Annotated in this window: 58 protein-coding genes (2 of these 58 cut by a window edge); 28 read left to right on the top strand and 30 right to left on the bottom strand. The window is 65.4% G+C overall.

The window, feature by feature from the left end; translation table 11 throughout:
- Positions 1-773, bottom strand: the 5' end (the start) of a protein-coding gene (locus tag DC363_RS10530; protein WP_108641112.1) for a thiamine pyrophosphate-binding protein. Its footprint begins 883 nt before the window's first position; only the first 773 of its 1,656 coding nucleotides appear in the window; its start codon is at positions 771-773; its stop codon lies off the left edge, out of view.
- A 137-nt stretch (positions 774-910) separates the two neighbouring features.
- Here DC363_RS10530 and DC363_RS10525 point away from each other — a divergent pair, with 137 nt between their 5' ends.
- Positions 911-1,702, top strand: a complete 792-nt coding sequence (locus DC363_RS10525) for an HTD2 family dehydratase (protein WP_108641111.1) — start codon at positions 911-913, stop codon at positions 1,700-1,702.
- Here the strand turns inward: DC363_RS10525 and DC363_RS10520 are convergent.
- Positions 1,699-2,736: an NAD(P)/FAD-dependent oxidoreductase gene (locus DC363_RS10520; protein ID WP_108641110.1), complete on the bottom strand. Its 1,038-nt coding sequence runs from the start codon at positions 2,734-2,736 to the stop codon at positions 1,699-1,701. The two genes, DC363_RS10525 and DC363_RS10520, sit on opposite strands and share 4 nt — an antisense overlap.
- A gap of 48 nt (positions 2,737-2,784) precedes the next feature.
- On the opposite strand from DC363_RS10520, the gene mnmC2 reads away from it, so the two are divergent.
- Positions 2,785-3,450, top strand: a complete 666-nt coding sequence (mnmC2, locus tag DC363_RS10515) for a tRNA (5-methylaminomethyl-2-thiouridine)(34)-methyltransferase MnmC2 (protein WP_108641109.1) — start codon at positions 2,785-2,787, stop codon at positions 3,448-3,450.
- On the top strand, positions 3,447-4,310 hold the full coding sequence (locus DC363_RS10510; protein WP_108641108.1) for a DMT family transporter: 864 nt from the start codon (positions 3,447-3,449) through the stop codon (positions 4,308-4,310). Before mnmC2 ends, DC363_RS10510 begins: the two co-directional genes overlap by 4 nt.
- A 19-nt stretch (positions 4,311-4,329) precedes the next feature.
- On the opposite strand, the gene DC363_RS10505 is transcribed toward DC363_RS10510, so the two are convergent.
- Entirely contained in the window at positions 4,330-6,450 is a 2,121-nt protein-coding gene (locus tag DC363_RS10505; RefSeq protein ID WP_108641107.1) for a lytic transglycosylase domain-containing protein, read from the bottom strand.
- Positions 6,451-6,643: 193 nt separating this feature from the next.
- On the opposite strand from DC363_RS10505, the gene dapA reads away from it, so the two are divergent.
- Positions 6,644-7,516, top strand: coding sequence for a 4-hydroxy-tetrahydrodipicolinate synthase (gene dapA / locus DC363_RS10500; RefSeq protein WP_108641106.1), 873 nt, complete (start codon positions 6,644-6,646; stop codon positions 7,514-7,516).
- Between the two features lie 65 nt (positions 7,517-7,581).
- On the opposite strand, the gene DC363_RS10495 is transcribed toward dapA, so the two are convergent.
- Positions 7,582-8,778 carry a hypothetical protein gene (locus DC363_RS10495; RefSeq protein ID WP_108641105.1) on the bottom strand — a complete coding sequence of 399 codons (1,197 nt, stop codon included), beginning with the start codon at positions 8,776-8,778 and terminating at the stop codon, positions 7,582-7,584.
- Between the two features lie 164 nt (positions 8,779-8,942).
- On the opposite strand from DC363_RS10495, the gene smpB reads away from it, so the two are divergent.
- The 5 genes from smpB to DC363_RS10470 all read left to right on the top strand — a co-directional run bounded on the left by smpB (position 8,943) and on the right by DC363_RS10470 (position 14,814).
- Positions 8,943-9,419, top strand: coding sequence for an SsrA-binding protein SmpB (gene smpB / locus DC363_RS10490; RefSeq protein WP_108641104.1), 477 nt, complete (start codon positions 8,943-8,945; stop codon positions 9,417-9,419).
- A 108-nt stretch (positions 9,420-9,527) separates the two neighbouring features.
- Positions 9,528-10,385: a 3-mercaptopyruvate sulfurtransferase gene (sseA, locus tag DC363_RS10485; protein WP_108641103.1), complete on the top strand. Its 858-nt coding sequence runs from the start codon at positions 9,528-9,530 to the stop codon at positions 10,383-10,385.
- Entirely contained in the window at positions 10,385-11,569 is a 1,185-nt protein-coding gene (locus tag DC363_RS10480; RefSeq protein WP_108641102.1) for an amino acid aminotransferase, read from the top strand. Before sseA ends, DC363_RS10480 begins: the two co-directional genes overlap by 1 nt.
- A 151-nt stretch (positions 11,570-11,720) precedes the next feature.
- Entirely contained in the window at positions 11,721-12,497 is a 777-nt protein-coding gene (locus tag DC363_RS10475) for an SDR family NAD(P)-dependent oxidoreductase (RefSeq protein ID WP_108641101.1), read from the top strand.
- Positions 12,498-12,654: 157 nt separating this feature from the next.
- The gene (locus DC363_RS10470) at positions 12,655-14,814 is read left to right on the top strand and encodes a transglycosylase domain-containing protein (RefSeq protein ID WP_108641100.1); all 2,160 of its coding nucleotides are present in this window, start codon (positions 12,655-12,657) and stop codon (positions 14,812-14,814) included.
- Between the two features lie 10 nt (positions 14,815-14,824).
- On the opposite strand, the gene DC363_RS10465 is transcribed toward DC363_RS10470, so the two are convergent.
- From DC363_RS10465 to DC363_RS10455, 3 genes are read right to left on the bottom strand one after another with little or no spacing between them, the layout of a single operon-like run.
- The gene (locus DC363_RS10465) at positions 14,825-15,304 is read right to left on the bottom strand and encodes a hypothetical protein (protein WP_241962977.1); all 480 of its coding nucleotides are present in this window, start codon (positions 15,302-15,304) and stop codon (positions 14,825-14,827) included.
- Positions 15,304-15,900 (bottom strand): MlaC/ttg2D family ABC transporter substrate-binding protein, encoded by a 597-nt coding sequence (locus DC363_RS10460; RefSeq protein WP_108641099.1) that lies wholly within the window; start codon positions 15,898-15,900, stop codon positions 15,304-15,306. The genes DC363_RS10465 and DC363_RS10460 overlap by 1 nt, the downstream gene beginning before the upstream one ends.
- The gene (locus DC363_RS10455; protein ID WP_108641098.1) at positions 15,900-16,649 is read right to left on the bottom strand and encodes an MlaA family lipoprotein; all 750 of its coding nucleotides are present in this window, start codon (positions 16,647-16,649) and stop codon (positions 15,900-15,902) included. Before DC363_RS10455 ends, DC363_RS10460 begins: the two co-directional genes overlap by 1 nt.
- Positions 16,650-16,827: 178 nt before the next feature.
- Here DC363_RS10455 and DC363_RS10450 point away from each other — a divergent pair, with 178 nt between their 5' ends.
- From DC363_RS10450 to DC363_RS10425, 6 genes are read left to right on the top strand one after another with little or no spacing between them, the layout of a single operon-like run.
- On the top strand, positions 16,828-18,582 hold the full coding sequence (locus DC363_RS10450; protein ID WP_108641097.1) for a type I secretion system permease/ATPase: 1,755 nt from the start codon (positions 16,828-16,830) through the stop codon (positions 18,580-18,582).
- The gene (locus DC363_RS10445; RefSeq protein WP_108641096.1) at positions 18,579-19,871 is read left to right on the top strand and encodes an HlyD family type I secretion periplasmic adaptor subunit; all 1,293 of its coding nucleotides are present in this window, start codon (positions 18,579-18,581) and stop codon (positions 19,869-19,871) included. Before DC363_RS10450 ends, DC363_RS10445 begins: the two co-directional genes overlap by 4 nt.
- Positions 19,872-19,902: 31 nt before the next feature.
- Positions 19,903-20,361, top strand: coding sequence for a RidA family protein (locus DC363_RS10440; RefSeq protein ID WP_108641095.1), 459 nt, complete (start codon positions 19,903-19,905; stop codon positions 20,359-20,361).
- Positions 20,358-21,104: a glycerophosphodiester phosphodiesterase family protein gene (locus DC363_RS10435; protein WP_108641094.1), complete on the top strand. Its 747-nt coding sequence runs from the start codon at positions 20,358-20,360 to the stop codon at positions 21,102-21,104. Before DC363_RS10440 ends, DC363_RS10435 begins: the two co-directional genes overlap by 4 nt.
- Before the next feature lie 42 nt (positions 21,105-21,146).
- Positions 21,147-22,331 (top strand): GNAT family N-acetyltransferase, encoded by a 1,185-nt coding sequence (locus DC363_RS10430; protein WP_108641093.1) that lies wholly within the window; start codon positions 21,147-21,149, stop codon positions 22,329-22,331.
- Positions 22,328-22,606, top strand: a complete 279-nt coding sequence (locus DC363_RS10425; RefSeq protein ID WP_108641092.1) for a 4a-hydroxytetrahydrobiopterin dehydratase — start codon at positions 22,328-22,330, stop codon at positions 22,604-22,606. Before DC363_RS10430 ends, DC363_RS10425 begins: the two co-directional genes overlap by 4 nt.
- Positions 22,607-22,611: 5 nt before the next feature.
- Here DC363_RS10425 and DC363_RS10420 read toward each other — a convergent pair whose 3' ends face one another.
- The gene (locus tag DC363_RS10420; protein ID WP_108641091.1) at positions 22,612-23,100 is read right to left on the bottom strand and encodes a peroxiredoxin; all 489 of its coding nucleotides are present in this window, start codon (positions 23,098-23,100) and stop codon (positions 22,612-22,614) included.
- 82 nt (positions 23,101-23,182) lie between these two features.
- Between DC363_RS10420 and DC363_RS10415 the strand changes: the two genes are divergently transcribed.
- On the top strand, positions 23,183-24,391 hold the full coding sequence (locus DC363_RS10415) for an NAD(P)/FAD-dependent oxidoreductase (protein WP_108641090.1): 1,209 nt from the start codon (positions 23,183-23,185) through the stop codon (positions 24,389-24,391).
- A complete protein-coding gene (gene rsmD, locus DC363_RS10410) occupies positions 24,388-24,936 on the top strand; it encodes a 16S rRNA (guanine(966)-N(2))-methyltransferase RsmD (protein WP_108641089.1) in 549 nt (182 codons plus the stop codon). The genes DC363_RS10415 and rsmD overlap by 4 nt, the downstream gene beginning before the upstream one ends.
- Here the strand turns inward: rsmD and map are convergent.
- Positions 24,933-25,742, bottom strand: a complete 810-nt coding sequence (gene map, locus DC363_RS10405; protein ID WP_108641088.1) for a type I methionyl aminopeptidase — start codon at positions 25,740-25,742, stop codon at positions 24,933-24,935. The genes rsmD and map overlap by 4 nt on opposite strands.
- Positions 25,743-25,840: 98 nt before the next feature.
- Positions 25,841-26,536: a DNA/RNA nuclease SfsA gene (sfsA, locus tag DC363_RS10400; RefSeq protein WP_108641087.1), complete on the bottom strand. Its 696-nt coding sequence runs from the start codon at positions 26,534-26,536 to the stop codon at positions 25,841-25,843.
- Positions 26,537-26,608: 72 nt separating this feature from the next.
- Here sfsA and DC363_RS10395 point away from each other — a divergent pair, with 72 nt between their 5' ends.
- The 3 genes from DC363_RS10395 to DC363_RS10385 are packed head-to-tail and all read left to right on the top strand — an operon-like array spanning position 26,609 to position 29,022.
- The gene (locus DC363_RS10395) at positions 26,609-27,310 is read left to right on the top strand and encodes a competence/damage-inducible protein A (RefSeq protein WP_108641273.1); all 702 of its coding nucleotides are present in this window, start codon (positions 26,609-26,611) and stop codon (positions 27,308-27,310) included.
- On the top strand, positions 27,307-28,032 hold the full coding sequence (locus tag DC363_RS10390) for a GNAT family N-acetyltransferase (protein WP_108641086.1): 726 nt from the start codon (positions 27,307-27,309) through the stop codon (positions 28,030-28,032). Before DC363_RS10395 ends, DC363_RS10390 begins: the two co-directional genes overlap by 4 nt.
- A gap of 54 nt (positions 28,033-28,086) precedes the next feature.
- Complete coding sequence (locus DC363_RS10385) at positions 28,087-29,022, top strand: OmpA family protein (protein WP_108641085.1); 936 nt, start codon at positions 28,087-28,089, stop codon at positions 29,020-29,022.
- A gap of 21 nt (positions 29,023-29,043) precedes the next feature.
- Here the strand turns inward: DC363_RS10385 and DC363_RS10380 are convergent, their stop codons facing one another.
- From DC363_RS10380 to ilvD, 7 genes are all read right to left on the bottom strand, one after another.
- Positions 29,044-29,949 (bottom strand): LysR family transcriptional regulator, encoded by a 906-nt coding sequence (locus tag DC363_RS10380; RefSeq protein WP_108641084.1) that lies wholly within the window; start codon positions 29,947-29,949, stop codon positions 29,044-29,046.
- A gap of 177 nt (positions 29,950-30,126) precedes the next feature.
- Entirely contained in the window at positions 30,127-30,687 is a 561-nt protein-coding gene (locus DC363_RS10375; protein ID WP_108641083.1) for a type 1 glutamine amidotransferase domain-containing protein, read from the bottom strand.
- Between the two features lie 109 nt (positions 30,688-30,796).
- Positions 30,797-32,815, bottom strand: coding sequence for an NADPH-dependent 2,4-dienoyl-CoA reductase (locus DC363_RS10370; RefSeq protein WP_108641082.1), 2,019 nt, complete (start codon positions 32,813-32,815; stop codon positions 30,797-30,799).
- Positions 32,816-32,979: 164 nt separating this feature from the next.
- On the bottom strand, positions 32,980-33,366 hold the full coding sequence (locus tag DC363_RS10365; protein WP_108641081.1) for a hypothetical protein: 387 nt from the start codon (positions 33,364-33,366) through the stop codon (positions 32,980-32,982).
- A gap of 8 nt (positions 33,367-33,374) precedes the next feature.
- Complete coding sequence (locus DC363_RS10360) at positions 33,375-34,148, bottom strand: DUF6478 family protein (RefSeq protein ID WP_108641080.1); 774 nt, start codon at positions 34,146-34,148, stop codon at positions 33,375-33,377.
- A 141-nt stretch (positions 34,149-34,289) separates the two neighbouring features.
- Entirely contained in the window at positions 34,290-34,973 is a 684-nt protein-coding gene (locus DC363_RS10355) for a hypothetical protein (RefSeq protein ID WP_241962976.1), read from the bottom strand.
- Positions 34,974-34,977: 4 nt separating this feature from the next.
- Positions 34,978-36,741 carry a dihydroxy-acid dehydratase gene (gene ilvD / locus DC363_RS10350; protein ID WP_108641079.1) on the bottom strand — a complete coding sequence of 588 codons (1,764 nt, stop codon included), beginning with the start codon at positions 36,739-36,741 and terminating at the stop codon, positions 34,978-34,980.
- A 172-nt stretch (positions 36,742-36,913) separates the two neighbouring features.
- Between ilvD and accD the strand changes: the two genes are divergently transcribed.
- The 5 genes from accD to DC363_RS10325 all read left to right on the top strand — a co-directional run bounded on the left by accD (position 36,914) and on the right by DC363_RS10325 (position 41,680).
- The gene (gene accD, locus DC363_RS10345; protein WP_108641271.1) at positions 36,914-37,870 is read left to right on the top strand and encodes an acetyl-CoA carboxylase, carboxyltransferase subunit beta; all 957 of its coding nucleotides are present in this window, start codon (positions 36,914-36,916) and stop codon (positions 37,868-37,870) included.
- Positions 37,867-39,135: a bifunctional folylpolyglutamate synthase/dihydrofolate synthase gene (locus tag DC363_RS10340; protein WP_108641078.1), complete on the top strand. Its 1,269-nt coding sequence runs from the start codon at positions 37,867-37,869 to the stop codon at positions 39,133-39,135. The genes accD and DC363_RS10340 overlap by 4 nt, the downstream gene beginning before the upstream one ends.
- On the top strand, positions 39,132-39,698 hold the full coding sequence (locus tag DC363_RS10335; protein WP_108641077.1) for a hypothetical protein: 567 nt from the start codon (positions 39,132-39,134) through the stop codon (positions 39,696-39,698). Before DC363_RS10340 ends, DC363_RS10335 begins: the two co-directional genes overlap by 4 nt.
- Before the next feature lie 476 nt (positions 39,699-40,174).
- Complete coding sequence (locus DC363_RS10330; protein ID WP_108641076.1) at positions 40,175-40,819, top strand: rhodanese-like domain-containing protein; 645 nt, start codon at positions 40,175-40,177, stop codon at positions 40,817-40,819.
- Positions 40,820-40,834: 15 nt separating this feature from the next.
- On the top strand, positions 40,835-41,680 hold the full coding sequence (locus DC363_RS10325) for a LysM peptidoglycan-binding domain-containing protein (protein ID WP_108641075.1): 846 nt from the start codon (positions 40,835-40,837) through the stop codon (positions 41,678-41,680).
- Here DC363_RS10325 and zapE read toward each other — a convergent pair.
- From zapE to DC363_RS10280, 9 genes are all read right to left on the bottom strand, one after another.
- The gene (gene zapE / locus DC363_RS10320) at positions 41,677-42,753 is read right to left on the bottom strand and encodes a cell division protein ZapE (protein ID WP_108641074.1); all 1,077 of its coding nucleotides are present in this window, start codon (positions 42,751-42,753) and stop codon (positions 41,677-41,679) included. The genes DC363_RS10325 and zapE overlap by 4 nt on opposite strands.
- 126 nt (positions 42,754-42,879) lie before the next feature.
- Positions 42,880-43,809, bottom strand: coding sequence for an alpha/beta fold hydrolase (locus tag DC363_RS10315; RefSeq protein ID WP_196778412.1), 930 nt, complete (start codon positions 43,807-43,809; stop codon positions 42,880-42,882).
- A 25-nt stretch (positions 43,810-43,834) separates the two neighbouring features.
- Positions 43,835-44,458 (bottom strand): HAD family hydrolase, encoded by a 624-nt coding sequence (locus DC363_RS10310; RefSeq protein ID WP_108641072.1) that lies wholly within the window; start codon positions 44,456-44,458, stop codon positions 43,835-43,837.
- Positions 44,455-44,931 carry a YaiI/YqxD family protein gene (locus DC363_RS10305; RefSeq protein ID WP_108641071.1) on the bottom strand — a complete coding sequence of 159 codons (477 nt, stop codon included), beginning with the start codon at positions 44,929-44,931 and terminating at the stop codon, positions 44,455-44,457. The genes DC363_RS10310 and DC363_RS10305 overlap by 4 nt, the downstream gene beginning before the upstream one ends.
- 9 nt (positions 44,932-44,940) lie before the next feature.
- Positions 44,941-45,768, bottom strand: a complete 828-nt coding sequence (gene fghA, locus DC363_RS10300; RefSeq protein ID WP_108641070.1) for an S-formylglutathione hydrolase — start codon at positions 45,766-45,768, stop codon at positions 44,941-44,943.
- Complete coding sequence (locus DC363_RS10295; RefSeq protein WP_108641069.1) at positions 45,768-46,463, bottom strand: nitroreductase family protein; 696 nt, start codon at positions 46,461-46,463, stop codon at positions 45,768-45,770. Before DC363_RS10295 ends, fghA begins: the two co-directional genes overlap by 1 nt.
- A 12-nt stretch (positions 46,464-46,475) precedes the next feature.
- The gene (locus DC363_RS10290) at positions 46,476-47,399 is read right to left on the bottom strand and encodes an AEC family transporter (RefSeq protein ID WP_108641068.1); all 924 of its coding nucleotides are present in this window, start codon (positions 47,397-47,399) and stop codon (positions 46,476-46,478) included.
- Positions 47,400-47,461: 62 nt separating this feature from the next.
- The gene (gene mbfA, locus DC363_RS10285; RefSeq protein ID WP_108641067.1) at positions 47,462-48,436 is read right to left on the bottom strand and encodes an iron exporter MbfA; all 975 of its coding nucleotides are present in this window, start codon (positions 48,434-48,436) and stop codon (positions 47,462-47,464) included.
- A gap of 111 nt (positions 48,437-48,547) precedes the next feature.
- A complete protein-coding gene (locus tag DC363_RS10280; protein ID WP_108641270.1) occupies positions 48,548-49,660 on the bottom strand; it encodes an S-(hydroxymethyl)glutathione dehydrogenase/class III alcohol dehydrogenase in 1,113 nt (370 codons plus the stop codon).
- A 94-nt stretch (positions 49,661-49,754) separates the two neighbouring features.
- Between DC363_RS10280 and DC363_RS10275 the strand changes: the two genes are divergently transcribed.
- Entirely contained in the window at positions 49,755-50,048 is a 294-nt protein-coding gene (locus tag DC363_RS10275; protein WP_108641066.1) for an I78 family peptidase inhibitor, read from the top strand.
- 203 nt (positions 50,049-50,251) lie between these two features.
- On the top strand, positions 50,252-50,587 hold the full coding sequence (locus DC363_RS10270; protein WP_108641065.1) for a DUF2794 domain-containing protein: 336 nt from the start codon (positions 50,252-50,254) through the stop codon (positions 50,585-50,587).
- 34 nt (positions 50,588-50,621) lie between these two features.
- Here the strand turns inward: DC363_RS10270 and DC363_RS10265 are convergent, their stop codons facing one another.
- From DC363_RS10265 to DC363_RS10255, 3 genes are all read right to left on the bottom strand, one after another.
- Complete coding sequence (locus DC363_RS10265) at positions 50,622-51,461, bottom strand: C40 family peptidase (RefSeq protein ID WP_108641064.1); 840 nt, start codon at positions 51,459-51,461, stop codon at positions 50,622-50,624.
- Entirely contained in the window at positions 51,458-52,837 is a 1,380-nt protein-coding gene (locus DC363_RS10260) for a leucyl aminopeptidase family protein (RefSeq protein WP_108641063.1), read from the bottom strand. Before DC363_RS10260 ends, DC363_RS10265 begins: the two co-directional genes overlap by 4 nt.
- Before the next feature lie 96 nt (positions 52,838-52,933).
- Complete coding sequence (locus tag DC363_RS10255) at positions 52,934-53,335, bottom strand: hypothetical protein (RefSeq protein WP_108641062.1); 402 nt, start codon at positions 53,333-53,335, stop codon at positions 52,934-52,936.
- Between the two features lie 138 nt (positions 53,336-53,473).
- On the opposite strand from DC363_RS10255, the gene DC363_RS10250 reads away from it, so the two are divergent.
- The gene (locus DC363_RS10250) at positions 53,474-54,121 is read left to right on the top strand and encodes a carbonic anhydrase (protein WP_108641061.1); all 648 of its coding nucleotides are present in this window, start codon (positions 53,474-53,476) and stop codon (positions 54,119-54,121) included.
- Between the two features lie 72 nt (positions 54,122-54,193).
- Here DC363_RS10250 and DC363_RS10245 read toward each other — a convergent pair whose 3' ends face one another.
- Positions 54,194-55,100 carry the 3' portion of an aspartate-semialdehyde dehydrogenase gene (locus DC363_RS10245; protein ID WP_108641060.1) on the bottom strand. 116 nt of this gene lie beyond the right edge of the window, so the window shows 907 of its 1,023 coding nt (coding positions 117-1,023); its start codon lies off the right edge, out of view; its stop codon occupies positions 54,194-54,196.

The following is a 55,100-nucleotide window of genomic DNA, read 5'->3' as shown; positions in this document are numbered from 1 at the left end:
ACGCCGACGTTGAGGTCGCCCGCATAACTGGGGTGGCGGTTGTCGAGGTAATCCTGCCGCCGGAAGCCCAGCGTCACTGGCAGACCCTGCCGTTCGGCGAAGGCGGACAGGTCCTGCGCGGCTTCGGCGGTCCAGTGGGGGCCGCCCACGACCACCAGTGGGCGTTCGAAGTGCGACAGCCAATCCAGCGTGTCCCGCGCGACGCCGTTCAACCTAGGCGCCAGCTCGACGATCGGCCCGCGCCCGTCGGCCACATCAGCCTGCGCGGACAGCATGTCTTCGGGCAGCGCCAGCACCACCGGACCGGGCCGCCCCGAGGTGGCGACGTTGAAGGCGCGGGCGATATATTCGGGCAACCGGTCGGTGTGGTCCACCTCGGTCACCCATTTGGCGATGGCCCCGAACATGGCGCGGTAGTCGACTTCCTGAAATGCCTCGCGGTCGCGGTCCTCGGCGCGGATCTGGCCCACGAACAGCACCATCGGGGTGCTGTCCTGCATAGCGACGTGAACCCCCGCGCTGGCGTTGGTGGCACCGGGGCCGCGGGTGACGAAGGCCACGCCGGGCTGGCCGGTCATCTTGCCGTAAGCTTCGGCCATCATCGCGGCGCCGCCCTCTTGCCGGCAAACGATGTTGTCGATCTTGGCATCGTGCAGCCCGTCCAAGGCGGCCAGAAAGCTCTCACCGGGGACCGAGAAAACGCGGCGCACGCCCAGAAGCTCGAGTTGATCGACAAGGATCTGGCCGCCGTGACGGGATGCAGAAACAGACATGGGACACCTCCGGTTGATTGACGCCACAATGCGCGACTGAGCGCGGCTTGCAAGTGCTGTCGAGGTATCGGCGCCCCATCGCAACGTCGGGCGCTGCAGCCCTTGGCATTGCCGCGCGTTTTCGTCAATTTGGCGCGATGACACAGCAGCCCGCCCATTCCCGCATCCTGACCGACGTGATCGACCCCGCCCGCGCCCGCGCGCTGCAGGCCACTTTGGGCCTGCCGCAAACCCTTGAAGCGGGCAGTGCCTTGCCGCCGTTCTTTCACCAGATCTACTTCTGGGACGCGCAACCGTCCGCGCAGCTTGGCCGCGACGGGCACCCGGCGCCGGGGGATTTCCTGCCCGACATGGGATTGCCGCGGCGGATGTGGGCGGCGGGGCGGCTGTTGTTTCACGCCCCTCTGAAGGCCGGAATCCGCGCCGAGAAACTGTCCTTCGTCGAAGGCGTGACGCGCAAGTCGGGCCGGTCAGGGCCGCTGGCCTTCGTGCGGCTGCGGCACGACATCCGGCAGCGCGGGGCGGTGGTTCTGACCGAGTGGCAGGACCTCGTCTACCGCGAGGATGGCGGCACTGCGGAGCATCCTCCCGCCCGCAGTGACGCGCATCACCGCGAGCCTTTGCACGTCGATACCACCACGCTGTTCCGCTACTCGGCCCTGACCTTTAACGGGCATCGCATCCATTACGACGCGCCCTATGCCACGCAGGTTGAAGGCTACGACGGGCTCGTGGTCCACGGGCCGCTTCTGGCGCAGCATCTGTTGCTGCTGGGCGAGAGGATGCTGCAGCGCCCGTTGACCGAAGCCAGCTACCGCGCGACCGCCCCCCTAACCCTCCCGCAGGAGGCCGAACTGTGCTGGGCTGACGGGGCCGCATGGGTGCGCGGGCCGGACGGCGTGCAATGCATGGAAGCGGTGATGCGCTAGAGCGAGGCTTCGGGGCGAAAGGCGTCGGGAATCGCGTCTTGTCCGTCGAGGATCAGATCGGCCAGCGTTTCGGCGCAGAGCGGGGCCATGCCGAAGCCGATCTTGAAGCCGCCGTTGGCGATGAAATGGCCGGGGCGGAACGGATGCGCCCCCAGCATTGGCGCGCGGGTGCGGGCGCGGGGGCGCACGCCCGCCCAGCGGCGCAGTTCCCGCGCCTCGGCCAACGCAGGCACCCGGGCGCGCGCCTTGGCCAGCAGCGCGTCGCATTGGGCATCGGTGCCGGTCGGGTCGTCGAACTCGCGTTCGGTGGTTGAGCCGATGGCCGTGGTGCCGTCCGCGTGGGGGATCACGTGGAGGCCATCGACAAAGAGTTGCGGCTGGTCGCGGGCGTCAAAGTCCAGAAGCACCGCCTGCCCCTTGATCCCCGCACCGACCATGCGGCTGTGCTGGCGGGTCAGCGCCTCAAGCCCCTGCCAGCCGGTGGCCCAGACCACCGGGCCTCTGTGGGGTGGCTCAGCCGTGGGAACGATCTGCCCCCCGCGCGCCCGGATCGCCGCGGCAAGAGCCGCGCAGGCTTGGGCCGGATGCAGGCGCGCAGACAGCGTGTCACGGATCAGTTTGCCTGCGGGCGTAAGCGGCGCGAAGCCCGTCGTCGCCTCGACCACCTCCCAAACGGCGCGGCCTTGCCACAGGGTCGCGGCACTTTCTGCCCGCGCCATCGCCAAAGCCTCCCCCCCTTCGATGAGGGGTTGCAACCGTCCGGTGCGCCCGTAGCCGGACGACAGGCCCGAGGCAGCTTCCACCGCCTGCCACCACCCCCCGGCCAGCAGCAGGCTTTCAAGCTGAAAGGCCTTTTTCGGGTTCCACTGTTCCGGCACATGGGGGGCCAGCGCGCCGACGATCCCGCCTGAGGCCCCGGCCCCGACGCCACCGGGATCGACCACGCGCACCTTCGCCCCGCGCCGGGCGCACTCCCAGGCGATCGAGAGGCCGAAAACCCCCGCGCCGCGCACCTCAAGATCCACCGTTGCCATTGCCGCCCCGTGTCGTATTCGTGTCCCGACCAGTTAAGGCAGAATGCAATGACAGACCAGTGCGAGAAGGTGGAATGGCGCGACAGCGGGGTTCCGGTGTCGACGCGTTTCGACGATCCGTATTATTCGCTCGATGATGGCGTGGCCGAAACGCAGCACGTGTTTTTGCAGGGCAACGCCCTGCCCGCGCGGTTCCGCGATGGCTTTCACGTGGCCGAATTGGGCTTTGGCACCGGGTTGAACTTCCTCGTGACGCTCGCCGCATGGCGGGCGGCGGGCATCGCGGGCCGGTTGCGGTTCACCAGTTTCGAAGCCTATCCCATGCCACTTGCGGATCGTGCCCGCGCCTTGGCGGTGTTTGACGGGTTGCCCGACGACCTGCGCGACATGGCGCTGGATGGTCCCGCTCCGCAGCTCAACGGCGAGGATTTCGAGTTGCGCGTGATACCGGGCGATGCGCGCGACACGCTGCCCCGGTGGGGCGGGCACGCCGACGCGTGGTATCTGGACGGCTTTTCACCGGCCAAGAACCCCGAACTCTGGCAAGCCGATCTGCTCGCCCAGGTGGGTGCGCATACGGTGCCGGGCGGCACCTGTGCGACCTATACCGCCGCCGGGTTCGTGCGGCGCGGGTTGGAGGACGCAGGCTTCACCATCGAACGCACGCCCGGCTTCGGGCGCAAACGGCACATGACGCGGGGGGTGCGGGCATGACCCAGAACACGCGGCTCGGCATCTTGCTGATGATCGCCGCCACATTCGTTTTCGCCGTGCAGGACGGGATCAGCCGTCATCTGGCGGGGGAATACAACGTGCTGATGGTGGTGATGATCCGCTACTGGTTTTTTGCCGCCTTCGTGATCGCGCTGGCAAAACGGCAAGTCGGATCGGTCCGCGCGGCCGCGGCCACCCGTCAGCCGCTGGTGCAGATCTTCCGGGGCGTGCTGCTGGCGGCGGAGATCTGCGTCATGATCTGGGCCTTCGTTCTTTTGGGTCTGGTCGAGGCCCATGCGGTCTTCACCAGCTATCCGTTGCTGGTCGCGGCGCTGTCGGGTCCGGTGCTGGGCGAGGCCGTTGGCTGGCGGCGTTGGACGGCCATCGCGGTGGGCTTCGTCGGCGTGCTGATCATCCTGCAACCGGGCTACGCGGTCTTCAGCCCCGCCGCCATCGTGCCTTTGGTCGCAGCACTCATGTTCGCGCTTTATGGCCTGCTCACGCGGTATGTGGCGCGGCAGGATCGCACGGCGACCTCCTTCTTCTGGACCGGCGTCTCGGGTGCGGTGGTCATGACGCCGCTGGGCCTGTGGCTCTGGGAACCGATGAGCGCCGGAAACTGGGTGTGGATGGCCGTGCTCTGCCTGACCGGGGTCACGGGGCATTGGCTGCTCATCAAGACCTATGAGGTGGCCGAGGCCAGCGCGGTGCAGCCCTTTGCCTATCTGCAACTGGTCTTCGCCAGCACGATCGGTCTGTTGGTGTTTCACGAAACGCTGGCCCCGAACGTGGTGCTGGGGGCGGGGGTCGTCGTTGCGGCGGGGCTGTTCACGCTCTGGCGCGCCCGCAAAGTGTCGTAAGGCTGCCCGCGACCGCCGCCTAGCGATCCCCGGCGCGGGCCACGGGCCGCACGGGCGCCGGGGCCGCGGGCGAAGCAGGGGTGGCCGGGGTCGCCTCGTCGGCGGGAGGCGCCTCGGGTTCCAGCGCCGCTGCGTCTTCCACCGGCGCGCGCGCCAAATCGTCGGGCCGCACGCGGGGGCGGATCATGGGCTGCTGGCCGATGAGAAGGTCGGTGAACCGGACGGGGCCGATCTCTCCGGTCAGGCGGGCGCGATAGACCGGGATGCCTTCGGTGACGCGCATGACGTAGTTGCGGGTTTCGCGGAACGGAATGTGTTCGATCCAGTCGATGATATCGACCGCATCGGGATTGCCGAAGCCCCGCCGGGGGTCGCCCCGATCCGCCATCCAGCGGCGCGGACGGCTGGGCCCTGCGTTGTAGCCAGCGGCAATCATCACCGGCGAATTGCCGAACTGGCCCTGCAAGTAGGACAGATATTCGGACCCGAGCGCCACGTTATAGGCCCAGTCCGTCGTCAGGCGGCCCTGGCTGAACGGCATATCAAGATTGCCCGCAACTTCGCGCGCCGTGTCCGGCATCAACTGCATCAGCCCCAGCGCCCCGACCCCGCTGCCCGCATCCTCGCGGAACTCGGATTCCTGCCGGGCGATGGCCAGTGCAAGGGCAGGGTCAACCGGTAAGTCCATGCCCGCCAGCGGATGCACCGGGAAATAGGCGTCCTGCACGAGCACATCGTTGCGCACGGCGGATTTCGCGACCAGCACCGTGAAAAAGGGCTCGTCGCGGTCCATAAGCAGCTGGCCAAGGTGACCGATCTCGACCCGATCCAGCGTCTTGGCTGCTTCGACGAAGAACAGGACCGCCAACCCGCGTTCGTTCGCATCCAGAAGCGCCAGCCCGGCTTGCACCAGATCCTCTTCCAGCATGGGCGAGCTTTGCCAGTTGCTGTAATCCTCACCGCCTACAATCTCGGGGTTCAACGTCAGGCCGAGCTTTTCCGCCGAAAGCAGACCGTAAAACGACGTCTGGTGCATCGCGCCCTGATGGAAGGCGGCAACGGCGGCATTTGCGTCGCCAAGCCCTTCATGGGCGCGGCCGATCCAGTAACCCGCACGCCCCTTAGAGATGGGCGAGGTGATCGAGGCGTCGAAGTTCCGGAAGTGCTCCAACGCGCGCTCGTAGTCCTTGAAGTAGGTCAGGGCGAGATAGCCCGACAGCCACTCCAGATCGCTGTAATTGGTCTCATCCGGTGCGATGTGATGCTCCGAGGCGATGCGATAGGCGCGCTCGATCTCGCCTTCGCGCATTTGCCACCGGGCCAGCGTGCGGCGCCATGATCCCCAACGCCACGGAATGCCAAGGGCCTCGGCGTCGGTGGACGCCTTGAGCAGAATGCTCATGGCCTCGGTCCAGTCGCCGCGATCCGCGAACCAGTTGAACCGGTCATAGACCAGACCCGGCGCGGACATCAGCCGCTCGGGCACCAGTTCGATCCGTTCGGTCACATCACCGGCGCGTTTGAGGATCGCCATGCGCGCGCGCATCAGCGCTTGATCGCCTTCGTTGAGCAGCGGCAGGACGTTCTCGGCATCCGAGGTGCGCCAGCGCCACAGCAGCATGTCGGCGCGGGTGGCGTGATGCGGCGCTACGACGTCGGGGAAGGCATCCATGATCGCGCGGAAACTGCTGTCGGACAGGGCGTCATTGGTCCAGACATCCACCAGCATCGCTTCGGCCTCGTCCCGGCGGCCCGCGTCGTTCAGCGCGCGCGCATAGGACACCGCGCCCTGCCCGGTTTGCACCTCGGCCTCTGCGAAGAAGGACAGCACCTCGGTCCCCGAAAGGGTGTCGTCCATCGCCCGCTCGGCCGCCGCGCGTATCCGGTCGTTGCCTGGCCAATGGGCGCGGCGGTCAAGGAAGGCGCGGTAGGTCTCGAAGGTCGCCTTGGTGTCGGGGTCGCGCAGATGCAGCCAGGTGAGCAGATCGCGGTGAACCTCTGGCGCGTCGGCCAGATCGGCGAAGACTTCGGTCGTAGCGTCCCCTTCAAGCGAGGTGACGGCCGCGACAAAGGCGTCGGTATCCAACACGCCCCCCTCTTGCGCGGCCACCGGGGCCGCCCAGAACATCGTCGCTGCCATGATCCCCCTGAGGTTCAAACCGCCCCTCCCCTCTTTGGCCCACAGGCATCTGCGGGCTGCTGCGTTGTAAACACTCAACATAGGTAGAACATCGATTGGAGGGCGCAACTCACAAACTTGGCAAAGGCGGAAAACCCCACTAAGGACCGCGTATCACCGGGCCGCGACGGCCCCCAACCAAAGGATGCGTATCATGTTCAAAGGGTCTCTCCCTGCTCTTGTCACGCCGTTTGCGGACGGCAAGCTGGATCTTGATACGCTGAAAAAACTTGTCGATTGGCATGTGGAACAGGGCAGCAACGGTTTCGTGCCGGTGGGCACCACGGGCGAAAGCCCCACCCTGACGCATGAGGAGCACGATCAGGTTGTCGAAACCGTCGTCGCAGCGGCGAACGGGCGGGTGCCGGTGATCGCGGGCGCCGGGTCGAACAACACGACCGAGACGGTGCGGCTGGTCAAGGCGGCGAAAGCAGCGGGCGCGGATGCGGCGCTTGTTGTCACGCCCTATTACAACAAGCCCACCCAGCGCGGATTGATTGCCCATTTCACCGCGGCTGCGGACTGCGGCCTGCCGATCATCATCTACAACATCCCCGGCCGCTGCATGGTCGACATGTCGCCTGAAACCATGGGTGAGCTGGCCCAGCATGAGTTCATCGTGGGCGTGAAGGATGCCACCGGCGATCTGGCGCGGGTGCCGAATCAGCGGATCACCTGCGGCACGGATTTTGTGCAACTGTCCGGCGAAGACCCCACGGCCATCGGCTTCAACGCACAGGGCGGCGTGGGCTGCATTTCGGTCACGGCCAATATCGCGCCGGCGCTTTGCGCGCAGATGCAAAAGGCCACCGCCGAGGGCGACTTTGACACCGCGTTGTCGCTCAATGATCGTCTGATGCCCCTGCACAAGGCGATCTTCCATGAGCCCGGCGTCGTGGGCGCGAAATACGGCATGTCGCTTCTGGGCCTGTGCTCGGACGAGGTGCGCTCACCCCTCACCGAGCTTGAGGACAGCACCAAGCAGATGATCCGCGATGCCATGGTGCATGCGGGCCTGTTGAACTAGGCCTCCACAGCGCAGAATTATCAAGCGGGCGGGATCATCCCGCCCGTTATCGTTTCAGCGCCCCCTCACGGCTTCGCGGCCAGACTTTCGAACCGGTCGTTCAACCGCCACAACCCCCAGGCCAGCGGGATCGCCGCCAGCCCGCCGATGACATAGGCCAGGGGCTCGTCGTAGAAGGTCTCGAACACCTGCGTGTAGCCGTGGATCGCGGCAAAGGTCATCGCCGCATTGAAGACCCCCCGCCGGTGGGTGTTCGCCGCCCAGACCGCCGCTGCGATCAGAAGAACCGCCCAGACGATCGAATAGACATGTTCGGAAATCACCAGCGTCCGCGCCTCGAAGGCTCTGACGGCCTCGGTGTAAGCCTCATAATCCCCCTCATACCTGTAATGCCCCGGCCCCCAAAGGTGGCTGCCGACGACGTCGCCCCACAGGCTGCCCACCAGAAAGCACAGGTTGGCAACGACAAAGGCCATGATCCCGAACAGGTGCGTGTGGCGGCGGTAGCGGTCGGCCAGATGGCCCGCCACGGCCACGCACACCGCCATCGCCAGCGCCATCTGCACGATCGTGAGCGTACTTTCAGGGCTGTAGAAGGCATACATTGCGAAAGCATAGAAGGTGCCGGTGTCGAGGATCTGCGCGAAGGGCACAATGGCGAGCGCGGTGACCAGCCGCACGTCGATCACAACGCCTGCCGCGAACAGCACCACCGCGGCCCACAGGTGCACCAGCGCGGCGGGCAACCCGTCAATTTCTGCGGCGGCGGCCCATGTGTAAAGCCCCAGAAGGTGCATCCCCACGGCGAGGATCAGAAGGCTGCCGCTCAGGAAACCCGTGCGCGCGGTGGCTTTGCGGTGCAGCGCAGCGACGAGACCGGTGACACCCAGCCCCAACAGGGCAAGGGCCAGACCGCCTGCATCCTCTCCGAAAGTGTCAATGATCTCGATCGAGCTGCCCCCGGCGAGCATGCCCGCCCCGATCAGTGCGGCCGCCAGACCGAACATGCGATACAGCGCGTCCGCGCGGGTCAGGATCGCCGCGCCAAGCGCAAGAAAGACCGCCCCCACAAGGGCCACCGAGAACGCATCGGCCAGCAGGGCGATGAAGCCCGCGGCGGCGGCGATGATGCCAATGCTCAGCACGGTGTTGATGGCGAGCGAGACCATGACGCGGCGCGACCGGCTGGCGATGATCGCCCCCTGATCCGCGGTCAGGATACCCTCGGAGACGAGCTGATCGGTCTGGACGACATGGGCCATGGGCACCTCTTTCGCAATGCAACGCGGCTTCACGTCTAACCCGATGCCAGCGCGCCGACCAGCCTGCCGCACCCCCGCCAGCCGCGCCGTCTGCGCCCCCGCCTGTGCGAATCCCGCAGCCGATGGCTTGTCGCCTGCCCTGCCTTCGCCTATCTGCTAGGCCTATGGCCAAGAAAAAAGACGACAACCCGAACTACAAGGTGATCGCCGAGAACCGGCGCGCGCGCTATGACTACGCCATCGAGGATGACGTGGAATGCGGCATCGTGCTCACCGGGTCCGAGGTGAAATCCCTGCGCACGGGGCAATCCAACATCGCTGACAGCTATGCGGCCGTTGAGGATGGGGAGCTGTGGTTGGTGAACGCCTATATCGCGCCCTACAAACAGGCGATGTTCCCCCATGAGGAACGCGCCCGGCGCAAGCTGTTGGTCACCAAGCGCGAGTTGGCGCGGATGTGGAATGCGACCCAGCGGCAGGGCATGACGCTTGTGCCGCTGGTCTTGTATTTCAACCACAAGGGCCGCGTGAAGATCAAGATTGCCATCGCCAAGGGCAAGCAGAAGCAGGACAAGCGCGCCTCAGAGGCCAAGCGCGACTGGGGACGCCAGAAGGCCCGCCTGCTGCGCCACGGCGAATAGGCTTTACGCTGTCTTTCACATAGGCTGACGCGCGCGGCGCTTGCACAGGACAGGGCACGGGGGTAGGGACAATGCGATCCTGAAACAACCTGCATGTCTGGGGGCCTCATGTCGCAAGATGATCCGAAAACGCTGGTGTCGACCGCATGGTTGGCCGACCACATCAAGGATCCGGACCTGCGCATCCTTGATGCCACATGGTTCATGCCCGATGCCGGTCGCGATGCCCGCGCAGAATACGACGCCGCGCACATCCCCGGCGCGCGGTTCTTCGACATTGACGAGGTGAGCGATCACCGCTCCGAATTGCCGCACATGGCCCCCTCGGTCGAGAAATTCCTCAGCCGGATGCGCAAGATGGGCGTGGGCGACGGGCATCAGGTCGTCGTCTATGACAGCCTTGGCCTGTTCAGCGCCGCCCGCGTCTGGTGGCTGTTCCGGCTGATGGGCAAGATGGATATCGCCGTGCTCGATGGTGGCTTTCCGAAATGGCAGGCCGAAGGACGCCCGGTTGAGGATCTGCCCCCCGTGGTGCGCGACCGCCACATGACGGTGCGGCGGCAGAACCAGTTGGTAAAGGACGTCACACAGGTCGCCGCGGCCTCGAAGCTGGGCGATTACGTGATCATCGACGCCCGCGCGCCCGAACGGTTCCGCGGTGAGGTCGATGAACCCCGCCCCGGCCTGCGCTCCGGCCATATTCCCAACAGCCGCAACGTGTTCTTCAAGGACCTGCTGAACCCCGACGGCACGATGAAAGACCCGGACACCCTGCGCGCGGTGTTCGAGGCGGCGGGCGTCGATCTGTCGAAGCCGGCGATCCTGTCCTGCGGGTCGGGGGTCACAGCCTCGGTTCTGGCGCTGGCCCTTGAGCGCATGGGCAAGTCCGATCACGCCGTTTATGACGGAAGCTGGTCCGAATGGGGCACCTTCCATGACCTTCCCATCGCCACAGGAGACGCCTGATGCTGGAACATCTGTCCGAACAGCCCAAAGATAAAATTTTGTCCCTTTCCGAGGCTTACCGCGAAGATCCGCGCACGACCAAGGTCGATCTGGGCGTCGGCGTCTACAAGGACGCAAGCGGCCACACGCCGGTGATGCGCGCGGTGAAAGCCGCCGAACAGCGGCTGGTCGAACAGCAGGACACCAAGGCCTACACCGGGCTGGCGGGGGATCCGCAGTTTTCCAACGTGATGATCAAGCTGGTGCTGGGCGATGCGGTGCCCCGCGACCGCGTGGCCGCTGTGGCCACGCCGGGCGGCACCGGCGCGATCCGGCAGGGGCTGGAGCTGATCAAGCTCGCCGCGCCCGACGCGACGATCTGGTATTCCGACCCGACGTGGCCAAACCACCCGTCGATCATCAACTACCTCGGGATGAAGTCGAAGACCTACCGCTATTTCGACGCCAATACCGGCAACGTCAATTATGTGGGCATGCTCACCGATCTGGGCGCCGTGATGCCCGGCGATGTCGTGTTGCTGCACGGCTGCTGCCACAACCCCACCGGCGCGAACCTGACGATGCCGCAGTGGAAAGGCGTGATCGAGCTGCTGCAGCAGAAAAGCGCGGTGCCTTTCATCGACATCGCCTATCAGGGCTTCGGCGACGGGCTCGAGAAGGATGGCGCGGGGACTCAGGCGGTCGCAGCCGCGTTCGACAACGTGCTGATCGCGGCCTCGTGCTCGAAGAACTTCGGCATCTACCGTGAGCGGACCGGCATCCTGATGGCCGTGGCCAAGGACAGCGACGAATGCAAGATTGCCCAGCAGAACATGGCGTTCCTGAACCGGCAGAACTTCAGCTTCCCGCCGGACCATGGCGCGCGGGTGGTGACGACGATCCTGACCGATCCCGAATTGCGCGCCGATTGGCAGGCCGAACTGGAAGAGGTGCGCCTTGGCATGCTCGACCTGCGGGCGCAACTCGCCGATGAGCTGCGCAAGCGGTCCAATTCCGACCGGTTCGACTTTCTGGCTGAGCACCGCGGCATGTTCAGCCGCCTTGGCACCACGCCGGACAAGGTGGAAACCCTGCGCCGCGATCACGGGATCTACATGGTGGGCGACAGTCGCATGAACATCGCGGGCCTGAACGCCGACACCGTCCCTGTTCTGGCGCAGGCGATCATCGACGCGGGCATCTAGCCTGCCTGCGGCCGTGGCCCAACCCGCGGCCGCTGAATTGTTCTTTCGAATGCAAAGCAACGCGGCGTTGCTTTGTCGGGGCAAGCGTTGATTATGCACGGGGCCGCGCCATGTCAGTGGCACGACCGCACCCCATGCAAAGGATTGACCCATGCCCAACACCGCCCTCATCACCGGAGCTTCTTCAGGGATCGGCGCCGAACTTGCCCGTTATCATGCATCGAAGTCCGGTGATCTGATCCTTGTCGCCCGCCGGGAAGCGGCGTTGAACGATTTGCTGCGTGAGCTGGAAGAGGCCCACGGCGTCACCGTGCATGTGATCGCTCAGGATCTGGGGGCCGATGGCGGACCCGAGGCGGTGATCGAGGCGGTCGAGGCGTTGGGCGTTCCGGTCGAAATCCTCATCAACAACGCAGGCTTCGGGGGCCATGGCCGCCACATCGACCGCGATCTGGCCGAAGAACAGGCGATGATCGACCTCAACGTCAAGGCGCTGGTCACGTTGACGCACCATTTCTCGGCCAAGATGGCCGCGCGCGGTGCGGGGCGCATCCTGCAAGTCGGCTCCACCGCCGGGTTCATGCCGGGCCCCCTGCAGGCGGTCTATTTCGCCACCAAGGCCTTTGTGAACTCCTACAGTCAGGCCATCGATCAGGAATTGCGCGGCAAGGGGGTGACCTGCACCGTGCTGGCCCCGGGCTATGTCGAGACCGAATTTGCCGACCGCGCCGATCTGACCGGCACCGATCTGACGAAATCCGGCGCCACGGCACAGAGCGTTGCCAAACATGGCTACGACGCGATGATGGCGGGGAAGTTGGTGACGATCAACGACCGCAAGATTGCCGTGGCGCTGCGCTCGCTTACGCTGATGCCACGCCGCGCGGTGTTGAAGCTGGTCGAGAAGATGCAGACAAAGCAGGGCTGACAGGCCGCGCAGAACGGGCAAACGTAGCGAGGGCGTGCGCCCGGATCACGCCGGCAGAAAAGTGCCGCGCGGGGGCGATAGCGGCTCTACTTTTGCCATTCGGGGCGATAGTGTGCCGCCAACAAACGCCAGCAGCGTGATAGGCAAGTAAGCAGTTATGACCGGTAAACGTGGCAAAAGGCCCCCTCTTGTGGCCGAGAAACGCAGCAAGCCGCCTGCGAAGAAACGCAAACCCGCGCGACCGGCCCGCCGCAAGGCGGCCCGAAAGCCGCGCGGGCCGATTGCGACGCTGCTTTGGCCGTTCAAATGGGCGCTGATCCTGCTGTGGCGGTTTCTCTGGGGCGGGGCGGTGGCCGTTACGTTGATCATCGTGGCCAGCGTCATCTACACCTCCTCGACCCTACCGCCCATTGACGAGTTGGTCGATGGCCGCACGCGCGGCTCGGTCACGCTGATCGACGTGCGCGGGGAGACCTTCGCGTGGCGGGGCGACCAGTTCGGCGGCATGATCCGCGCCCGCGACGTGAGCGAGAACCTCCACAACGCGGTGATCGCGACCGAGGACAAGCGGTTCTACTGGCACTTCGGCGTCGATTTCTACGCCACCGCCGCCGCCATGGTCCGCAACTACCGTGAGGGGGGCAATCCCCTGTCCGGCGCGGGCGGCTCCTCAATCACGCAGCAGACCGCGAAACTTTTGTGTTTCGGGCAGGCCTACGACCAGACCGTTTGGGACAGCGAAGCCGATTACGAAGCCGACTGCCGCCGCACGACCCTGTGGCGCAAGGCGAAAGAGGCGGTCTTCGCCTTCGCGCTCGAGGTTCGCTACACCAAGGAAGAGATCCTGACCCTCTACCTCAACCGGGCCTATCTTGGCGCAGGCTCGCGCGGGTTCGAAGCGGCCTCGCAGCGGTATTTCGGCATTTCCGCGGCCGAAGTGTCGGTGCCGCAGGCGGCGATGATGGCCGGCTTGCTCAAGGCCCCATCGACATGGGCGCCGACACGCAACCTTGCCCGCGCGCAGGACCGGGCGGCGACGGTGATCCGGCTGATGGAAGAACAGGGCTATTTGACCGCCGCGCAGGCGGACCACGCCCAGGCCAACCCCGCCACACTGTCGGAGTCCGCGCGGCAACGGGCGGGCGGTTATTTCGCCGATTGGGTCATGGACACCGCGCCCAGCTATTTCACCCAGGACACGACCGAGGACGTGATCATCCGCTCGACCCTTGATCCGCGCATTCAGCAGGCCGCGGAAGAGGCGCTGACCTCGGTGTTCGAGAACCGCGTCCGCGAAGGCTCGAAAGCGCAGGCCGCCATCGTGGTGATGTCCGCCGACGGGGCCGTGCGCGCCATGGTGGGCGGGCGCGATCTGACGGTGTCGGGCGCGTTCAACCGGGCGACGCAGGCGTTGCGGCAGACCGGTTCGGCGTTCAAACCCTTTGTCTATGCCACCGCGCTTGATCTTGGCCTGTCGCCCTTCGACACCGTGACGGACCAGCCCACCTGCTGGAACGTCCCCGGCTCGGGCGAATGGTGCCCGCAGAACTACACCCGCCGCCATTATGGTGAGGTGACGCTGGTCGAGGCGCTCAAGCGCTCGCTCAACGTCCCGGCGGTCGCCCTGTCCGAGCGTGTGGGCCGCGACAACGTGCGCACCGTGGCCGAGAATTTCGGCATCGTCAGCGATCTGGCCTCCGGCCCGGCGCTGGCGCTGGGCACCTCGGAAAGCACCCTGCTGGAAATGACCGGCGCCTATGCGGGCATCCTCAACGGCGGCTCGGCGGTGCGGCCCTACGGCCTGATGGAGCTACGGCTGGCCGGCGAGAGTGAGCCGCTGTTGCAGGCGACCGGCGGCATTCGCGAACGGGTCATTCAGGAACATGCCGCGCGGCAGTTGACCTGGATGATGTATCAGGTGGTCGAAGATGGCTCAGGCCGTCGCGCCGCCGTCGACGGGTGGGAGATTGCGGGCAAGACCGGCACCACGCAGGCCGCGCGCGATGCCTGGTTCATCGGGTTCAGCGGCGACTACGTGGCCGGGGTCTGGATGGGCTACGATGACAACACCCCGCTCACCGGGGTCACGGGATCGGGCTTGCCGGCGGAAATCTGGCACGAGACGATGGTGCGCGTTCTGGACGGATTGCAACCGACGCCGCTGCCGATGGAAGTGCCGGCACAGGCGCAGCCGGCCCCGCCGGTGGAACAGCCCAGCCAGCCCACGCAGCCGCGCCGTCAGGAGAATTTGAACCTGCCCGAAGCGGTGGCCGATACGATCATCAATGAGCTGTTGCGCCAGTTGCAGGGCAACTAACTAGGCAGGGCTATTCGTCGTCGCTGTTGCCGTCGCTTTCGCTGTCGGCATCCGCGTCTTCTGCCGTCTCGGCATCCGCGTCAGCCTCGTCCGCCTCTGCATCCTCCTCGGGGGCGGCCTCATAATCCACCGGTTCGGGCGCGGGCACGGGGTCGCAGCGGGAATAGCGGAAAGCGTAGCCGTCCCAGATCATGATGATACCGTTTTCGACTTCCCCATCGTTCATGACCATGGCGCGTTCGGTCCAGACATCGTCTTCCCCGACGCAGTTCATGTCATAAAGCGTCGCATCCATGTTCACGACCTGCACCGGGCGGGCCATGCGGCATTCCATGTCAACGCCGTAAAACACGCCGTCCTCGATCTTCAGCGATCCGCCATCGACCCCCACAAGCGCGCATTCCGCGTTCGCGTTCTGCCGATAGACTCCGTCGTAGGGGGTCGCCATCGCAAGGGTCGGGGCAAGGATGAAAGCCAAGGTCAGTCGCATCAGGTCAGATCCCGGATCAAAGCGTCGATATTGCCGCCCCGCGCGTCGAGCATCGCGCCGATCTCGGCCCGCTCGGCCAGCAGCATGTTGATCCCCTCGATGATGAGGTTGAAGAACACGGGCCGGCCCGGCCGGTCTGTCACGTGGAAGTCGATGCGGACGGGCGACTGGTTGCGCAACACCGCGGTGGTGCGCACCTCGATGTAGCTGTTGACGGCGCGGGTGCCCTCAAACTGGATGCGCCCGCCTGCGAACTCATTGAACCGGCGGCCATATTTGTTGGCAAGGTAGAAGCCGAAAGCATCGGCAAAGGCGCGTTTTTGCGCGTTGGTGGCGCTGCGCCCGTCATTGCCCAGCGCGTAGGCGGCCAGATAGCTGGTGTCGGCGTAGCGGTCGAAGATGCCTTTGAAGCTGCGGATCATCGAATTGAGCGACGCCCCCGAGGCGATGACGCCGTTGATTTCCCCGATGGCCGAATTGACCAGATTTTCGGCCTGTGCATTGGTCAGCGCGAAGCTTGGCAGCGGCAACAGCGCCACAAGGCTCGCGCCCCCCAAGGTCATCACGCGGCGGCGGGTGAAGGTCAACTCGGTCATCACTCAAATCCTTCCAAACTCACATCCCCCGAGAAAGGGTCGATTTCGGTTGCAGCGGGCGGTGCTTCGCCCAGTTCGAACCGGCGGTTCTGCAGGTAGACCAGACGGGCCTGCGAATAACTGTCGGCACTGTCATAAAGTAGCCCGTCGATCGTATCCTTGTAGTCCCCCCGCCGCACCGCAAGCGTCGCCACCCGCGCAAGGGGGCCGTATTTCACCTGCGCTGGCAGGCCGACGGCCCCCAGCGGATCAAGGAACAGATCGACCAGACGCCCCGCGGCATCCCGTTCGGTCGAGGGGCCATAGACCGGAATCTCGAGGTATGCGCCCTCATCAAAGCCCCAGACCGCCAGCGTCTCTCCGAAGTCTGTATCCTGTTCGGTCAGACCGATGCTGCTGGCAGGATCCAGAAGCCCGCCCACGCCGAGGGTGGTGTTGAGCACGAACCGCAGCGTGTTGATCGCCGCCCCTTCGAGATTCGCCTGCAACACCCCGTTGGCCACCGCCCCGGGCAGCCCCGCATTGTCGGCAAAATTGACGATCGGATCCGTCACCCCGTCCGGGAGTGAGGCCGTCACCCCACCCGAGGGGCGCAGGAAGGCGCTGTCGAGGCTTTTGTTAAAGGCATGAATTACACGGTTATTTTCTTCGTAAGGGTCGTTGAACACCGCACCGGGGTCAGGCGCGGTGCAAGCCGAAACGAGGGTTACAAGAAGAAGGGCGCGGAACCGGAAAGGAATCGGAAACATGGGATAAAACTACACTGGAATCTGGACAAAGCTTGCTAGTAATTAGCAAATAGTTTCCTCATAGACGATAACCAACAGACATCGTGTTGCATTTGATCAGGCGTGATCCCCCGTCTGAATTCGGACGCATCCCCGTCGCCGCAATTGCGCGGTCAGAAACAAAGGCAGCGCATCGCCGATGATGTTAAGAGAACCGACCCGGGCCGAAATCAATGCGGGCCGCACAGAGCTCCGGTCAATCCGCAAGAGGTCGCGCCATCTTTACTGGTTCGTCGGGATCTTCAGCAGCTTCGTGAACGCGCTGATGCTGACCGGGCCGCTCTATATGCTGAATGTCTACGACCGTGTGCTCGGTTCACGCTCTTATGAGACTTTGTTGGCGCTCTCGGTTCTGGTGGGGTTCCTTTACCTGATGATGGGCATTCTCGATTTCGCCCGCGGCCGTGTCATGAGCCGCGTGGGCGCACGGTTTCAGGCCGATCTCGACAGGCGGGTGTTCGACGCCTCCATGCGGGCCCGCGCCACCGGCGTCGCTCCGGCCGAGGCCACGACCGGCCAGCGAGATCTGCAATGGGTGCAGCAACTGATCACCGCGCCCGTGGCCATGGCGCTGTTCGACCTGCCATGGACGGTGATCTTCGTTCTGGGCATCTTCGTGTTCCACCCCTATCTGGGCTATCTGGCGCTGGCCGGGGGATTGATCCTTGTGCTGATCGCCGTCATGAACCAACTCAGCAGCCGCCGCCCGCTTGCCGAAGCGAACGAGGCGAACCTGCGCGCGCAGAACATGGGCGAGCAATTGCGCAGCGGGGCGGACATGATTCAAGCGCTGGGCATGCGGTCTTCGGCCTTCCATCGCTGGATCGACCTGCGCAACAAGTCCTTGCGCGCGGGGATCAAGGCGGGGGATCTGGGCAGCAGCTTCAGCAACCTGTCGAAATCGTTCCGGCTGTTCCTGCAATCGGCAATGTTGGGTGTCGGCGCCTATCTGGTGCTTGAGGACCAGCTGACCGCGGGCGCGATGATTGCTGGCTCGATCCTGCTTGGGCGCGCGCTAGCGCCCGTTGAGCTGCTGGTGAACCAATGGCCGGTGGTCAACAAGGGGCGCATTGGCTGGGCCAACCTTGCCCGCTTGCTGGGCGCGGTGCCCGAAGCGCGGGAGCGCACCAACCTGCCCACCCCCGCCGCGCGCATCGCGGCCGATCAGGTCACGGTGCTGCCGCCGGGCGAAACCAAGGCCAGCCTTCGCATGGTGTCGTTCAAGGTCGAACCCGGTGAGGCTGTCGGCGTGATCGGCCCCTCGGGCGCGGGGAAATCCACACTGGCGCGGGCGCTGGCCGGGCTTTGGCCCCCCGCTGGCGGGACGATCCGGCTCGACGGGGCGACGCTGGACCAATACGACCCTGACGTGCTGGGCAGCTACATCGGCTATCTGCCGCAAACGGTAACGCTGCTAAGCGGATCGATCCGCGACAATATCGCCCGGATGTCCCCGAACCCCGATGATGCCGCCGTGGTCAAGGCCGCGAAACGCGCCGCCGCGCACGACATGATCGTGCGCCTCCCCGACGGCTATGACACCATCGTCGACCCCACCGGCGGCCGCCTGTCCGGCGGGCAGGTGCAGCGTGTCGGACTGGCGCGGGCGATGTATGGCGATCCGATCTTTCTGGTGCTGGATGAGCCGAACTCGAACCTCGACAACGAAGGTTCAACGGCCGTCAACACAGCGATCCGCACCATGAAGGCCGAGGGGCGCAGCGTCTTCGTGATGGCGCACCGCCCTGCGGCGATCGAGGCCTGCGACAAATTGATGTATCTGGATGGCGGCATGCTCAAGGCCTTCGGCCCGACGGAAGAGGTCAAGGCCCAGATCCTTGCCAATCGGCAGCAGATCGATCAAAGCCGCGGCAAAGGCGGAGGCGTCACATGAGCCGCGAATGGTCCGCCCGCAAACCCCTCACCGTGGGGCTCTTGGCGCTTCTGGTTCTCGTCGGCGGCTTCGGCGGCTGGGCCGTCTCGGCGCAGATTAGCGGCGCAGTGATCGCCAGCGGCCTGATTGAGGTCGATCAGAACAGGCAGGTTGTGCAACATCTTGACGGTGGCATTGCCACGGAGATTACCGTCGACGAAGGCGATCCTGTCGAGGTCGGCGACCTGCTCTTGCGGCTCGACGATCAGGACCTGCGCGCCAATCTGAGCGTCGTTGAGGGCCAGTTGTTCGAAGTCCTCGCCCGGCGCGCCCGTTTCGAGGCCGAGCGGGATGGCAGCGACCATCTGACCTTCGATCCGCTGCTGGATGAGGGCAAACCGGAGACTGTCGAAAGCCTCAAGTCCGGGCAGATCAACCTCTTCAACGCGCGCAATGACAGCGTCGCGCGACGCACCGAGCAACTGTCGAACCGCAAGGACCAGATCGCCGCACAGATCGAAGGGATCACCGCCCAGCAGGAAGCGCTGGAAACCCAGCTTGAGCTGATCGGGCAGGAACTTGCGAACCAGCAGAACCTGCTCGATCGGGGGTTGGCGCAAGCGGGCACCGTGCTCAATCTGCAACGGGAACAGGCGCGCCTTCTGGGGCAGGTGGGCGAGCTGACCGCCGCCATCGGCGGCGCGCAGGAACGCATCACCGAGATCGAGATCGAAATCCTCGGGCTGACAACCTCGCGCCGGGAAGAGGCGATCACCCGGCTCCGGGACCTGCAATTCAATGAGCTGGAGCTGCGCGAACGGCGCACCACCATCGAGCGGCAGTTGCAGCGGCTCGACATTCGCGCACCGGTCAGCGGCATCGTCTACGGGCTGCAGGTGTTCGGCCCCGGCGTGGTGGTGCGCCCGGCCGATCCGCTGATGTTCATCGTGCCGCAGGACCGCCCGCTGGTGATCGCTACGCAGGTCGCGCCGACGGATATCGACGTTCTGACCATCGGGCAGGACGTCAGCGTGCGATTCTCGGCATTGGACCAACGCAGCACGCCCGAGCTTTACGGCAAGGTGGCGCTGGTGTCGGCAGACGCCTTCTCGGACCCGAACACCGGCGCCACTTATTACCGCGCCGAAATTGCCCTGAACGATGGCGAGCTTGAGCGGCTGCCCAACAACACCACGTTGATCCCCGGAATGCCGGTCGAAGCCTTTATCCGCACCGCTGACCGCACGCCGCTCGACTATCTGACGCGCCCCCTGACGGACTATGTTGCACGGACCTTTCGCGACGGATAGCGTCGGGCAAAATCTGCTGAAAGGACCCGTCATGTCGATCGAATCCCGCCTGTCCGAGCTGGGCGTCACCCTGCCCGATGCCCCCGCTCCGGCGGCGAATTACGTGCCCTTCGTGAAGTCCGGCAACCTGCTTTTCGTCTCGGGGCAGATCTCGGCCAATGACGACGGGTTCATCACCGGCACGCTGGGCGAGGATATGACCGCCGAAGACGGCGCGGCCGCCGCGCGGACCTGCGCGATCTCGCTTCTGGCGCAGCTCAAAGCGGGCTGCGACGGTGACATCGAACGGTTGGTGCGGGTCGTCAAGCTCACCGGGTTCGTCAACTCGACCGCCGACTTCGGCGATCAGCCCAAGGTGATCAATGGCGCGTCCGATTTTATGGTTGAGGCGCTGGGAGAGCGGGGGCGCCATTCGCGCAGCGCGGTCTCGGCCCCGTCCCTGCCCTTCGGCGTCGCTGTCGAGATTGAGGCGATTTTCGAAATCTCATGACCCTTCCCGACAGTTTTCTGGCGCGGCCTATCGCCCACCGCGCCCTGCATGATGCGCAGATGGCCGAGAACTCGCCGGCAGCGATCCGCGCGGCAGTTGCCGCGGGCTATGGCATCGAGATCGATATACAGCGCGCGCGCGACGGTGTGCCGATGGTGTTCCACGATTACACGCTGGACCGGCTGACCGCGCAGACCGGCCCGATTGCTCAGCGCACGGCGCAAGAGCTGGGGCAGATCGCCCTGCGCGGTGGCGGTGGCACTATCCCGACCCTGTCGGATGTGTTGGGCCGGGTGGCCGGTCGGGTTCCGCTGCTGATCGAGGTCAAGGATCAGGACGGCGCCCTTGGCCCCAACGTTGGACCGTTGGAGAGGGCGATCTGCGCGCTGTTGCAGGACTACGACGGCGACGTGGCGCTGATGTCGTTCAACCCCCATTCCGTCGCCGCCTGCCGCGATCACGGGCCGCAGATCCCCCGCGGCCTTGTCACCTGCCCGTTCCGGCAAGAGGATTGGCCCACCGTGCCCCGCGCCACGCGCGAGCACCTTGCCGCCATCCCTGACTTTGACCGGGTCGAGGCCTCGTTCATCAGCCACCAGCAAGACGACCTGACGGCGGCCCCGGTGGCAGAGCTTCACGCCGGGGGCGTGCCGATCCTGTGCTGGACCGTGCGGTCAGCCGAGGCTGAGGCCCGCGCCCGCAAGGTGGCCGACAATATCACGTTCGAGGGTTACCGCGCCTGAACACCCTCTTGATTGCGGCGCGACGGGGGCCACCTATCCATCATGGACGGCAGCACAATCGAACTCAGCGCCCATCGCAGCCTGTCGGCGATCGACCCCGCCGACTGGGATGCCTGCGCCTGCCCCGAGGCCGCGACCGGGCGGCCGGTTGATCCGTTCACGACCTACAGGTTCCTCAAAGCGCTTGAGGACAGCGGCAGCGTGGGCGCGGGAACGGGGTGGGAACCCCACTATTTGTGCGCCCGACAGGACGGTGAGGTGATCGCCGTCGCCCCGCTTTACGGCAAGATGCATTCGCAGGGCGAATACATGTTCGACCACAACTTCGCCCATGCCTATGAACGCTCCGGCGGGCAGTATTACCCCAAACTGCAGATCGCGGTGCCCTTCACGCCCGCCACCGGGCGGCGCTTCCTGACCCGTCCGGGGTTCGAGGTCGCGGGCATGGCGGCGTTGGTGCAGGGCGCGGTGCAGATCGCTGCCGACAATGAGCTGTCGTCGCTTCATGCCACCTTCTGCACCGAGGCCGAGGCACTGGCCGGGGCCGAGATGGGCCTGTTGCACCGCACCGCGCAGCAATATCACTGGGCCAACGACGGCTATGCGGATTGGGACGGGTTCCTTGCCGCGCTGTCCTCTCGCAAGCGCAAGACCCTGCGCCGCGAACGGCGCACGGCGCAGACCTTCGGCGGCCAGATCGTGCAGGTGACTGGCGACGCCATCGAACCGCACCACTGGGATGCACTCTGGACCTTCTATCAGGACACCGGCGCGCGCAAATGGGGCCAGCCCTATCTGACGCGCGCTTTCTTCGACATCGCCGCCGAGACGCTGAAGGACGACATCCTTCTGGTCTTCGCTGAAATCGACGGTGTGCCCGTGGCGGGGGCGATGAACATGATCGGGCATGACACGCTTTATGGCCGCTACTGGGGCTGCACCGAACACCACCCCTGTCTGCATTTCGAAATCTGCTATTATCAGGCCATCGACTACGCCATCGCCCATGGCATGAAACGGGTCGAGGCGGGGGCGCAAGGCGAACACAAGCTCGCCCGTGGCTACCTGCCGGTGACGACCCACTCGCTGCACTGGTTCGGCGATGCGGGGTTCCGGCAGGCGGTGGCGGATTATCTGGAGGCGGAACGCCGCGCCGTGGATGAGGAAATCGAGGTCCTCACCTCCTACGGGCCCTTCCGCAAAGCACAGGTGGAGGAACAGGAATGAGCAACCCATTGGACCAAACGGGCCGCGACGCCCTCACCGAAGCAGGGTGGACGGTCGAGGAGGCGAAGGCCACGAAGACCTTCACCTTCAGGAATTTCATCGAAGCCTTCGGCTGGATGACCTCGGTCGCCATGACGGCGGAAAAGCTCAACCACCATCCCGAGTGGTTCAACGTCTACAAGACGGTCGAGGTCACGCTCACCACCCATGACACGGGCGGGTTGACGGACCTCGACCTCAAGCTCGCCCAGCGCATGGATGCGCTGGCGAGCTAGCGGCGCTACATCTCGTCGAGCAATCCCTCACCGCCAGAGGCTTCGCAGGTGCCGGGGCTGTCCTCGATGTTGAGCACCTTCACCTCTCCGTCCATCACCAGCATCGCATAGCGTTGTGAGCGGTCGATAAGCCCGGCCGCGGGGGCGGAAAACGTGAGCCCCAGCGCCTTGGAGAACTCCGCCGCCGGATCGCCAACCATGAGGATACCCGCCTCGGTCGCGCCCGTATCCTCACCCCACTGGCCCATCACGAAAGGATCGTTGACCGAGATGCAGATGATCTCGTCCACGCCACGTTCCATGAACTGATCCTTGGTGCGGATGAAGCTGGGCACATGGGCGGTGGTGCAGGTGCCGGTATAGGCCCCGGGCAAGCCGAAAAGCACCACGTTGCGCCCTTCGGTCAGGGTCGAGACCGAGATCTGCTCCGGCCCCTCCTCACCCATTTTCACCAGCATCGCATCGGGCAGTTTGTCCCCCACGGAAATCGTCATTTCGTCGTCCTTTCGGCAATTGCGTTGGTCGTCAGGGCCACTATAGGGTCCAAACCGGAAGCAACCAGATGGAACCGCGGATATGAGCCATATTGTCGTCGTCGGAGCCGGTCAGGCCGGTCTGTCGCTTGTCGCGAAACTGCGCAGCGAAGGGTTCGAGGGCGCGGTGACGCTGATCGGCGCCGAGCCTGACCCCGCCTACCAGCGCCCTGCCCTCTCCAAAGCCTACCTGCTGGGCGAGATGGAGCGCGACCGCCTCTTCCTGCGCCCGCGCGACTGGTATGACGACCAGAACATCACCCTGCGCACCGACACGCGCGTGGTCGCCATCGATGCGGCGGCGCGGAGGGTGACGCTGGCGGGGGATGAGGTGCTGTCCTACGACGAGCTGGCCCTCACCACCGGATCGCACCCCCGCACCCTGCCCGCCGAGATCGGCGGCACGCTCGACGGGGTCTATTCCGTGCGCGATCTGGCCGACGCCGACGCCATGGCGCCCGAGTTTCAGGCCGGCCGGCGCGTGTTGATCATCGGCGGCGGCTACATCGGGCTGGAAGCCGCGGCGGTGGCGGCAAAACGCGGGGTTGAGGTGGTGCTGGTCGAAATGGCCGACCGCATCCTCAAGCGTGTCGCCGCACCCGAAACCTCGGACTACTTCCGTGAATTGCACCAGCGTCACGGCGTTGACATCCGCGAAGGCGTGGGGCTGGACCGCCTGACCGGCACCGACCGCGTGACCGGCGCGGTTCTGTCCGACGGCACAACGCTCGAAGTGGATTTCGCCATCGTCGGCGTCGGCATCACCCCCGCGACGGTGCTGGCCGAAAGCGCCGGGGTGACGGTGGACAACGGCATCGTTACCGACGCCCACGGCCGCACCTCGGACCCGCATATCTGGGCCGCTGGCGACTGCGCCACGCTGGAGTGGAACGGCGCGCGCGTGCGGCTGGAGAGCGTCGGCAACGCCATCGATCAGGCGGAATGCGTCGCCCGCAACATGCTGGGGGCCGAGCAGCCCTACCGGCCCAAGCCGTGGTTCTGGTCCGACCAATATGACGTCAAACTGCAGATCGCGGGGCTGAACCTTGGCTATACGGATGTCGTCGTGCGGCAGACGGACGGCGCGCGCTCACACTGGTATTACGACGGCGACCGGCTGATCGCGGTGGACGCCATGAACGATGCACGCAACTATATGATCGGCAAGCGGCTGATCGAAGCGGGGAAATCGCCCGCACCAGAGGTGATCGCGAACCCCGAGACAGACATGAAGGCCCTGCTGAAAGCATGAGGATCATCGCCGGTCAGCACCGGGGCCTCGCCCTCGCGTCCGTGGGCAAGGGCGATGCGGGTGCCCATCTGCGCCCCACGCCGGACCGGGTGCGTGAAAGCCTGTTCAACGTGCTGATGGGCTACGGATTGCCCCACGGGGCGCGGGTACTTGATCTGTTTGCGGGCACCGGCGCGCTGGGGCTTGAGGCGTTGTCCCGCGGCGCGGTGCAAGTCACCTTCGTCGACAATGGGCGCACGGCCCAACGCCTGATCCGTGAAAACCTCGCCAAGGCGCGGCGCACGGGCGATGCGACCCTGCTCACCTGCGCGGCGGACCGGCTGCCGGCGGCGCCCGCCCCCTGCAATTTGGTGTTCCTCGATCCGCCCTACGGCAAGGCACTCGGCGCAGCCGCGCTGCAATCTGCGCAAGCGCAAGGCTGGTTGGCTCCCGACGCGCTCATCGTCTGGGAAGACAGCGCGCCGCAAGCGCTGGCCGGGTTCACCCCGCAGGACCAGCGCCGCTACGGCGACACGCATATCACCTTGCTGACCCCTGACGCCTAGTAAGTCGGGTGGAACTTGCCCGCAGGCGACAGCGTGAAGATGTCCGCGCCCTCTGCCGTGATGCCGATGGAATGCTCGAACTGCGCCGACAGGCTCTTGTCCCGGGTGACCGCCGTCCAGTCGTCGCTGAGGATTTTCGTCTCGGGGCGGCCAAGGTTGACCATCGGCTCGATGGTGAAGAACATCCCCTCTTCCAGCACCGGCCCCGTCCCCGGCCGCCCGTAGTGCAGCACGTTGGGCGGCGCGTGGAACACCTGCCCCAGCCCGTGCCCGCAGAAATCCCGCACCACGGACATGCGTTGGCTTTCCGCATAGGCCTGGATCGCATGGCCGATGTCGCCAAAGGTATTGCCCGGCTTCGCGGCCTCGATCCCCAGCATCAGCGCATCGTGGGTCACCTGGATCAACCGCTCCGCCTTCACGCTCGGCTTGCCGCCCGCCACATACATCCGACTGGTGTCGCCGAACCAGCCATCGACAATCACCGTGACGTCGATGTTGATGATATCGCCCGCCTTCAGCACCTTGCCGCCGGGAATACCGTGACACACGACATGGTTCACGCTGATGCAACTGGCGTGCTGATAGCCCTTGTAGCCGATGGTGGCCGAGGTGGCGCCCGCCTCATCGACCCATCGGGTGATCATTTCGTCCAGCGCGCCGGTGGTCTGCCCCGGTGTCACGTGTTCCGCGATCCGATCCAGGATTTCAGCCGCCAGACGCCCGGCCTTGTGCATCCCGGCAAAATCCTCGGGCGCGTGCAGCTTGATCCCGTCCTTGGTCAGCCGTGCTTTGGAAGTCTTCATCGTCGTCCCTTTCGTTCCTGCCTTCAGATAGGGCAAAGCGCACCGGTTCTAAAGCCCCCTGCTTCATCTGACCCGATAAACTCTCCCCGAAGGGCCGGTCAGCCAAAGGGCACCGCGTCGCGAAGGGTAATTCCCTCGGGCGACACCGTGCAGTCGAAACACAGGACCTCGACCCCGGCGGCCTGTGCTACGTCAAAGGCGGCGGCATAGGTCGGATCCAGATCGCGGGCCAGAGTGACGCGGGTGCAATCGCTCCGCTGGATCAGGAACAACAGCACCGCGCGGTGCCCCTCGGCCACCATCGCGGCGAGGTCAGCAAGATGTTTCGCCCCGCGTGCCGTCACGCTATCGGGAAACTCCACCAGCCCGGCGGTGCGGCTCAAGGTCACCGACTTCACCTCAAGATAGCAATCGCGCCGTCCCACACCGCTCAGCAGGAAGTCCACGCGGCTCTTGTCGCGGTATTTCACTTCCGGACGGACGCTGTCGTAGCCTTCAAGCCCCGCAAGACCGCGCGTCAGCGCCTCGGCCACGATCCGGTTCGCGCAGCCCGTGTCGATGCCGACGCAACCGCCGGGCAACTCCACCAGCCGCCATCCCCAGTCGAGCTTCTTGCGCGGGTCGTCGTTCGGCTCAAGCCAGACGCGCAGGCCCGCGTCTTTCAGCCCCATCATCGAGCCGGGGTTCGGGCAATGGGCCGTCACCACCCGTCCGTCGTCCAACTCCATCTCCGACAGGAACCGCATGTAGCGGCGGATCAGGCGGGCGGGCACAAGGGGAGTGGCAAAGCGCATGGCCGGGACTTATACCAATCCCATCAGCAGGAGAAGCCAGTGACCCCGACCGCACCGAACCCGACCGCCGCAATGCTTGTCATCGGTGACGAAATCCTCTCGGGTCGCACGCGGGACGCCAATATGCACCACCTCGCAGGGGAGTTGACCCGCGCGGGGATCGACTTGAAAGAAGTGCGCGTGGTCAGCGACGACGCCGCCGCGATCACCGCCGCCGTGCAGGCCCTGTCCGCCGCCTATGACACGGTATTCACCTCAGGCGGGATCGGCCCCACCCATGATGACATCACCGCCGATTGCGTGGCCGCCGCCTTCGGCGACAGTATCGACATCCGCGACGATGCCCGCGCCCTGTTGCAGGCGCACTACGACGGCACGGGCAGAGAGCTAAACGCCGCCCGCCTGCGCATGGCGCGCATCCCCTCCACCGCCACGCTGATCGACAACCCCGTGAGCATCGCACCGGGCTTCACGATCCGGAATGTGCATGTCATGGCCGGCGTTCCTTCGGTGTTTCAGGCCATGGTCGCCAGCGTTCTGCCCACGCTCACTGGCGGCGCGCCGGTGCTGTCAGAGACGCTGCGGCTGGAGCTTGGCGAAGGCGATATCGCGGGGCCGCTGGGCGAGCTGGCGGCGCGCTACGCCGATCTGTCCTTCGGCTCCTACCCGTTCGAGCAGAACGGCCGCTACGGGGCGAACGTGGTGATCCGGGGTCAGGACCGCCCCCGTGTCGCCGCCGCACTGGCCGACCTCAAATCACTGTTCGCTGCATGACCCCAGCGGCTCTGTCGGCGCTGATCGATGCCACATGGCCCGCCGCGACCGTGCAGGACGCAGGCGGCTGGCGTCTGCGCGCGGCCCCCGGCGCGGGCAGCCGGGTGAATGCGGCAACCGCCGGGCCCGGCACGGATCCGGCAACCTTTCCCGCGGCGGAACAGGCCATGCGCGACCGGGGCCAGCGCCCCTTGTTCATGGTCCGCGCGGGGGAACACCGGCTCGACCAGATGCTCGAACAGGCAGGCTACGCCATCAAGGACCCCACCGCGCTTTATGCCGCCTCCACCGCGACCCTCGCCACCGAGCGCCCGCCCGCTGTCACCTGTTTTGAGGTCTGGCCCCCGCTGGCCTGTCAGGCAGAAATCTGGGACGCAGGCGGCATCGACGATGCGCGTCTGTCGGTCATGGGCCGCGCGACCGGTCCGAAGACGACCGTGCTGGGTCGCGTCCATGACACCCCCGCCAGCACCGCCTTCGCCGCCCTGCATGAGGGCACGGCGATGATCCACGCCATGGAGACCGCCCATGCATTCCGGCGGCAGGGGCTGGGGCGGCACATGATCCGCGCGCTCGCCGTCTGGGCGCAAAACCGTGGTGCGCAGCAGGTGACATTGCTCGTCACCCGGTCCAATCTGGCGGCCACGTCGCTCTATTCCGCCATGGGGTTTGCCCCCGCAGGCGGATACCACTACCGCACCGCGCCAAAGGACCAAGCATGACCAAGATCACAGGCCACGCCCGGCGGCCATCGCCGCAGCCCACGGAGTGATGGGATGCTGCGCGCCGTCGTCCTTGCTTTGCTGCCACTTCAGGCCACCGCCCTCACCCTCGACATGCCGGGCAATGCGACCCTGACCGCCGAAACGGTGACAGACCCGGACAGTTACGACATGCCCACCGCCGGATGGACCCCGACCGGCCTGCCGGTGCTGACCGGCACCGGCGAAGTCCGCAAACAGGCGTGGCGGATCGAGGCTTCGGGCCTGACCACCTTGCAGCTTCTACAACCGTTGGGCGCACAATTGACCGAAGCGGGTTTTGAGAGGGTCTTCACCTGCACCGACGACGCCTGCGGTGGCTTCGATTTCCGCTTCGCGACCGAGGTGATCCCCGCGCCGCAGATGTATGTCGATCTGGGCGATTTCCGCTTCCGGGCGTTCCGGCGTGACACGGAAGAGGGGTCCGAACTGCTCAGCCTGCTGACCAGCCGCTCGTCTTCTGCGGGATTCGTCCAGATCATCCACGTCGGCCCTACGGGCAGCGGACCGGCAACCGAGACGGCAGCCCCCGCCATGCGCCCGGCGCGGGCCGACACCGCCGCAGCAGACGACGCACCCTTCGCGCAACGCCTTGAAACCGAAGGTCGCGTCGTGCTGTCCGACCTCGCCTTCGAAACAGGATCGGCGCAACTGGGGGCAGGCCCCTTCGCCAGCTTGCAGGATGTCGCGGACTACCTTTTGGCGAATCCCACCCGCACGGTGGCGCTGGTGGGGCATACGGACACCGTGGGCGGGTTGGACGGCAACATCGCCCTGTCCAAACGCCGCGCCGGGTCGGTTCTGGAACGGTTGGTGACGAACTACGACATCCCCCGCCGCCAGTTGGACGCGCAGGGGATGGGCTATCTTGCGCCCCTCGCCAGCAACCTGAGTGATGAGGGGCGCGAGGCAAACCGTAGGGTTGAAGTGATCCTCACCTCGACCGAATAACGCGCGCAAAGGCCCGCCGGTTTACCAAGCCTCGGGGCCCTTCTCGGCGAAGGAATGCACCAGAAAGTCGATGAAGGCGCGCACCTTGGGCTGGGTAAAGCGGCCGGGCGGATAGACCGCGTAAATGCCCTGTGTCTCGACCGGCAAGTCGGGAATCGCTTCTTCCACAAGGCCCTTTTCCATCGCGTCCGCATACAGGAACGACGGCAAGTAGGCGATGCCAAGGCCCGAGATCGCAGCATTCAACAGCGATTGCCCGTCGTTCACCGTCAGCCACCCCGCCGTGCGCACCTGTCGTTTTTCGCCCGACGGCGCGGTGAGTTTCCAGACCGCCGAATTGGCCTGATTGGAGTAATGCAGCAACTTGTGTTCGTTCAGATCGTCGATCTTCTGCGGCCGCCCGTAGCGTTCGAAATACCCCGGAGCCGCGACCATCCGGCGCGACGTCTCGGTCAACTTGCGCGCCCGCAGGGTGCTGTCTTCCAGCTCGCCAATGCGGATCGCCATGTCGAACCCTTCCGAGATCAGCTCAACATAGCGGTTGTTGAGGACCATGTTCACCGTGATGTCGGGAAACTCACCCAGAAAGTCCCCCAGCACCGGCGACAGATGATTGACCCCGAAATCCGTGGCCACGGAAATCCGCAGCAGGCCCGAGGGCGCGGACTGCATCGAGGTGACCAGCGCGTCCGCTTCGCCGGCGTCGTTCAACACGCGGCGCGCGCGGTCGTAATAGGCCAGCCCGATCTCGGTCGGGCTGACCCGCCGCGTGGTCCGGTTCAGAAGCCGCGCGCCCAGCCGCGCCTCAAGGCTTGAGACATGCTTCGAGACCGCAGACTTGGAAATGCCCATTTTCTTGGCAGCATCGGTAAATCCGCCCTGATCCACGACAGTGGCGAAAGCTTCCATTTCGGTCAGGCGATCCATTCAGGCGTCCTCGGTTCTTATCGTTGTTTTCGAGGCTCAGATATCGCGTTCAATTCGGGCAGCACTGGGGCAGATGCCTGACAATTGCGGGGTATTGGCAGGACTGTTGCGGGGCGGGAAACGCAAAACGCCCCGTCTTTCGACGGGGCGCCTGCAGGTGGTCGACGGCGGGCAAACTCAGGCCGCGTCGCGGTCGTGTTTGCCTTCTTCGATCTCTTCCACGATCTTCGCGACGAAATCCTTCAGATCGTCGGGATTGCGGCTGGTGACGATGCCGTTGCTCACGGCGACGGATTGATCCACCCAGCGCGCACCGGCGTTTTCCACATCCGTCCGGATCGAGTGATAGGACGTCATCTCGCGGTCTTTCACCACGCCGGCCTCGACCAGAACCCAAGGCGCGTGACACACGGCGGCCACGATTTTGCCGGAGGTGACGAAGTCTTTCACAAGGCTGACCACGTCTTTCTCGACCCGCAGAAGGTCGGGGTTGATCTGGCCACCGGGAATGACCAGCGCGTCATAATCCGCGATCTTGGCGTCGGCGATCTTCAGATCGGCCTCAGCTTCACGGCCCCAGTCGGACCCTTCCCAGCCCTTGGCGGCCTTGCCGTCCAGCGTGGCGACCTGCACCTCGGCGCCTTTCGCGCGCAACTGGTCGCGGGGGAACTCCAGCTCGGATTGCTCGAAGCCGTGGGTGGTGATGATAAGGATCTTGGCGTCTTGAATGTTGGGCATTTATGACCTCCTTGATTTGCGTTCCCAAACCAACGTGTCAGATGCGACGCCGTTCCAGACCTCGCAACAGCGTGAGCGGTAATACGCGCCGAAAGCCAGACCTGCGCCGCTAGAGCCCCGCCACCAACCGGGTGCCCTGATCAATCGCGCGTTTCGCATCCAGTTCCGCCGCGACATCCGCACCGCCGATCACATGGCAGGAAATCCCCTGCTCCTCAAGCGCGTCGGCAAGGGTCCGGTTCGACACCTGACCCGCACAAAGCACGATGGTATCAGCCTCGATCAACGTCGGACGCTCCCGCGCCTCACCAAAGGTCACGTGCAGGCCGTCCGCGTCGATGCGTTCATAATTCACGCCACCGACCATCTTCACGTCCTTCATACGCAGCGCCGCGCGGTGGATCCAGCCCGTGGTCTTGCCCAGACCCTTTCCCAGCTTGCTCGCCTTGCGTTGCAGCAGCGTCACCTGCCGGATCGACGGCTCGGACTGCGGACCTTCGGGCCGGATGCCGCCGCGCACGCGCTCGGGATCTCCGACGCCCCATTCTTCAAGCCACTCGTCCAGATCTTCGGTCGGGCTTTCGTCGGTGACCAGATAATCTGCCACGTCGAAACCGATTCCCCCCGCGCCGATGATGGCGACCCGTTTACCGACCTCCGCCTTGTCGCGCAGCACGTCGATATAGGACAGCACGTTCGGCCCGTCCTGCCCGTCGATCTGCGGATCGCGCGGGGTGACGCCGGTGGCAATGATCACCTCGTCAAAGCCCGACAGATCCGCTGCCGTGGCCTCCTGCCCGAGCTTAAGGGTAATCCCCGCCGCCGCGACTGCATCGCGGTAGTAGTCCACCAACCCCCGGAATTCCTCCTTGCCGGGGATCTGCTTGGCCATGTTCAACTGGCCGCCAAGCTCTTCGGCGCGGTCGAACAACGTCACCGCCATGCCCCGCTCCGCTGCCGTGAGCGCCGAGGCCAGCCCCGCCGGTCCGGCCCCCACGATTGCGACAGATTTGGACGACGGCGTGAGCACGATCTCAGTCTCGTGACAGGCCTGCGGGTTCACCAGACAGGTCGCGGTTTTCATCGAGAAGGTGTGGTCAAGGCAGGCTTGATTGCAGGCGATGCACGGCGCGATGAGTTGAGCATGCCCCTGCGCGGCCTTCTGCACGAAATGCGGGTCGGCCAGGAACGGCCGCGCCATGCTGACCATATCCGCGCAGCCGTCGGCCAGCACATCTTCGCCCACCTGTGGGGTGTTGATCCGGTTCGAGGTGATGATGGGGATCGACACCTCGCCCATCAGCTTCTTCGTGACCCAGGTGAAGGCCCGCCGTGGCACACTGGTGGCAATCGTGGGGATTCGCGCCTCATGCCAGCCGATGCCCGTGTTCAGGATCGTCGCCCCCGCCGCTTCGATCGCCCGGGCCAGTTGCACGACCTCGGCCCAGGTGGACCCGTCGGGGATCAGATCGATCATGCTCAGACGGTAGATCACGATGAACTCGGGGCCCACGGCCTCGCGCACGCGGCGCACCACCTCGACCGGCAGGCGCATGCGGTTCTCATACGAACCGCCCCAGCGGTCGGTGCGTTTGTTGGTGTGGGTCACGAGAAACTGGTTGAGGAAATACCCCTCGGAGCCCATCACCTCGACGCCGTCATAACCCGCCTCGACCGCGCGGGTCGCGGCGGTCACCATATCGCTGATCTGTTTCTCGATCCCATCCTCGTCCAGCTCTTTGGGCGGGAACGGGGAAATCGGGGATTTCACCGGCGACGGGGCCACGCAATCCTTGGAATAGGCATAGCGCCCCGCGTGCAGGATCTGCATCGCGATTTTGCCACCGGCGTCGTGCACGCGGTCCGTGACGATCCTGTGGTTGGCGATATCGCGCTCCGAGAACAGGCCCGCCGCACCGGGAAACACCCCGCCTTCTGGGTTCGGCGCCATGCCGCCGGTCACCATAACCGCCACGCCGCCGCGCGCCCGCTCGGCATAGAATTCCGCCACCCGGTTCCAGTCGCCCGTCTCTTCCAGACCTGTGTGCATCGATCCCATCAGAACGCGGTTCTTCAGCGTCGTGAAGCCCAGATCAAGCGGTGCCAGAAGATGTGGATAGTTGGACATGGTAACCTCCCGAAAACAATCCCGGCCACAATGGCCAAGGGTGACGTGCACGTCACCCCAAACGCCGCGTCAACCGCCCTCATCTTTGTTTGGGCAAATATCCCGGGGGAGTCGCGGCAGCGACGGGGGCAGCGCCCCCACTTTGCGGCACCGCCGGCCGCCTGTCAGCCCCCGGCCGTCTCGACACAATGGCGCCTGAACGCGCGCTTGAGCATATCCAACTCGGCCCGCACCAGCGACAGCTCGGCCCGGATGTCTTCCGCCAACGCCTCCCCGGCGACGATGGAAAAGCTGGCCAGCACATCCGCGTCGCGTCGGTCACGGATCACGAAGGTCTGCACCCCGTCGGCGATCCGCTCAACCGGGATCGGCACCTGCACCAGCCAGTGCTCTTCGACGCGGTCCTGCTGCACCACGATGTCCGGCACCGGCTCGCCCAGATGCGTCACCTCAAGATCGGGCTGCCAATCGTCGCGCCCGGGATGCTTCAGCGCCCCGTGCCAGACGCCTTCGACCAGCCGCAGTTTCGTCAGTTCGATGGTGTCCGCCATGATATTTCCTACAATTCGGCCCGGGGATTGCGCGAAAAGGTGACATCGCGCAGCGTCACCTGATTCATCTCCGGCCCCTCAAAGATCAGATCGACCCAGATCGCTTCGACCCGCTTTTCGTTCAGCTTGGTATAGGCAAGGTCGAATTCCACCATGACCTTGTCGTCATACAGCGGCAATTCGCGGACGATCTGCTCGGTATTTGGGCCGTGACGCACGTTGAGGCGCGCGAAAATCTCCAGCGGCTTCTCGACCTCGACGATGGCCTCCATCCGCACCAGATGCCGTTTGAGCAAGCCATCCGTCGCACTTTGCGGCAGGTCCAGCACGAGGCTCAGGAACGACCCGTCGAACCGGAACACATCCATGCGCAGGCCGTAAGGCGCGAGGTCGGCTTCGCGCGTGTTGCGCAATTGACGCAGGCTCAGCTCCGAGATCTGGCAATCGTGGAAAATCGTCGCCTCATCCCCCAGCCGCGTCTTGCTTTCAACCGCGCTCAGCCCCTTGAACGGCAGCGCCCCGCGCCACAATTGCGGCCGCCAGGACCAGTCCGTGCCCGCCGGTTTGGGAAACGAGGTGGAACCGATCCGCGGCAGGGCCAGCCGATTGTCTGCATGATAAGTGAGTTCATCAAGCTTGTGGCGCAGGATCCGCGCCTCGGTGCGCTGTTGGCGCAGCACCGACAGGTCAACCGTCGCCGCCTGTCGCGCAGCGCGGGACCAGAAGGCCCGCGTTCGCCGCAACAGCACCTTCTCCAAGAGACCTGCGCTATGTTTCCCCATGAAGCCCCGTCACGTTAAGCCGCCCTTTTGTGGCTGTCGCGATCATACCTGCCAAACTGTTTCGCAAAAGGAAACAATTTAGCGCCGCTTCGCGAACATTCTGCCGCGGTTTTGGCCCGGATGGCCCACTGCGCGCCGGCGTCAGGGCGCGTCCTGTGCATCGGGCGCGTTCGCACGGGCCAATTCCGCCATGGCCACCGCAAGCAACCGCTCCCCCTCGGCCCGGCTCAGCGGTGCGCGCGCAAAGCTCAGCACGGACATGGTGACCAACCGGCTCCCGATATCCTGAAACCCGCGCCATTCCGCACCCGTGGTGCCCTCGAACGCGGGGCCGGAGGTATCCTCGAACCGGGCGACCACGGTGCCATTCGCCCCGGTCGCGGCCACGTCGGCGATATGCGACGCATCCCCGTCGTCGGCGAGAACCGCGCGCCCCGCGTCCGAAGTGAGGAAATCGGCGAACGCCTCCTCATTGCCGCTGACGATGGCGGAACCCGATTCACCGAACTGCACGGTGATCAGCCCGTCCAGCGTCGGCATGACCGCTGCCTGATCCGAGATCAACGCACAGCCTGCCAGCACTGCGAAGCCGCGCCGCGCGTCGCTGGCGCGCTGGTCCACGCAATAGCCTTCGGGCCCGCGAACGCGCACCGCGCCACCCATGAGCGCGAGCGCGCGGATGCCGGGACCGGAGCCGCCACCGCCCAGTGCCCCGAGGTCGGCGCAGCCCGCCAGACCGGCCAGCGCAATCGCCGCGACGCCCAGTCTGACCCCGCGCCCGACGCCCTGTCCGATCCCCGGCCCGCAGCCGATCCGCGCGCGCACGGCGTTACAGGTCCATGTAGACGTGGCGCTCCTCGGCGGCGCCGGGATGGGTCACGGCACCTTTCTGCGCCCCGCCCACCAGCTTGGCGTATTTCCACAGCGCGCCCGAGGCATAGATCGTCTCACGCGGGCCTTTCCAGTCGGCGCGGCGCTGCTCGAGCTCCGCATCGGACAGGTCCACCGTCAGTGCCCCGGTCGTCGCGTCGATGGTGATCATGTCGCCGTTCTTCACCAGACCGATCGGCCCACCGTGCGCCGCTTCCGGTCCCACGTGCCCCACGCAGAAGCCCCGTGTCGCGCCCGAGAACCGGCCGTCGGTGATCAACGCGACCTTCTTGCCCATGCCCTGACCGGACAGCGCCGCCGTCGTCGCTAGCATCTCGCGCATGCCGGGGCCGCCGCTGGGGCCTTCGTTGCGGATCACGATGACCTCGCCTTCCTCATAGGCCCGTTTCTTAACCGCCTCGAAGGCGTCTTCCTCGCATTCGAAAACGCGGGCGGGGCCGGTGAAGGTCTGCTCTTCGGCTTTCATGCCCGCGACCTTCACGATGGCGCCTTCCGGTGCCAGATTGCCCTTCAGCCCGACCACACCGCCGGTCGGGGTCAGCGGCGTGTCCACGGGATAGATCACGCGGCCGTCCGCCTCACGCGCAACAAGGTCCAACTCGTGACCGATGCTTTCGCCGGTGGCGGTGATGCAGTCCTCATGGATCAGCCCCGCCTTGCGCAGCTCGCGCATCACGACCGGCACGCCGCCCGCTTCATAAAGGTCCTTCGCCACATACTGGCCGCCGGGCTTGAGGTCGACGAAATAGGGCGTGTCGCGGAAGATGTCGCAGACGTCGAACAGGTCGAAGTCGATCCCCGCCTCATGGGCGATCGCGGGCAGGTGCAGACCGGCGTTGGTGGACCCGCCGGTGCAGGCCACGATCCGTGCGGCGTTCTCGAGCGATTTGCGGGTCACGATGTCGCGCGCGCGGATGTTCTTCTCGAGCAGGTTCATCACCGCCTCGCCCGAGGCTTTGCCATACTGGTCGCGGCTCTCATAGGGCGCGGGTGCACCCGACGAGTTCGGCAGCGCGAGGCCAATCGCCTCGGACACGCAAGCCATGGTGTTGGCGGTGAACTGCCCGCCGCAGGCGCCGGCGGACGGACAGGCGATGCGCTCGAGCACTTCCAACTCGGCTTCGGACATGGTGCCGTTCTGCTGATGGCCCACGGCCTCGAACATGTCCTGCACGGTCAGGTCGCGATCCTTGTAGGCGTCCGGCACGTCGGACCCGGCGGGCACCCGGCCCGGCAGGATCGAGCCGCCGTAGATGAACACCGACGGCGTGTTCAGACGCACCATCGCCATCATCATCCCCGGCAACGATTTGTCGCAGCCCGCCAGCCCGACAATCGCATCGTAGCAATGCCCGCGCATGGTCAATTCGACCGTATCGGCAATCGCTTCGCGCGACGCCAGCGAAGACCGCATGCCTTCGTGGCCCATGGCGATTCCGTCGGTCACGGTGATCGTCGTGAACTCGCGCGGGGTGCCGTTGGCGTGTTTCACCCCCATCTTCACCGATTGCGCCTGACGGTTCAGGGCGATGTTACAAGGCGCAGCCTCGTTCCAGCAGGTCGCCACCCCGACCAGCGGCTGGTGGATTTCTTCTTCGGTCATGCCCATCGCGTAGTAATACGACCGATGCGGCGCCCGCGCCGGTCCCTGGGTCACGTGGCGGCTTGGCAGGTGCGACTTGTCGGTCCGGTCATTTTTCATGGCGGGCATCCTTTGGAACAAATTAGCGTTGCAAAGGGTCTAATTCGCGCGTGAGCACTCCACAAGACGCAATAAAACATCCGCCCGCCGAACGCGCCCCACCGCGCGGGCAGTGTTTGCAATTCACCCTCAAGGGGCCTATTTCGGACGCAACCGTATCAAAGGCCTGACCATGAACTGGATTTCCAACTACGTCCGCCCCCGCATCAACTCCATCTTCTCGCGCCGCGAAGTGCCCGAGAACCTCTGGACCAAGTGCAGCGAATGCGGAACCATGCTGTTCCACCGCGAACTTGCCGAGAACCTGAACGTCTGCACCTCGTGCGATCACCACATGGCGATCACCCCGCGCGACCGCTTCAAGGCGCTGTTCGACGGGGGCACCTTCGTCGAGGTCTCGGTGCCTGCGCCCACCACCGACCCTTTGCATTTCCGCGACCAGAAGAAATATCCCGACCGGATGAAGGCCGCGCAGAAGCAGACCGGCGAGAAAGAAGCGATGCTGGTGGCCGAGGGCGAGATTGGGCGCACGCCGATTGTCGCCGCCGGACAGGATTTCAGCTTCATGGGCGGCTCCATGGGCATGTATGTCGGCAACGCAATCATCGCCGCCGCCGAACGCGCGGTTGAGAAGAAGTGCCCGCTGGTGCTGTTCTCGGCCGCAGGTGGCGCCCGCATGCAAGAGGGGATCCTGAGCCTCATGCAGATGCCGCGCACCACGGTCGCGGTCGAGATGCTGAAAGAGGCGAACCTGCCCTACATCGTCGTGCTGACGCACCCGACCACCGGCGGTGTCACCGCCTCCTATGCCATGCTGGGCGATGTGCATATCTCCGAGCCCAACGCGCTGATCTGCTTTGCGGGACCGCGCGTCATCGAACAGACGATCCGCGAAAAGCTGCCCGAAGGGTTCCAGCGTGCCGAATACCTGCTGGATCACGGGATGCTGGACCGGGTCACGCACCGCATGCAGATGCGTGACGAGTTGATCACCATCTGCCGGATGCTCATGGGCCTGCCGCCCGCCGTGGCCGGCGATTTGCCCGCACCCGAGACGGTTGAGGCCGACCCCCCCGCCGAAACCGATGAGGGGGATGCGCCAGCGAAGGACGCGGAGCCCGGGGCGTGACCCAGTCGTCGGACCTCATCCTTGAGAGGATGATGGCGCTCCATCCCAAGATCATCGACCTGACTCTCGATCGGATGTGGCGGTTGCTGGGGGCCCTTGGCAACCCGCAAGACAATCTGCCGCCGGTGATCCATATCGCCGGCACCAACGGCAAGGGCTCAACCCTCGCCATGATTCGCGCGGGGCTTGAGGCGCAGGGCAAGACCGTCCACGCCTATACCTCGCCGCATCTGGCACGGTTCCATGAACGCATCCGCCTCGCCGGTGCGTTGATCTCGGAGGAGGCGCTGACCGAGGCGCTCGACCGGTGCTATGCCGCCAATGACGGGGAGGAGATCACCTATTTCGAGATCACGACCTGCGCGGCACTGCTGGTCTTCTCGGAAACCCCGGCGGATTACACCCTGCTCGAGGTGGGTCTGGGTGGGCGTCTGGATGCCACGAATGTCATCACCCCGGCGCTCTCCGTGATCACGCCGATTGCGTTGGACCATCAACAATACCTCGGCGACACCTTGCCCGAGATTGCCGCCGAAAAGGCCGGTATCATCAAACGCGACGTGCCCTGCATCGTCGGCCCGCAACAGGACGCGGCCCTTGAGGTGATCGAGGACACCGCCGCGCGGCTGGGCGCGCCGCTTCTGGCGCACGGCCAGCACTTCCACGTCACGCAGGAACACGGGCGGCTGGTCTATCAGGATGAGACCGGCCTACTCGACCTGCCGCGTCCGGCCCTGCCCGGCCGGCATCAGGTGCAGAACGCGGGCACCGCGCTGGCCGCCCTGCGCCAGCTTGGCGCGGATGACGCCGCCGCCGAAGCCGCGATGACCGATGTCACTTGGCCCGCCCGCATGCAGCGCCTGACCGAAGGGCCGCTTGTGGAACGCACGCTTCCGGCCGAGATCTGGCTCGACGGCGGACACAATCCGGCCGCCGGTGCGGCCATCGCCGCCACGCTGGCGACCCTGCCCGAACGGCCCACCCACCTGATCTGCGGCATGCTCAACACCAAGGACGTCACCGGCTTCATGGAACCGCTCGCCCCCTATGCGGCAAGCCTTTATGCCGTGTCGATCCCGGATGAGCCGAACACCCTGCCCGCCGAAGACACCGCGCAGGCCGCGCAAGCCGCAGGCATCGACGCGCGCACCGCCGACAGCCTGCAAGATGCGCTGAACGCGATCACCGCTAAGACCCCGAACGCCCGCATCCTGATCTGCGGCTCGCTGTATTTCGCGGGGCATGTCCTGCGGGAAAACCGGTGATCCGGACAGCGGTGCTCGTCGCGCTGTTCGCCGTTCCGGCGGGCGCGGCTGACTTCGAATTCTGCTGGGAGGGGGCCAACGGCTACCGGATGGAAGGCCGCATGACCGTGCCCGACGCGCTGCTGGACCGACCGCTTTTGACCCACGACGACGTCACCGCTTTCACCATTCAGGGGTTCAAGGACGACGTGCCGCTGGGCGCGTGGAACATGGCGCAGCGCCACCCCGGGACCGCGTGGAACCTGTCCTTCGACCCGCGCGGCATGGTGTTTCCCACCGGCGGCATGCACGATGGTCCCAAGGGGCAGGCCTGGAACGCGGGCGGACGGGCCGACGATTGCGGCAATCCGGGCTTTGGCTTCAACTCCGGCACGAACGCCCAGGACCTTTGTGTGAACAACGTCTGGCGCACCGACAGCATGATCAACCGCTACACCCGATTTCCGGTCCATCCCGCCGGACAGGCTACGCTTGACTGCGGCGGAGCCGCGCTTCTGGGCCGGACAGTTCAGATGCCCCGCCTCGTCACCCCCGCCGCTTACGGAAAAAATAGCCCCTGGTGATTCGTTTTTCTTTGACGGGTGCGCCGGGATACCTCTATATCTTTGGCCAACACCTAGAGGTGACGTAGTTTTAGCGCCACGCCACTACATCTAGATCGCGAATCGTTGGGGGACGAGGGGATGACACGCACCGCCGGGGCCGGCCTTTCCACAGCCAGACTGTCCGCGCCCCGCCCCCGTGCGCCCGCCCTATTCCGCGCTGAAAGCTCCATCTCGCTTCATCCGGCCCCGCGCATGTCGCGCGCAGCGGCCCTTTCGCACCCCGTGGTCCCTGCCTTGGCCGCGCAGGGTTGCACCACATTTTCAGCCCCGCACACGGGACGCTGACACGATCTTGGCAGGGCGAGGGGGCGGGCCACAGGCTCGTCTTCTTGTTTCAACAGATAAAACCGCTCGGGCCATCAGGGGCGCGCCCACCCGAGCAGACGATCAAAGGGGGCACGCGCCCCGGAACAACGGCAAGGACCATCGAGCGGATGGGCAAAGCAAAGATCACGGCGGCCGCCCTGTGTGCGGCACTCGGACCGGGCGGCATTCCGGCCGCAGCCGTCTTCGCGCAAGAGGTTCGCATTACCCCGCTGAAATCCGACAGCACCTTCACCGTGAACGACCGCAGTTTCACGATCACCCGCGGGCAGGTTCCGCAAATGCCCGTGCCGGATACCGCAGGCCCATGCCCGCCCGCATGCCTGCAGCCTTTGCAGGTCGCCCCGGGCGTCACGACCATCGCGGAACTTGAGCTTCTGACGTTCCTTGAGACAACCGTCTCCGCTGGCGACGGTCTCCTCCTCGACGCGCGGGACCCGGCCGATTTCGCCGCCGCTTCGATCCCCGGCGCGGTCAACGTGCCCCGCGCGACCCTGTCGCCGGACAACCGATACCGTGGAGATATTTTGCGCGCGTTGGGCGCGACCCCGGACGGGTCTGGCGACCTCGATTTCAGCACCGCCCGCACTTTGGCGATCTATGCTGCCGGGCCCGTGTCGCCGGATGCGCCCCATACGATCTCCGACTTGCTCGACGCGGGCTATCCACCCGAAAAGCTTCTATTTTATCGCGGCGGGCTTCAGGCATGGCAGCTTGCGGCACTCACCGTCCAGTCCAGCCAGCCGCCCGATTAAGACGCAAGGCATTTTATGATCCGCACCGTGCTCGCCCTCTTCTCCATCGCCGTTCTGATCTGCGGCGTGATCATCTATCGCCCGTTCAGCGACACCCCAGCCGCGCACTCCGCCCCGACGGATGTTGAGGTCACACGGGCCGCCGGGCAAGGCACCGACACCCTGGCCCTGGCCGCGGTCGCATCCGCACCGGCACCGCGTCCCGCGCCCGTTGCCGCTCAACCGGCGACGCCGCCCCGACCGGATACAAGCGACACCGACCTCACGGCGATGACCAACAACGTGCTGGCGGAACTCGGCTTCGCCGGCGTCTCTCCGACGCCCACCGCCGCCGACGCGGACCGCGCATCAACCGCCGACATTCTGGCCAATATCTCCGCCGCGACCGGGCAGGAGTCGGTCCTCGACGACCGGCCAACCCTTGAATCCATCGTTGTGGCGGCCCTGCGGGCAGGCGAGAGCGACGGAGAAATCGACCGCATCGTCAATGAAGCCGCCGCCTCCGGCGACCTTGCCGTGCCGGAGTTGCTGGTCACGTCGGACGGGCGCGTGGACACCCACGTGATGCTTGCCAATATCGTCACCCAGGCGCAGATCGCAGCCGGCGGCGCCGCCCCCGCCGCGCCCCGCGTCACGCCGGACAACACCCAGGGCATGGAAGTCCGCGTCGTGCAGCGCGCCACGGACGAGGTGCAGGCCCGGTTCTACACCGTGCAGCCCGGCGACAGTTTGGGCGCCATTTCCATCAAGTTCTTCGGCGTGGTTTCCTACTACGACGCGATTTTCGACGCCAACCGCAGCAAGCTGGCCAGCCCGGACCGGATCCGCGTCGGGCAACGTCTGGTGATCCCGCAGATCTAGTCCCCGCGCCCCCAGTCCGCGCCTTGCATCTCGCGCAGGCGGCTGGCGGTGCGCTCGAACTCGAAGACGCCCGCCCCTTCGACATAGAGCATCTCCGGCAAGGCCGCGGCCGAGGCGATCAACCGCACCTTCGCCTCATACAGCGTGTCGATCAGGGTCACGAAACGCTTGGCTTCGTTGAAGTTCGACCGGCTGAGCCGCGGAATATCCTCAAGGATCAAAACCCGCACCGCCTCGGCCAGCGCCAGATAATCCGCCGCCCCCAACGGCACGCCGCACAGGTCCGCAAACCGCGCGCGCGCCACGCCGTCCGCAAAGGCCGGGATCACCACATCGCGGCCCTTGACCCGCAACACCAAAGGCGCGACCTCTTCCCCGGTCAGGCCGTCGAACAAGGCGTCGATCCGGGCCCGCGCCGCCGCGTCGGCGGGCGTGAAATACATCTGCGCCCCCGACAGCACCGATTGCCGGTGGTCCTGATCGCTTTCCAGATGATGCACGACCATCTTGTCGTTCAGCAGGTCGATGAACGGCAGGAACAACTGTCGGTTCAGACCGTCTTTATAAAGATCCTCGGGCACCCGGTTCGAGGTGGTGACAACCACCACGCCCGCCGCGAACAGCGCTTCGAACAGACGGCCCACGATCATCGCATCGGTGATGTCGCTGATCTGCATCTCGTCAAAGGCCAGAAACCGGACCCGGCGCGCCAGATCGGCGGCCACCGGCGCTATGGCGTCGTCCACGCCCTCTTTGCGGGCCGCTGCGATCGCTTCGTGCACCCATTGCATGAAACTGTGGAAATGGCTGCGCTGCTTGGGCACCTCGACCAGATCGTAAAGCAGGTCCATCAACATGGACTTGCCCCGCCCGACACCGCCCCAAAGATACAAGCCCTTCGGCCCTTCGACCGGCGCCGGCTTGCGGAACCAGCCGGCCTTCGGCGCGGGCGGCGGCTCGCGCAGGGCCAACCGCACCCGTTCCAATTCGGGCAAGGCCGCCCGCTGCACCGGGTCCTCCGTCAGCCGCCCCTCCGCGACCCGCGCCTGATATGCCTGTGCAACCGTCGTCATGCCCCGTGCCTACCTGCGCGCCGTCTGCGTCGCAATCCATCGCCCCTGCTTCTCTGGTTCAAAAATACCTGAAATCCAGCGCCAGAAGCGCGCGCCGCCCCATCGGCAACACGACGCGACGCGCCCTCACACATCCGGCTCGCGCAGCACTTCGGTCAGAACCTCGATCACAGCATCGGCATTGCGATAGGCCAGATCATGGGTGGCCCCGGGGATCACCTCTTGCCGGATCGCGCGGTTCCACTGGGTCAGCGCGCCCAAGGATTTCAGCGGGATCACCTCATCCTTCTCGGCCCAGATCCCCACCGTGGGCACGCCTGCGCGGCCGATGGCGCGGTGTTGCATCTCTTGCATGTCGGCCAGCATGTGGCGGCGACTCGACAGCACCGAACGCAGAAACCCGCGGCTTTGGTATTCCGCAAGCTGCAGCTCGACGATGCCTTCCACGTCGAACCGATGCCCCAACTGCCGCCGCAGGGCGCGGCGCTCTTTCCGCGTGGCAAGGACCGCATGCAGCCAATCCCCCAGCCCTGGGAGGGTGCGGCTCAACTCGGTGATCCGGTCCTCGCGCAGCCAAGCACCACCAGAGGCAAGCAGGATCAGCCGTCGCACCCGCTCGGGGTGCTGGGCGGTGAAATGTGTGGCTATTGAGCCGCCCATGGAATAGCCCATCAAGGTCACGTCTTCGGTCAGCTCCTGATGGTCCAGCAGGTCGAGCAATTGCCGGGCAAAGAAATCCCCCGTCTGCGCGCCGCGCGGTGCATCGGAAAAGCCGCGTCCATAAAGATCATAGACCAGCACACGGTAGCCCAGCGCATCAAGTCCCCGCGCGATGGCATACCAGACCGGAGAGGGCGTCGTCAGTCCATGGATACAAACCACCACCGGGCCGCGTGTGCGGCCCAGCCACTGGTAATGGGTGACCCCTTGGCTGAGCTTCGCAAAGCGCCCCGGTGCCTGATCGCGGAAGGCATCCGCCGTCTGCCGGCGGCGTTCGGCCAGCCAGGGCTGCACCGCCGCAGTGGCCAGCGCGGCGAGCGGAAGCCCCCAGGCCATCATCGCGCCGCTGCCCCGCTGCGGCTCAAGTCGCGGCCTCGGGTGTCAGCAACCCCTCGGCGACCAGCCGGTCGGCCCAGCCTTGGGGCCCGTCGAACAGATGGGTTTGCCAGCCGCGCGCGCGCGCCGCTTCGATGTTGTCGGCGCGGTCGTCGGTGAACAGCAGGGTCTCGGGCGGCAGGCCGATGGCCGCTTCCGCCGCTTCATAGATCGGCGCGAAGGGTTTCGAGGTGCGCAATTCGCCCGACAGGATGCGCTGGTCGAACTCTTCCAGAAACGGATTTTCACGTTCGGCCATGGCGAAGGTCTCGACCCCGAAATTCGACAGGGCCACCACCGGATGCCCGGCCCGGCGCAAGGCCCGCAGCAGCCGCACCGAATGGTCAATCGCCGGAGAGATCATGTCGATCCAGCGGTCCCGCCAGATACCGATTTCGGCGGTCCAGTCGGGGTAAAGCTGCGCCATTTCGGCCAAAGCCTCGTGAAAATTCTCGCCCGCATCGACGCGGTCGTTCATCTCGTTCATCGGTACGGCGTCGAAGTAGGCGGCGCGACGCTCCGGCCCGATGGCGCGGTCGAAGAAGGCTTCGGGGTGCCATTGGATCAGCACGTTGCCGATGTCGAAAATAACGGTCTGAATGGTCGTCATTGGGGGCCTTTCGATGGCTCTGCGTCCTGTTGTCGTGCGATGGCCCGCAACTCGCGCTCCAAAGCCTCAAGAAAGCGCGACCGGTCCGCCTTCGAGAAGGCCTTGCCGCCGCCCTGCCGGAACGGATCGGCGGCCCGGATATCGGCCATAAGATCGCGCGTCGCAAGGATGTTGCCGATATTCGCCGGGGTCAGCGCCTCGCCGTTGTGTTTGAGCACCCGGGCGCCGCCCTCGACACATTTCGCGGCCAGGGGAATGTCGCCGGTGATGACCAGATCCCCCCGGCCCGCGCGGTCTGCGATCCACATGTCGGCCACGTCCGGCCCGTCGGGGACGATCACCGTCTCGACCAGCGGGTTGGCCGAGGGGCGCAGCCCACCGTTCGAGACGATGAACATGCGCACCCCGTGCCGCGTCCCGACCTTTTCGACCTCGGCCTTGACCGGGCAGGCGTCTGCGTCAACGTAGATCATCGCCGGAGTCTAGCGCCAGAGCGCCTCTGCGTGGAAGGCCACGTGATCCTCGATGAAGGTCGAGATGAAGTAATAGCTGTGATCATAGCCCTTCTGCAGGCGCAGCTGCCCCTCTTGCCGTTTCGCGGCCATGGCGGCGGCAAAGGCTTCGGTGCCCAGCAGGTCGCCAAACTGGTCGTCGGTGCCGGTGTCGATCAACAGCGGCCCGTCAAAGCCCGCATCCTGCATCAGCAGCGTCGCATCATGGGGGCCCCAGTTTTCCTCGTCACCCCAATAGGCCGAGAACTGCTTGCGGCCCCAGTCGCTTTGCGTGGGGTTGCAGATCGGTGCGAAAGCGGACACGGACCGGAACCGGCCCTTGAGCGCCATCGCCATGGTCAGCGCACCATGCCCGCCCATGGAGTGGCCGGTGATCGACTGACGGTCCAGATCGATCGCGAAATGCTCACCCAACAGCGCGGGCAGCTCTTCTGCGGTATAGGTCCACATCTTGAAATGCTCGGACCAAGGCTCTTGCGTGGCGTCGATGTAGAAGCCCGCGCCCTGCCCCAGATCGTAGGCGTCGTCGTTCGGCACGCCCTCCCCCCGGGGTGAGGTGTCGGGGAAGCACAGCGCAATCCCGTGCTCGGCGGCCCAGACCTGCGCGCCCGCCTTGGTCATGGCGTTCTCATGGGTGCACGTCAGGCCCGCAAGGAACCACAAGACCGGAACTGGCCCGTCCTGCGCTTCTTCGGGCAGGAACAGACCGAAGGTCATGTCGGTACCGGTCGCGTCAGACCGGTGCTTGTACACGCCCTGCACACCGCCAAAACAACGGTTCTCGGATAGGGTCTCCATCAGCTCTCTCCTTCAAAGGTGGTCAGCACGCGTGCCAACGGTTTTTTCTGTTTCGCCACAGCCGGGACGGTCGCATTCTCCGCCGGGTGTCCCACAGCCAGTATCATGATCGGCTTCTCATTGTCAGGCCGGTCGCACAAGCCATTGAGGAATTTCATCGGGTTCGGCGTATGGGTCAGAACCGACAGCCCCGCCGTGTGCAGCGCGGTGATCAGCACGCCGGTGGCGATGCCGACGCTTTCGGGCACGTAGTAGTGTTTGACCCGCGCGCCGTCCCGCTCCCCCCAGCGTTGGGCGAAAACCACGATCAGCCAAGGCGCGATGTCCAGATGCGGCTTGCTGGCGTCGGTGCCGATGGGCTCCAGCGCCTTGAGCCAGGCATCGCCGCCGCCGCCGTCGTAGAACCGCTGCTCTTCCTCCTCGGCCGCGGCGCGCACCTTGGCCTTCATCGCCGGGTCGCGGATTGCTACGAAATGCCACGGCTGCTGGTTCGCGCCCGAGGGGGCGGTGCCCGCCGCCAGCACGCAGGCTTCGATCACCTGCTTCGGCACCGGACGGTCGCTGAAGTCGCGGATCGTGTGGCGCGCGCGCATGTGCGCATAGAACTGCCCGGCCTTCTCGAGCATCTGCGCGTCGTCGAAGTCGGCGCGGTCGGGTAGGGGCAGGGCTTGGTAGGTCGGAGCGGCGTCGGTCATGGGGGTCTTTCTTCAGGTCACAGCCGCGATCACGGCCGAGATGGTCAAAACGCTGAGCGTCGTGGACACGAGGATCGAGGCGGAAACCCGCGCCGGTGCCACGCCGTAGTGCTGCGCAAGAATGTAGACATTTCCCGCCACGGGCAAGGCCGCAGCGGCGATCATCACCCCAGCAGCATAGGGTTCGACAGGAAAGATGACGAGCGCGGCCACAGCGACGGCGGCGGGGTGCAGGATGAGCTTGGCGAAGGACAGCCAGCCCGCCACGATCAGCCGCTCGGCGGATTTCGTCGCCAGCGATGCGCCGATGGCGAACAGCGCCCCCGGCGTCGCGGCCGCGCCAAGGATCGACAGGAATTCGTTGACCGGGCCGGGGATCGGCAGGGCCAGCGCCGAGACGAGGAGCCCCAGCGAGATCGACACGATCATCGGGTTTTGCAGCAGACCCAGACCCACCGTGCGCAGAATGCCGATAGAGACGCGCCCGTCCCGTGAGCCGGTGATCAGGATCACGATGAGCGAGCCGAACACGATCAAGTCCACCGCCAGCACCAGCATCACCGGCCCGATCGCCGGCTCCCCCAAGAGCAGCACCAGCATCGGGATGCCCAGAAAGCCCACGTTGCCGATCACCGCGCATTGCGCTTCGACCGCAGCCTCTTCCACGCCGCGCTTGCGCAGCAGGGCGACGGCGGTGGCAAGCACGTAGATGCACAGCGTCCCCGATAGATAGGCAAAGACGAAGGACCAATCGAGGATCGCCGCCAGCGACAGGTTCGCAGCAAAGCGGAACAGCATCGCGGACAGGGCGAAATAGAACACGAACTTGGTCAGATAGGCGGTCGCCTCGGGCGTGAAAAACCCCGTCCGACCCGCGCCGTAGCCCAGGCCGATCAGGGCGAAAAACGGCAAGGTCTGGAGGAGGATTTCTAGCATGGCACAGGCCTAGCACCTTGCCCGGAAAGGTAAAGCCCGACTGCGCTGCTAAGGGTTCACCGTCAGCCGCTGCCGATCAACACGCCCACCGCAAGAACCAATGCACCGCCGACGACGACCTGAAAGGCTGCGCGCATAAACGGCGTCTGCATGTAGCGGTTCTGGATCCACGCGATGGCCCAAAGCTCGACAAAGACGATGGCGATGGCCAGCACGGTAGCCGTCCAGAAATCAGCAATAAGATAGGGCAGCGCGTGGCCCAAGCCCCCCAACGTGGTCATGATCCCCGAGGCAAAGCCCCGCTTGACCGGCGATCCCCGCCCCGAAATCTGCCCGTCGTCGCTGGCCGCTTCGGTGAAGCCCATGGAAATCCCGGCCCCGACACTCGCCGCGAGGCCGACCAGAAAGGTGGTCCAGGTGTCATGGGTGGCAAAGGCGGTGGCGAAAATCGGCGCGAGGGTGGAGACGGACCCGTCCATCAACCCCGCCAGCCCGGGCTGCACCCAGGTGAGCACGAATTGCCGGTGGGCGGCGTCCTTTTCCTCGGCATCGACGTCGGGTGAGACCTGCTCGACGAGATCGCCGGCCAGCTCTGAATGCCCCGCTTCGGCGGCGGCAAGATCACCCAGCAGTTGCCGCGTGGCGGCATCGGACGACGCTGCGGCGGCGGTCTCGTAGAAGCGTTGCGCGTCGCGCTCCATCTGCCGCGCCTCGTCCCGGATGCGATCTAGCCCGAGGTTTTCAACCAGCCAGACGGGGCGGCGGGCATAGAAGCCGGCCACATGCTCACGGCGGATCAGGGGGATCGTTTCACCAAAACGGCGCTGGTGCAGATCGATCAACTGGCGCCGGTGGCTGTCCTCTTCCAGCGCCATCCCGTCGAAGATCGCGGCGGACGCCGGGAACTCGGCCCGCAGGCGGTCGGCATAGGTGCGGTAGATGCGGGCGTCGTCCTCTTCGGAGGAGATCGCAAGGGCCAGCACCTCCTGCTCGGAGAGGTCCTTGAAACGGCGGCGGTTGGAAAATCCGGTCAGCATGGCGGCCCCATCGTTTAGAACAGTTCTAACTTATGGGATTTCGCGCATGGTGCAAGGGTGTTCTATGGGGACGAATGGCCCCGACCGACAGGCGGGCGGGGCCTCCGGTGATCAGAATTCGACGACAGCGCGAATGGATTTGCCTTCGTGCATCAGATCGAAGCCCTTGTTGATGTCCTCAAGCCCCATTGTATGGGTAATCATCGGGTCGATCTCGATCTTGCCATCCATATACCAGTCCACGATCTGCGGCACATCAGTGCGCCCGCGCGCGCCGCCAAAGGCCGTGCCGCGCCAGCTGCGTCCGGTGACAAGCTGGAACGGACGGGTCGAGATTTCCTGCCCCGCACCGGCCACGCCGATGATAATGCTTTCGCCCCAGCCCTTGTGCGCGCTTTCCAGCGCCTGCCGCATGACGTTGACGTTGCCGGTGGCGTCGAAGGTATAGTCGGCCCCGCCGCCGGTCAGCTCAACCAGATGGGCCACGATATCGCCGTCGACCTTCGTCGGGTTCACGAAATCGGTCATCCCGAAATGGCGGCCCATCTCTTCCTTGTCGTCGTTCAGATCAACGCCGACGATCTGGTCCGCACCCGCCAGCCGCAGCCCCTGAATGACGTTCAGCCCGATGCCGCCCAGACCGAAGACAATGGCCGTCGAGCCGATCTCGACCTTGGCGGTGTTGATCACCGCGCCGATGCCCGTGGTCACGCCGCAGCCGATGTAGCAGATCTTGTCGAAGGGCGCGTCCTTGCGCACCTTGGCCAAGGCAATCTCGGGCACGACGGTATGGTTGGCGAAGGTCGAACAGCCCATGTAGTGGTGGATCGGCGTGCCATCGAGCATCGAGAAGCGCGTCGAGCCATCGGGCAGAAGCCCCGCCCCTTGCGTGGTGCGGATCGCCTGACACAGGTTGGTCTTGGGGTTCAGACAGTATTCACACTCACGGCATTCCGGCGTGTAAAGCGGGATCACGTGGTCGCCCACCTCAAGCGAGGTGACGCCCTCACCCACTTCGATCACCACGCCCGCGCCTTCATGGCCAAGGATCGCGGGGAAGATGCCTTCGGGATCGTCGCCCGAGCGGGTGAATTCGTCGGTGTGGCACAGGCCGGTGGCTTTGATCTCTACAAGCACTTCACCGGCACGGGGGCCTTCAAGATTGACCTCCATCACTTCGAGGGGTTTGCCCGCTTCGAGGGCGACGGCAGCACGTGTTCTCATGGTCATAACTCCTTATCTGGCGTCCATCCTGTGGGAAAGACGCGCGCCATGCAATGCCATTGCCAGAGGCCGGAAAACAGCCGATAGTCGCGCTATGAACAAAATATTTATGGTGCCTTTGATTTTCCTTACGGCCTGTGCCTCGCTGGACGGGCCAGCGCAACAGCCCACCGGCCCCGCGGTGCCCGCGCCCGCCGATGACACCTGCAACGCCGCGCAGCACGCGGGGCTTGTGGGGCAGGACGCGACCGCGCTGGAGCGGGTGTTGCTCATGGGTCCGGTCCGCATCATCCGCCCCGGGGATGCGGTGACGATGGATTTCCGGCCCGAGCGGATCAACTTCCACATCGACGACAGCAACCGGATCACCTCGATCACCTGCACCTGATCCGGAAATATCGGGGGTTTGGGGAACCGACGTCACCCCGAGGACGCGCACTGGTGGGGGCTGATACAACGCACCCCCGGGGGACTGTCGGTGGGTATTCTATGCCCCTGGATTGTGGCGGGTTTGCGCTGGCGCGGGGGCATTTCCGCGACGTTACGCCCCGCACGGTTGATTTGCCCGCCAGAAGGGGCAAATCTTGACCCATGAATGCACCCACCCCCTTTCCCGGCCCAGCCGCCGCACAGGTCGCGTTCCACCGCACCGAGCTTGCGGTGATCCTGTCGCTTTACGGGCGCTTCGTGGCCGCCGGCGAATGGCGGGATTACGGGATTTCCCACCTCAAGGACGTGGCCGTGTTCTCGGTGTTCCGCCGCACGGCCGAGCATCCGATGTACCGCATCGAGAAACGCCCCGCCCTGCGCCTGAAACAGGGGCAATACGTCGTGCTGGGGATGGAGGGGCAGATCCTCAAACGCGGCAACGATCTGCGACAGGTGCTGCGCGTGCTTGAGCGCAAGCTGATCCGCGTCGTGGACTAGCGCCCGCCGCAGCGCAACGGCGGGGCCGTCGCTGTCAGATTGCCGCTTGGATCACCCGCCGTCGGGCCAGTACCTCTCCGTCCCCCTGCGCCTTGATCCGCAGCGCCGCCTGCTCCAACCCCTCATAGGCCACCGCCATGTGGTGGGCGTTGGCGTGGATCATCGTCTCGCCGTCCACCATCATGGCGACGTGCCCGTCCCAGAAAATCAGGTCGCCGCGCGTCAGGGGCGCGTCCGGCGCCAGCGCGTGGCCCAACCGCTCCATCTGCAGATCGCTGTCGCCGTCGCAAGCATAGCCGCACGCCAGATAGGCCGCCTGCACAAGACCCGAACAGTCGATGCCAAGGGTCGAATTGCCGCCCCAAAGGTAGGGCACGCCGAAGAACAGTTGCGCCACCGTCGCGGGATCCTGAAACGGCTGTTCGAGCGGGCGCAGGTGCTTCTTGGGAATGAACCCCTGCGGCGTCTCGAACATCTTGCGCCGCTCGTCCAGAACCACGACCTCGGCCGCGAAAGGCAAGTGCATCAGGTCGGGGGATTTGAAGTCTTCAGTGGTGAAGGCGTGGGTGGCGGGGGTGGCGACGCGGTGCGTGGGCGCGACCGGATCGGCCAGCGCCCCTTCGGCCACATAGCCCACGTAGCCGTCACGTTTCGACTGCACAAAGGCCCAGCCGTCGCGGGCCTCATAGACCACAACGCCGGTGCCCAGCAAAAGCTGCCGTTCACGTTTGCCGCGGGGCGCGTCGTAAAGGTTCACGACGTTTTGCGCGACGGAGGCTGCGGTGCCCTCGGTGAACTGGTCGGCCTCGACCGTGCCTTGCAGATAGGTCGCCGCGACGCGGCCGTTGGCGGGGGTGAGACGGGGATCGCTCATAGGTCAAGAACCTCCGGCAGGGCGGCCAGCAGCGCCCGCGCGCCCTGTCCCGTGCCGCCCTTGGGGCGGGCGGGGGCGGCGGTGGGGTTCCAGCCGTAGATGTCGAAATGGGTGTAGGGCGTGGCCGTCACGAAGCGCCGCAGGAACAGGGCTGCCGTGATCGAGCCCGCGAACCCGCCCGAGGGCGCGTTGTCGAGATCGGCAATCTCCGGCTCGATCATCGCCTCATAGGGGGCGTGGAACGGCATCTGCCAAACCGGGTCGGCAACCTCACCCGCCGCCTGCGGCAGGGCGCGGGCCATGGTGTCATCGGTGGTGTAGAACGGCGCAAGGTCGGGGCCCACCGCGACGCGGGCCGCTCCGGTGAGCGTCGCCATCGAGATGATCTGGTCAGGCTGATCCTCATCCGCCAGGGCCAGCGCATCGGCCAGCACCAGCCGCCCTTCGGCGTCGGTGTTATTGATCTCGACCGTAAGACCCTTGCGGCTGGTCAAAACGTCGCCGGGCCGGAAGGCCGAGCCATCGACCGCATTCTCGACCGCGGGGATGAGCACGCGCAATTGCACGGCAAGGCCCAGCGCCATGATCATATGAGCCAGACCCAGCACCGTCGCCGCCCCGCCCATGTCCTTTTTCATCAACCCCATGGAGGCCCCGGGTTTGAGGTTCAGCCCGCCGGTGTCGAAACACACGCCCTTGCCGACGAGCGTGAGCTTCGGCCCGCTCTGCCCCCAGCGCATATCGATCAGCCGCGGCGCTCGCGGAGAGGCGCGGCCCACGGTGTGGATCAGCGGAAAGTTCTGCTCAAGAAGATCGTCGCCCAAGGTCACAGTGCAGCTCGCCCCGTGGGCCTGAGCCAGCGATTGCGCAGCGGCGGCCAGCTCTGCGGGGCCCATGTCCGACGCGGGCGTGTTGATCAGATCACGGGTGAGGCATTCGCCCGCCGCCAGCGCCTCGAGCCGTGTGGCATCGACACCGGCAGGGGCGGTGAACGCGGGCAGCGGGGCCTTGGCCGGCTTGTAGCGGTCGAAGCGGTAGCCGGTCAGAAGCAGGCCCAGCGCCGCCTCGTCCAGCGCCGCGCCGGTCATCTCGGTCGCGAGCGTATAGACACCCTCAGGCAGCCTCGACGCGCCCGCTGCAATCGCGAACCGGGTGCGGGACTGGCCCGTCTTGCCCAGTCCGACAACGGCCAGCGCGACGCCGCCCGTCGCGCCCGACAGCAAAGCATGGGCGCCGATTGCACCGTCGAAACCGGTGGCTTTCAGCCAGTCGGCCCGGGCCGGTTCAAGCGCGGCCAGCGCCGTGTCGAGTTGGTCGGAATGGACCGCGATCAGCTTGACCGCGTCAGATGAAGGGTGGGCGAATTTGGGGGACATGGAACCTCGGATGCTGAACGTGCGCGCACCCTAGCCCATCGGTCCGGCAAGGGCCACGCCCCCTGCCCGCCCGCAAGCTGCCCCCGCCCCCCCGCGTCAGAGCGCCGGCAATGGGTCCGCCGCGTGATCAAGCGCCTGCGATACCAAGCGCATCAGCCGCGACAGGGTCGCAGACAGGGCGATTTCATCCGGTCTGGTAACGCAATAGACGACGTCGGCAGCCACCTGTCCCACGCGGCACAGGCCCAACTGGTCCGCCAGCACCACCAGCGCGCGGGCGCGCATTTCAATCCTGTCGAACTGGCCCGCGCGGAAATCATCGTCGAGCCGCCGCAGATGGCGCGACATCTCCTCAAGTCCCGCGCAGATCAGATCGCTTTGCTCAAAGCTGTTGCCCGCCCGCGCGAAAGGCGACATCGCGTCCAGATCAAGCTCGCCCAACTCACGCGGGATCAGGCGCGCCACCGGTTGCGGCGCGCAGGTTTTTGTCTGTCTCATGTTCGTTCCACTCTTATGCCCCGTCCCGCTGATAGGCGGTCCGGGTTTCCAAGTGATTGCGCGGCCCGTGATTTATCCCTCGAAATTCGCTCAAAATCGCCCTAAGACATAGGGAAACCAGTCAAAAGGATCCCCCCGATGGAACATGCCCGCCCGCTTCCTGACTACCTTGTCCGCCGGTATCACGGCTGGAAGGCCACCGGATACGAAAAGAACAAAGGCTGGTATCTGCAACTGGCGGAAGACGGCCAGCACCCGCGCGCGATGGTGGTGTCTTGCTGCGACAGCCGGGTGCATGTGACCTCGATCTTCGGCGCCGATCAGGGCGAGTTCTTCATTCACCGCAACATTGCCAACCTGATCCCTCCGGCCGAAACCGGCGGCAATCATCACGGCACCTCGGCTGCGGTGGAATACGCCGTCACAGCGCTGAAGGTGTCGCACCTGATCGTGCTGGGCCATTCAAGCTGCGGCGGCGTGAAGGGCTGCTACGACATGTGTTCGGGCAACGCGCCCGAGCTGGAATCCAAGGACAGCTATGTGGGCCGCTGGATGGACATCCTGCGCCCGGGGTTCGAGAAGCTGGGTGAGGGCGATGACGAAAGCCGGGTGCGCCAGCTTGAACGGGAATGTGTGGTGATCTCGCTCGAGAACCTGATGACGTTCCCGCATGTCAAATCCGCGGTCGAGGCGGGGCGTCTGTCGCTGCACGGGTTGTGGCATGACATCGGCGCGGGCGACCTTGAAGCCTATGACCCGGCCAGCGGCGCCTTCCGCCCGGTCTGAACGCCGCGTATCCAGGCAAAGAAAAACGCCCCGTGAGTCACGGGGCGTTCGCATGTCTGAAGGGGTTCGCCGTTAGCCCTTTTTCAGGCAACGCGCGCCCAGCGTCTCGGCGATCTGCACCGCGTTGAGTGCGGCACCCTTGCGCAGGTTGTCCGACACGACCCACATGTTCAGACCGTTGTCGATCGTGCTGTCCTGACGGATCCGGCTGATGAAGGTGGCGAAGTCGCCGACGCATTCGACCGGCGTGACGTAGCCGCCGTCCTCGCGCTTGTCGATCACCATGACGCCGGGGGCCTCGCGCAGGATGTCGCGGGCCTCATCCTCGTCCAGCGGGTCCTCGAACTCGATGTTGATCGCTTCCGAATGACCGACGAAGACCGGGACCCGCACGCAGGTCGCCGTGACCTTGATCGACGGATCGACGATCTTTTTCGTCTCCGAGACCATCTTCCATTCTTCCTTGGTGTCGCCGCTGTCCATGAAGACGTCGATGTGCGGGATCACGTTGAAAGCAATCTGCTTGGGATAGACACTTGGCGCGACTTCCTGACCGGGGACATAGACGCCCTTGGTCTGGTTCCAAAGCTCGTCGATGGCGTCCGCGCCACTGCCCGAAACCGACTGGTAAGTGCTCACCACCACCCGCTTGATCCGGGCGCGGTCGTGCAGAGGCTTCAGCGCCACAACCATCTGCGCGGTGGAACAGTTCGGGTTGGCGATGATGTTCTTCTTCGCGTAGCCCTCAACCGCTTCGGGGTTCACTTCGGGCACCACCAGCGGCACGTCGGCGTCATAGCGATAGAGCGACGAGTTATCGATGACGATGCAGCCCTGCTTGGCGGCAACGGGCGCGTATTTCTTCGTGGCGTCGGAGCCAATGGCGAAGAAGGCGATGTCGTATCCGGTGAAGTCGAAGACATCGAGGTCCTGGGTCTTCAAGGTCTTGTCGCCAAAGCTCACCTCGGTGCCCAGGGAT

The sequence above is a fragment of the Thalassorhabdomicrobium marinisediminis genome, from assembly GCF_003072065.1.
GTDB classification, from domain to species: domain Bacteria; phylum Pseudomonadota; class Alphaproteobacteria; order Rhodobacterales; family Rhodobacteraceae; genus Octadecabacter; species Octadecabacter marinisediminis.
This window is presented reverse-complemented; position numbering and strand designations above follow the sequence as displayed.

Coding starts and splice junctions, on each gene's coding strand:
- DC363_RS10495 (WP_108641105.1), bottom strand. CDS start 8,778: ATGGCCCATGTCGTCCAGACCGATCAGCTCGTCTCCGAGGGTATCCTG.
- zapE (WP_108641074.1), bottom strand. CDS start 42,753: ATGACGACGGTTGCACAGGCATATCAGGCGCGGGTCGCGGAGGGGCGG.
- DC363_RS10415 (WP_108641090.1), top strand. CDS start 23,183: ATGAGCCATATTGTCGTCGTCGGAGCCGGTCAGGCCGGTCTGTCGCTT.
- DC363_RS10385 (WP_108641085.1), top strand. CDS start 28,087: ATGCTGCGCGCCGTCGTCCTTGCTTTGCTGCCACTTCAGGCCACCGCC.
- DC363_RS10330 (WP_108641076.1), top strand. CDS start 40,175: ATGGGCAAAGCAAAGATCACGGCGGCCGCCCTGTGTGCGGCACTCGGA.
- DC363_RS10365 (WP_108641081.1), bottom strand. CDS start 33,366: ATGGCGGACACCATCGAACTGACGAAACTGCGGCTGGTCGAAGGCGTC.
- DC363_RS10255 (WP_108641062.1), bottom strand. CDS start 53,335: ATGAGACAGACAAAAACCTGCGCGCCGCAACCGGTGGCGCGCCTGATC.
- DC363_RS10525 (WP_108641111.1), top strand. CDS start 911: ATGACACAGCAGCCCGCCCATTCCCGCATCCTGACCGACGTGATCGAC.
- sfsA (WP_108641087.1), bottom strand. CDS start 26,536: ATGCGCTTTGCCACTCCCCTTGTGCCCGCCCGCCTGATCCGCCGCTAC.
- DC363_RS10420 (WP_108641091.1), bottom strand. CDS start 23,100: ATGACGATTTCCGTGGGGGACAAACTGCCCGATGCGATGCTGGTGAAA.
- mnmC2 (WP_108641109.1), top strand. CDS start 2,785: ATGACAGACCAGTGCGAGAAGGTGGAATGGCGCGACAGCGGGGTTCCG.
- DC363_RS10295 (WP_108641069.1), bottom strand. CDS start 46,463: ATGACCGACGCCGCTCCGACCTACCAAGCCCTGCCCCTACCCGACCGC.
- DC363_RS10450 (WP_108641097.1), top strand. CDS start 16,828: ATGATGTTAAGAGAACCGACCCGGGCCGAAATCAATGCGGGCCGCACA.
- ilvD (WP_108641079.1), bottom strand. CDS start 36,741: ATGAAAAATGACCGGACCGACAAGTCGCACCTGCCAAGCCGCCACGTG.
- DC363_RS10505 (WP_108641107.1), bottom strand. CDS start 6,450: ATGGCAGCGACGATGTTCTGGGCGGCCCCGGTGGCCGCGCAAGAGGGG.
- DC363_RS10315 (WP_196778412.1), bottom strand. CDS start 43,809: ATGGCCTGGGGGCTTCCGCTCGCCGCGCTGGCCACTGCGGCGGTGCAG.
- DC363_RS10455 (WP_108641098.1), bottom strand. CDS start 16,649: ATGTTTCCGATTCCTTTCCGGTTCCGCGCCCTTCTTCTTGTAACCCTC.
- fghA (WP_108641070.1), bottom strand. CDS start 45,768: ATGGAGACCCTATCCGAGAACCGTTGTTTTGGCGGTGTGCAGGGCGTG.
- DC363_RS10390 (WP_108641086.1), top strand. CDS start 27,307: ATGACCCCAGCGGCTCTGTCGGCGCTGATCGATGCCACATGGCCCGCC.
- DC363_RS10260 (WP_108641063.1), bottom strand. CDS start 52,837: ATGTCCCCCAAATTCGCCCACCCTTCATCTGACGCGGTCAAGCTGATC.
- DC363_RS10465 (WP_241962977.1), bottom strand. CDS start 15,304: ATGCGACTGACCTTGGCTTTCATCCTTGCCCCGACCCTTGCGATGGCG.
- DC363_RS10275 (WP_108641066.1), top strand. CDS start 49,755: ATGAACAAAATATTTATGGTGCCTTTGATTTTCCTTACGGCCTGTGCC.
- sseA (WP_108641103.1), top strand. CDS start 9,528: ATGTCGCAAGATGATCCGAAAACGCTGGTGTCGACCGCATGGTTGGCC.
- DC363_RS10380 (WP_108641084.1), bottom strand. CDS start 29,949: ATGGATCGCCTGACCGAAATGGAAGCTTTCGCCACTGTCGTGGATCAG.
- DC363_RS10325 (WP_108641075.1), top strand. CDS start 40,835: ATGATCCGCACCGTGCTCGCCCTCTTCTCCATCGCCGTTCTGATCTGC.
- DC363_RS10305 (WP_108641071.1), bottom strand. CDS start 44,931: ATGATCTACGTTGACGCAGACGCCTGCCCGGTCAAGGCCGAGGTCGAA.
- DC363_RS10510 (WP_108641108.1), top strand. CDS start 3,447: ATGACCCAGAACACGCGGCTCGGCATCTTGCTGATGATCGCCGCCACA.
- DC363_RS10375 (WP_108641083.1), bottom strand. CDS start 30,687: ATGCCCAACATTCAAGACGCCAAGATCCTTATCATCACCACCCACGGC.
- DC363_RS10360 (WP_108641080.1), bottom strand. CDS start 34,148: ATGGGGAAACATAGCGCAGGTCTCTTGGAGAAGGTGCTGTTGCGGCGA.
- dapA (WP_108641106.1), top strand. CDS start 6,644: ATGTTCAAAGGGTCTCTCCCTGCTCTTGTCACGCCGTTTGCGGACGGC.
- DC363_RS10265 (WP_108641064.1), bottom strand. CDS start 51,461: ATGAGCGATCCCCGTCTCACCCCCGCCAACGGCCGCGTCGCGGCGACC.
- rsmD (WP_108641089.1), top strand. CDS start 24,388: ATGAGGATCATCGCCGGTCAGCACCGGGGCCTCGCCCTCGCGTCCGTG.
- DC363_RS10520 (WP_108641110.1), bottom strand. CDS start 2,736: ATGGCAACGGTGGATCTTGAGGTGCGCGGCGCGGGGGTTTTCGGCCTC.
- accD (WP_108641271.1), top strand. CDS start 36,914: ATGAACTGGATTTCCAACTACGTCCGCCCCCGCATCAACTCCATCTTC.
- DC363_RS10475 (WP_108641101.1), top strand. CDS start 11,721: ATGCCCAACACCGCCCTCATCACCGGAGCTTCTTCAGGGATCGGCGCC.
- DC363_RS10250 (WP_108641061.1), top strand. CDS start 53,474: ATGGAACATGCCCGCCCGCTTCCTGACTACCTTGTCCGCCGGTATCAC.
- DC363_RS10435 (WP_108641094.1), top strand. CDS start 20,358: ATGACCCTTCCCGACAGTTTTCTGGCGCGGCCTATCGCCCACCGCGCC.
- DC363_RS10480 (WP_108641102.1), top strand. CDS start 10,385: ATGCTGGAACATCTGTCCGAACAGCCCAAAGATAAAATTTTGTCCCTT.
- DC363_RS10445 (WP_108641096.1), top strand. CDS start 18,579: ATGAGCCGCGAATGGTCCGCCCGCAAACCCCTCACCGTGGGGCTCTTG.
- DC363_RS10370 (WP_108641082.1), bottom strand. CDS start 32,815: ATGTCCAACTATCCACATCTTCTGGCACCGCTTGATCTGGGCTTCACG.
- DC363_RS10425 (WP_108641092.1), top strand. CDS start 22,328: ATGAGCAACCCATTGGACCAAACGGGCCGCGACGCCCTCACCGAAGCA.
- smpB (WP_108641104.1), top strand. CDS start 8,943: ATGGCCAAGAAAAAAGACGACAACCCGAACTACAAGGTGATCGCCGAG.
- mbfA (WP_108641067.1), bottom strand. CDS start 48,436: ATGCTGACCGGATTTTCCAACCGCCGCCGTTTCAAGGACCTCTCCGAG.
- DC363_RS10430 (WP_108641093.1), top strand. CDS start 21,147: ATGGACGGCAGCACAATCGAACTCAGCGCCCATCGCAGCCTGTCGGCG.
- DC363_RS10280 (WP_108641270.1), bottom strand. CDS start 49,660: ATGAGAACACGTGCTGCCGTCGCCCTCGAAGCGGGCAAACCCCTCGAA.
- DC363_RS10270 (WP_108641065.1), top strand. CDS start 50,252: ATGAATGCACCCACCCCCTTTCCCGGCCCAGCCGCCGCACAGGTCGCG.
- DC363_RS10470 (WP_108641100.1), top strand. CDS start 12,655: ATGACCGGTAAACGTGGCAAAAGGCCCCCTCTTGTGGCCGAGAAACGC.
- DC363_RS10460 (WP_108641099.1), bottom strand. CDS start 15,900: ATGACCGAGTTGACCTTCACCCGCCGCCGCGTGATGACCTTGGGGGGC.
- map (WP_108641088.1), bottom strand. CDS start 25,742: ATGAAGACTTCCAAAGCACGGCTGACCAAGGACGGGATCAAGCTGCAC.
- DC363_RS10310 (WP_108641072.1), bottom strand. CDS start 44,458: ATGACGACCATTCAGACCGTTATTTTCGACATCGGCAACGTGCTGATC.
- DC363_RS10440 (WP_108641095.1), top strand. CDS start 19,903: ATGTCGATCGAATCCCGCCTGTCCGAGCTGGGCGTCACCCTGCCCGAT.
- DC363_RS10395 (WP_108641273.1), top strand. CDS start 26,609: ATGCTTGTCATCGGTGACGAAATCCTCTCGGGTCGCACGCGGGACGCC.
- DC363_RS10290 (WP_108641068.1), bottom strand. CDS start 47,399: ATGCTAGAAATCCTCCTCCAGACCTTGCCGTTTTTCGCCCTGATCGGC.